Raw genomic sequence first — 57,671 nt, 5'->3', positions numbered from 1 at the left:
TAATCAAATCGGATATATATGTTCGGGTAATATTGATTTATTATCCGCCACGGAAAATGGATTTATGGTCCGAAAAGGTTCCATATGCCAAGGCGATTATTTTGGGGTTGAATCCATATTTAATAGTGGGGTTGCATTATTTGACGAACTGACCACCGAGCATGTTGAATGCTTTACCATTGAAAAGGAAAAATTTGTCAAAATTATTACACGGCATTCTGGTTTAAAAAGTTTTTTTGTGAATATTCTGTATGAAAAATTAAAAAAATATTTATGGGACCCTTTTTTGGAGATGCAACCTCCGCAGGATGGGAGCTTTAAAAAAGATAGCATACGAATCAATAAATCAATAGCTTATATTGACTCTAATTACATGATCTGCATTACCCTTGATGATATTGCCAAGGTGACCGGATTGAGTAGATTCCATTTTAGCAGGATTTTTAAACTGGCAACCGGGCATACCTTCAAAGATTACTTGAATATTAAGCGGCTGGAAGCTGCTAAGAAGCTTTTGAAGTTTCCGGAAATCAATATTTCTCAGGCCTGTTATTCTGTTGGCTTCAATGATGTATCTTATTTTTCAAGGACATTTAAGAAGTATGAGGGAATCAATCCCTCTTCCTATAGAAAAAAAGAATTAGAAAAATCCTATTTAGGGGATAAAAGTTGCAACCACCTTAACTGGGGAACCCCAGCGGATAAAACTTAAAAACGACTGGCAGACACCTGAATACCCAGAATCCATGATGGATGCCAATATTTTGGCTGTAGAAGGCGAAAGAACATCAAAAAAGATATGTAAAAAGCCGTATCTCTTTTACCGGAAGATAAGTTTTTTAGGGTCTGTTCTCAACAACAAGCAGGGATAATCTATACGTACTTAATTTTACGGAATTTCGGTTTTCCTTCTTAACTGTCTTGTGTCTTCCACCCGGATGGTCAGGTTTATGGAGTCAAAGTATTCAATTAAGGGGATGACAAACTTTCTGGACACAGCGGTCATGTCTTTAAATTCAGGTGTGGTGATGGATTCATTTTCTTTCAAGAATGCGATCAGCTTTTGCTCAAGCTTTTTAATTTCCCCGGCAGCAAAGTAGAGATCATCTTTCGTTTTAACAATGGATTTCTCATTGATCAGCATATGGAGAACATCTGTGGCATTTTTTTTATCAATATCAAGATCCTGGCAGATAGTTCTGAAAAACGGTGGTGTCAACCCGGATGTTTGATAGATTTTTTTGATTTTTTCTTTGACTTCATGCTGATCCACCTGGAGCGCCACTTCATGGGTAGATAATTTTACAATATTTTTATCCAGAACAATGAGGTTTTCTTTAGATAGTTTTGTAAAAAGAATATTAAAAAACTTTGCATCATCAATATACTGGAACTTGGATTTAAGCTCCTGGGTCGGCATGCCGTCCTTTAACGGATTGTCGGCATGAAAGGCGTTTAGTTTTTGGATAATTTTTTCTTTAAAGTCATCAAAGAAAGAACCGTTAACATAAATTTGTTTTTCTTTATCAATCTGGACAACCTCTTGTCTGGCAAGCATTTTCTGCAAACTTGCCGTCAGTTTTTTGTCCGCAAGATTGGTCATGACACGAAGTTTTGAAAAGGACAATCCCTGGTATCCTTTTAAGGATAGAAAGAATGAAATGGTTTGTTCATTATCATCCAGTAACAGATTTGTAAGTCCCTGAATGACATTTTGATCAAACAGTTTGTGTTTTTGGGAGGCTGGATTTAATATGGCACCGCCGCCAATGGTTTTTATGGGTGAATAACTTCGAATTACATACCTGTCATCCTTGATACAGCAGACAGGCGATTCAAGCCGGAACTGAACACAGGCCTCGTCTCCGGGCAACAATTCTTCTCTGTCAAGCAGTATCAGATATCCCAGTATTTCACTGGTCCCGGAATGAAATCTTATTCTGGTTCTGTTTTTAGCCGGCTTTCCATTGCTTTTTAAATAAAGGAAATGGGCATCCACCATATAGCTTTCAATCAAGGTGTCAGGTGTGGACAATATATCGCCGCGGTTTACGGATTCCTTGTCAAGCCCCTGGAAATTAATGGCGGTTCTTGTGCCCGGACCTGCCGTATCAACACCTGAACTGTGAACCTGGATTCCCCTTACTTTAGAGACAATTTTTTTGGGATAAACCATGATCTCATTCCCGACATTGATACTGCCAGACGTCAGGGTTCCCGTAATCACCGTGCCAAACCCTTTCATTGAAAAGACCCGGTCCACCGGCAGTCTGAAAATAGAGGAAAATTTTCTTGCAGGAAGAAGGGTGCAAACGGTTTCAAGGGTTTTAATAAATTCATCAAGCCCTTCATTTGTAACAGATGAAACAGGACAAATCGGCTTGTCTTCAAGAAAAGTGCCCTGTACAAAATCATTGATATCTTCAAGGGCAAGCTCTAAGAGATCTTCATCCACCATGTCTATTTTGGTCAGGGCAATTATGCCATGTTCAATCCCCATGAGATTGCAGATCTCCATATGTTCCCTGGTCTGGGGCATAACACCCTCATCTGCTGCAATTACCATTGTGACCACATCAATTCCACTGGAACCGGCTACCATATTTTTAACAAATTTTTCATGGCCCGGCATATCCACGATGCCGATATGCTGCCCATTGGGAAGATCAAGTAAGGCAAATCCCAGTTCAATGGTAATTCCTCTTTCCTTTTCTTCTTTGAGCCGGTCTGTTTCAATCCCTGTCAACGCCTTGACAAGGCTTGTCTTTCCATGGTCAATGTGTCCTGCTGTCCCTAAGATGATATTTTTTTCCAATTGGTAAAAAGTCCTAAATTTTATTCTTGTTTCTTTTTTCTGAAAAGCGCTATGCCATAAGCCAGGGCTACCAAAATAAGTCCTGTGACAACCCCATGGTAAATTCCCCATTCCGGCCTGAACAGCCGGATAAGGAAGATACCGAATACAAGACCTAAAATAAGCCTGACAACAAATATTAATAAAGCATTCATAAATAAAATCCCTTTAATGAAATATTTTATACGAAAAGGATAATAGTCAAACAACACCGCAAGGTCAATGTAAAATAGATGAAATATAAAAGCTATGCCTGAATTCGGCTGCATGAAAAAACTATTGAAAAACTGATCTAATTCTGATAATTAAGGAAAGTTTTTTGCGGTGGGTGTAGCTCAGTTGGCAGAGCGCTAGGTTGTGGTCCTGGATGTCGAGGGTTCAAGCCCCTTCACTCACCCCATTTTTTTCTAAACTAAGTAGAAAAATTTGTCATTAACGCCCGAACTCAAGTGCATTGAGCGTCGGGTTTTTTTGATTATGGAGAAAGTCAAAATCGATTGCGAAAGGAGACGGTACAATGATTTCAACCAAAAGAATTTTTGTAATATCTATTTTTTTATATCTGCTTTTAATACCTTGTCTTAGCTTTTCCCAAGAGTCCTCCCAGGATCTCAAGGACGGGTTATATGCTCAATTTGATACCAATAAAGGACAGATTATTGCTATCCTCTATTACAGCCGGGTTCCCATTACTGTCATGAATTTTGCAGGACTTGCCCAGGGAACAATTGCTTCCAGCCAGGGGTCTTCAAAAAAATATTATGACGGGCTTATTTTTCACAGGGTGATCAAGGATTTTATGATCCAGGGCGGTGATCCTACAGGAACCGGCAGGGGAGGCCCCGGCTACCGATTTCCTGATGAGTTTGTGAACGAGTTAAAACATGATTCTCCCGGGATTCTTTCAATGGCCAATGCAGGCCCCGGAACCAATGGCAGCCAGTTTTTCATTACCCATAGGGCAACCCCCTGGCTTGATAATAAACATACGGTTTTTGGAAAAGTGGTTAAAGGCATGGATGTGGTCAATAAGATTGAAAAAGGTGACAAGATTAATACGCTGACCATTATCAGGATCGGAGAAAATGCCAATGCCTTTAAAGCAGACCAGACAAGCTTTGATACGGCCTTAAATAAAGTTAAGTAGCCACCATCATTCATAAATTTTTTCGTCGGGAGCAAATGCTTCCAAAGAATCATTTTCAATATCCCGGGTTAAAGCCTTTGGTTTGTTTTTCTGATATTCCATATACCATTCATGGGCGATAATCATTGACATTACTTCATTTGAGCCAGTCCAGATTGTGGCAAGGCGCAGGTCCCGAAAAATTCTTTCAACCGGATATATGTTTGTATATCCGATACCACCCATTACCTGCATGGCATTATGAACTACTTTCTGACAGGATTCAGTTACAAACTTTTTGGATTCTGAAACCATTCTTCTGATAACGGCAGGCTCGATGGCCCCGTCAACAGCTTTGCTTGTTGTGTAGATCATGGAGCGGGAAGCATCAAGAAGCATTGCTGCTTCTGAAACCTGGAAACTTACTCCCTGAAAATTATTAATTGTTTTTCCAAAGGCTTTTCTTCTTGTGGTATATCCTGTTGCAACTTCAAGTGCAGGTCTTGCAGCACCAATTGTCATTGCCGCGGTTCCAAGACGTTCAGGAATCATCAAAGTATTAAATACTTTTATAGCTCCGTGAAGCTCTCCCACAATGTTTTCCTTTGGAATTTTAACATCCTTAAATACAAGTCTTCCGGCTCCCCCGCCCCGGCATCCCATTAATCCATATAAATATTCAACATTAACTCCCGGTGATTTGTCCACAATAAAGCAGGTTAGTGATTTATGGGGTTTTGCATCAGGGTCTGTCTTTGCGTAAACCAAAAAATAATCTGCGCCTTCAGCACCCACAATAAAACGCTTCTGTCCGTTTAGCAAAAAATAATCCCCCATATTTTTTGCTGTGCTTGTGGCTCCAAAGAAATCAGAACCTCCCCGTGGTTCAGTTAAACATTCAGCAGCAAATATTTCTCCCGCAAGAAGTGGTTTTACATATTTTTCTTTTTGTTCATCAGTTCCATGGATAATAATGGCATCACATATAAGTTCTGCTCCAACTCCAAAAATACAGGCAAAAATATAGCCAAGAGTTCCGATTTCTTCCATAACTGCAGCAGTAGCAACCCAGTCAAGGTTTCTTCCACCCCATTTCTCAGGATATCTGCAACCCATTAAATTCCTTTTTCCAGCTTCTGCCAGAAATTCTTTCGGGAACTGAATTTTATCAGCATCCATATCAATAATCATCTGTTTTGGAACCCATTTCACAAATTCCCTTGCTTCATCTCTGATTTTTATAGCTTTTTTAGACAAAAGAAAATCAAACATTATTTTTCCTCCTTTATTTTTTTTACAGCAACGGCATCAGATGCATATCTTTCATGATCTGTTTCTGCCGGGTTTTAAGATATGGGGTGGGGCGCCTGACAGACCATCTATGCGGGTTTGGCAAAATAGCCGTCATTAAGGCGGCCTGGTCAGGAGTCAGATGTTGAGCACTTTTTGAAAAATATTTTTGTGAAGCTGCTTCGGCACCGGTGACGTGCGTTCCCCAATCCACGGTATTTAAATACATTTCGAAAATTCTATGTTTATCCCAGAATAGTTCGATCAAGATTGTATAATAAATCTCTGCCATTTTCCTGAACAGACTTCTGCTGGATAACAGAAATACGCTTCTGGCTGTCTGCATACTGATGGTACTGGCCCCTCTTAATTTTTTCTTTTTAATTAGATTTTTTAAAGCATTTTTTATTTCATTGAAATCAAATCCGTTGTGGGATAAAAACCGCTGATCTTCAGCAGCAATGACAGCCCTTCTCAGATGTGGCGATATGGCCTCAATTTTTTTAAAGTTATATTTCGGACGCTTTTCGGGTTGCTTTTTAATGATGGATTCAGCCCATTCCCAAGCCACATTAGGGGTAAATGGCGGGTTGATGAATTTCAATGCCAATACCTGAACGATGGTAAAGCAAAACAGGAATAATACAATTTTAAATACTATTTTCCATATCCAGGCAAAAATTGTCTTTCTTTTCTTCATTTCACTTTTGAGTTCTACTTTTAATGCAGATCGTTGTCAATTCCAAATCAGGACTTATAATACCATTGCAGAAATGATGTCATTGTGATATCTAATACCGACTTCACAAACCTGTGCGCCCGTAGCTCAGCTGGATAGAGCGCTGGACTTCGAATCCATAGGCCGCCCGTTCGAATCGGGCCGGGCGTACCACTAATACCAAGGTTTTTCAGCTTTTAGATGGAAACCTTTTTTGCTCCAATTCCGAAATTTTACACATATTTTACACGTATTTTGTTTTCAATAGTCTAACAAATCCTATGTTCTGTTTAAAAGAAGGATAATAGCTATTGAAAATATCCCAGAAATTTTATACAGATAGTGTAAAATTATAACTACATAAAATCATTGGGGAAAATTTAATTGAACAAACTCGAACTGATCCAAGCCGTTAAAGAAAAATGCCGTTTGACAAAGGATGAAGCCGCTGAAGTAGTAGATACATTCTTTTCTGAACTGACCGTTGCTCTTGCCAATGGAGACAGAGTTGAAATCCGTGGTTTCTGCTCTTTCTTTATCAAGGAATATAAAAGCTACACCGGCAGGAATCCTAAGACTGGTAAAAAAGTAACAGTTGCTCCAAAGAAACTGCCTTTTTTCAAGTGCGGCAAAGAGCTGAAAGAAAAAGTTGATTATCCTGCAAATTAATAATGACTGCTGTTAAAATTCTATATGATCAACTAAGCCCAGAAGCACTTCAAGGTGTCATTGAAGAGTTTGTGACCCGGGATGGTACTGACTACGGAGAAATTGAAATTCCCCTGGAAACAAAAATCTCCCAGGTGCTTGGGCAGCTTAAATCCGGCAAAGCTGTTATTGTTTTTGACCATGGATCTGAAACTTGTGCTATTTTGGAAAGTGATAATCCTGTTTTGATGGATATTGAAGATTAAATTTTAAAATGGCTGAACTTATTCAACCTGACGAAGAAGCATTCATTGCTCTTGCAACTACAAAAATGCCATTTGGTAAATATAAGGGAATGCGTTTAGTTGATCTTCCGGAACGATATCTGATTTGGTTTTCACAGAAAGGATTCCCAGAAGGTAAACTTGGAGAAATGTTACAGGCTGTTTATGAAATCAAGCTTAATGGTCTCGAATATCTTTTCAAATAGCCTTTGAATCAGATTGTTGAAAGACATCATTTGCCATGGCATTTTTTATACTTTTTCAAGCTCCCACACCAGCATAGTTCATTACGATTAATTTTTATAGGGTCAAGCAAAACGCCATCAAAATAATACCATTGTCCATTCTCATAGATAAATTTTGAATTCTCATGTAATTGTTCTATCTCACTATTTTTATAAAAGGCAGCAAATTCCACATATCCAATCCCTTGGTTGATTTGAGTTTTATCTGTTTTCAATACTTTCAAGCCAAGCCACTGGGTTTCATGAATTGTTTGAGCCAATATCTCACGCTCATTTAGCTGGCGCTTGGAAGGATGATGGGTTGAAATTAAATACTCAATATTTTTTATACAAAAAGCAGAATATCTTGATCTCATCAACTGCTCTGGAATTTCAGGTTTTAAATTTCCGGATATAAAGGGATAACAGCACTCTTCATAGAGTTTTTGACTTCTACAGTAACAAGTTGCTTTTTTGTTATTGTTTTCCAATATACATTCCATCATATTCCAAAGTGCAAATACTACCCGTTCTTTCTCAATATGTTCCAACGTTTAAATCCAAATATTGCCTTTGCTATCTTCAACATCATCCTGAATTGAAATCCTTCAAACTCATTGGTCACATCTTTTAAGCTATCTATTATTGGAAGACCTTGAGGACAAACCTTTTCACACTCGCCGCACTCTTCGCACAATGAAGCATAAGATGGTTTGTTGGACAATAATCCTCCACACATTCCAAGATAAAATAGTTTCGCATTCTTTTTATCATCAAACATATGATAATCGTTATAAAATTCAAAGCAAGTTGGGATATTAACACCCGATGGACAGGGCATACAATATCCACACCCAGTACAACCGACTTTCATAAATTTGCGATAGAGTTTTTCAGTTTTTGATACTATCTCAAGATCCCTTTGGGACATAGATTCTGGTAAAACTTTGTTAGCTATTTTAATATTCTGGGTAATATGGTCTTCATTATTCATTCCTGACAATACAGTAGTGACTTGGGGGTGATTCCATATCCATTCTAAAGACCATTCAACTGGTTTTCTTTTTGTCTCTGATCCTTCCCATATCTCTTTTATTTGTTTAGGGGGGTTTTTTGCAAGATTTCCACCACGTAATGGTTCCATTATGATTATACCAACGTCTTTTTCGCTGGCATATTCTAATCCTTTTTTTCCAGCCTGACTCTTTATATCAAGGTAGTTGTATTGAATTTGACAAAATTCCCAATCGTAGGAATCAATAATTTTTTTAAAGTCCTTTCTTTTACCATGAAATGAAAACCCTGCATTTCTAATTATTCCATCTGCTTTAAGTTTAGAAAGGAATTCAAGCACTCCAAATTCTAATAATTTTTTAAAAAATTCTCCATTCAAAGCATGTAAAAGATAATAATCAATGTAATCGGTTTTAAGCTTTTTTAGCTGGGCTGATATGAGTTTATCCATATCTTCGCTTTGGTTAACTGACCAAGGGGGAAGTTTTGTGGCTATGTTTATTTTTCCCCGAAGTCCTTCTTCACTAAGAGCTTTTCCAAGAAAAGTTTCACTCGCACCCATATGATATGGCATGGCTGTATCGAAATAATTCACGCCTTCATCAATGGCCATTAAAAGCTGTTTTTTAGCTCTTTTTTCATCAATACCACCTCTTTTTTCAGGTAAACGCATGCAACCAAAACCAAGGATTGATATCTCTTCCCCTGTCTTTGGTATTTTTCGATATTGCATAGAGATCCCCCTGTTGAATTGATGGTTTTTAAACTTTGTAATCCTCTTTTTCTTATATGATTTCTTTCAATGCTTCAAATAATGCCCGACAGTGAACCGCATATCTTCGTCCAAATCATCTGTGCCGGATAAAAGATGTCATTAGTCTGTCCTTAAAACGATTAGAGTCAAATTAATAAATAGATGGGTCTTATTTTTTTTTTAACAAAATCAATCAGTTTTGTATATTGAAAATACTTATCCGTAATATAATAATAACAGTTCAAAATACAAATCTTACTTCTGACTTTCTTCGGGTGTTGCCCAAAGGATAAATATTATCAATGTGCCAAGACAACCTTGCTTAACAGGTTTATTGATGAATTATCAAAATTTGATCTTGTTTTTGAAAATGCTCTTGCAATAGGGGCAAAAAATATTAAGCTGGCAATTCCGATATTTTTTATAAAATTTCTTTTTGTCATGATTTGCATAATCATTACCTCTTTTCTTTAAAATTATTAGGATACAATTTTATAATTGAACATCTTCCTCATCCATGTCATCTGCATCATCCTCATCCCATTCAATCTCATCATTTTCATCCTTTTCTGATTCAATACCTTCCAGGGTCTCTTTAGCCGCTTGAGATACATTAATATCTGGATCTTCAGTTAATTTCTTAATAATGAAACCTGAAGCTTCGTCGCTACTTGCCAGCTCATACCTTACTGATGGGTCTGCCTGTGTATAAAACTTTTCACATAACCAATCCCTTTCACAAACCTCATAATTTTCTGTTAAATTTTGAATATTATCCACCATGTTGGTTAAAATTTCTGAATCTCCTATGTTTATAAAACGTTCGATATCTTCTTTGGTCATATTAGAAATAAAATTATTTTCTCTGCTCATGGTTCTCATAACCTCTACCTGAGCATCAGACAAAAGAAGTTTAACTGTTTTTCGGTGAAGATTATCTTGCAATGCAATATTAGATCTTGTCTCAGTTGACGGAGATTGAGCCAATTCATGGTAGATATCCTTGATCTTTTCGCAATCATTCAGAGCATAGGATATTTCATTTAACTCTCTGTGACCCAATTCTAAAGTTATGTTATTGATAATAAGTTTTGCTTTCATGTTTTATCCCCTTTTTTTTATTGTTTAATTTATAATAACATGGCAGTATTCCATCTTATGGAATGACATTTCACTTTTCTAAAAGGGGAAACTTCATGTCTAAAAAAATCGACCCTGATAAAGACCATGGACAAAAGGTTATAAAATTATTTTTTAAGTTATTTTTCTCTCCCTATGAATATTCTTTGACTGAGCTTGCAAGAGAATTGGAATGCTCAAAGCAGACGATAGGCCGTATTGTTGACAAAATTAACAGTTCAACTGAAGGAATCAAGATAGAAGATTTCATTAAAGATAGAAGGCGAGTCTTTAAGATCAAGAAAGAAAAAATCCCTGCAAAAGCGATGAATTTAAGTCAATCTGAATATGGACTTTTACAAATGTGCTGCTCGTTTACAAAGCATTTAATTGGAAAAGATACATTTGAACAGGCAGCGAGTGCATTAGGTAAGAGTCAAGTGCTGATAAAGGATAGGAAAACGGTATCTTCCAAGCATTTTGGTGCTTTTATACCAGGCACGATTGATTATTCTGGACACCAGCGAATTATTAAAGACCTGATAATCGCAATGGAAAATAGGAAGGTTTGTAAAATCACTTACAAATCTATCTGGAATAAAGACCCCACAATCTTTTGTATAAAACCTTTGAAACTATTTTCAAAAGAAGATACCATATATTTACATGCTCAAATGGCGAAGACACCTGGCAAAATTTATAAGGCACCTAAGTTTGATCCGTTGTTGGTAATTCATAGAATTGTGGCACTTGAGATCACAAAGGCATCTTATAAATTCCCAGATAACTTTGATTTTGAAAAAGCATATAATCAAACCTTTGGAGTTATGAAAGATGATTCTTTTCAAGCAAAGGTGGAATTTTATGGATACGCTGCTAAACATGTTAGAGAACGAATTTGGAGTCATGATCAACAAATAAAAGAGAAAAAAGACGGTAAGATTGAATTAACCTTTACTGCGACATCTGATATTGAAGCTCTCTCTTGGTTACTTTCATATGGTCATGAGGCACGGGTGTTTGAACCTGATTGGTTTGTTGAAAAAGTGCGAATGGAAGTTAAGAAAATATTTGAAACAAATAACTTGCACAATTAAATATTTTTGTTACTCACAACTAAGACTTCAATAAAATCGCTGATTACATATACAGATTGCTTATGGAAAATAAAAATGAATTTTAATCATAGTATATTCAAACAATTCATAAAAAGTATTCCCTGCCCGGATGATACAATATATTCCCAAGCGTTCTCACTTGATAATAAAAACTTAAAATTTGCAACACCGATTTTATCAAAATTTCCCCATACTTCTACTAAAGAAATAAAATGGCAGGATCAAGACTTATCAAGCATTGTTAATAGAATTAATATTAATCTAAAATATAGTGCAAAAATGATCTCAAAGAATTTCTGCAATTTGGGGACTGATATATGCACTGAACATTTATCTACATCGACTCAATATGTCGGAGAGATTTCCAACCCTAATCATGGTTTAGCATTAGTAAATAAATTATATATTCCAAAATTGAATGAAAGACAGGTTACAGAAGGGATCGCTTTGTGCCTAAATGATAGTGATAAAATATGTACATTCAAAAGAGTGCTGACTTTTCTAAAGGCACTCCCAGTATCAAAGGATTTTATAAAGGCCTTTGAGGGTATGACTAATCGTGAAAAGTCCACAATAAAAGTAGAATCAGAGGTTGTTACGAAAAAGAACAAGCGTATTGACATATTAATTCACTGGGAATCAGCAAACAAACCATATGGAATAGCAATAGAGGCTAAGTTTGATCATAAAGTAACTAAAGGACAATTACCTCCTTATAAAAAGTATTGTATCGACAATTTTGAGGATAGATACAAGCTAATACTTCTTACAAACCAAGGAGATTACAATAAAATAAATAAAGATTGGAAGCCCTTAAGTTGGTTGAGTCTTTTAATTCGTTTGGAGAAGGGTTTGAAAAAATGGAATTGTGATGATAGTCGTTTCTCGTGTTTCCGTTCAATGCTATGGAAAAAAATTGGAGGTGTTTAATGGCAGAGAATCAAATAGTTGTTCCCGAAACCATTCAGTTTTATTATGAAAGACCAGTCAACTGGGAGGCAATAGATATAATTATTAATACAAAGGTGCCACCTAAAGATTCAAAATGGGAAGAACTACATGAATTTTACACAGCTCAGTTAGCTGCAAAAAAAACGCAATATGATTTTTGGTGTTTCATTAACGAAATCTGTAAAGTTCTTTGGGATGATAAAGTAATAAGGCTTAATAATTTTTTTGAAGTGGACAATGTTGATTATAACGGTGAAAATCGTTTAGAAAAAGTATGGTCAGATAGCCAGATATACAAAACTTATAATATTGAAAGTAATTACCAATTCTGCTTTGGTTGTTATATTGAATCAGAAAAAGGGCTTTCTTTATGGTGCTATCTTCAAGAAAACCAAGATGAAAAATATCCTTCGAGCACTTGGGAGCTAAGCGACAAATGGAATCCTGATCCTGAAGATGATGTAAGAAATACAAGCAAAATGTTACCTATTGTTAGTAACACAAATTTCAACTTACAGCCATTACATGAAGCCACCGATGAAATCATGTATATACTAAAAGGAGTTATAAAATAACTGAAAGTAAGTTTACGAATCGCACAAACAAAACTTGTTCAACCCTTTAAACCAACTTTTTAGGAAGTACATAGGAAGTAGACAGCATCTTCAGATAGGTATTTTAGGGTACTTTTAGGTACGATCAGGTTTTTTGATAAATCTTACAACTATTTGTAATTACTAATATTTGTAGTGTTTTCCTGCACTTACTCAATTTGTTGTTATGGCCTCTCACACCGGAAACCGGGGTTCGATTCCCCGTGGGATCACCATATCAAAGAAATAATATTGTTATTTTTAATTGCAGGTTATATGCTATAACTAATGGAAACTGATGAAAATATTCATTATTGGATTGACCATATTAAAAGGTTGAGAGAATGGATAAAAATAAAGCTTCAAAAATATCACTTTTGAATAAATTTACACCTTTTCACTGTGCCTGAATTGTGCCTGTCAAGGTCAAAAATTTCTGCCATGTTTCCAAAACAGAAACCGCATAAATCTTTTCTTGTCTTGGTTCTAACAAATGAAGATTAGACCCGGGAAAGTTCATATTAAAAGCAGTTTTAAAACCCATACAGAGTTTTTATCATTATTTTCCTCAGCCGAAAACTGGTCCACATGACTTTTTAACAGACGCTTTTTTTTTAAGATTAGGATGTTCCTTGAAATAAAGTTTGTCCTTGGCAAGATGACATTTTTTGTATTTTACTCCACTACTACACCAGCAGGGATCATTTTTTCGTGGTAATATTGCAGGCGGTACCTGTTCTTTATTGTTAAAAAGCTGACTGAACCAACCCATATAAAATGCTCCTATTTTTGAAAAAAGTCACAATTTTGATAATAATAAGTTGAGCATTGATTTTGTAAAGGCTTAATGCCCAAAGTTTGTTACGTGGATTAAAAAAATAAAATTATGATTTTTAAACTGGGATAGGGCCGGGCGTACCACTATTATCAAAGGTTTTTGGCTTTTTTTGAAGTACTTTTTAAGATAGGGGTTCCCTACCTTAAAAAGTATCGGATTTTTTAATTATTCAAGCTTGAATGAGACTTTTAATTTGGTACGGTAACCAACAATCCTATTATCCTCCAAACGCATATCCATCATAATAACCTCAGCTACGCGCATATCGCGAACAGATTTGTCAACAGCTGTAACAGCTGCCTTTGCAGCATCTTCCCAAGAAATTTCAGAAAATCCTACAACTTCAATTATTTTGTAAACGCTTTTTTCCATGACAATCTCCTTTCAAAGGTTAAAATTAGTTTGGCATAATCTTAGCCGAGTGCAAAAAATATTTACACCTGTTTATAATGATACAGATATCCAACCGGTTTGCATAGCTATTTTTATAAAAGATTATTGATATTGCAAAACTGATAAAATTTCAATAATATAATCGGCCAATTGCAACTTGCTTAGGATAATAGCTTATAATAGATGTATGCGTGGAAAACATTCAGGGGGAAGGAGAACAGTCAGGCATGGATATTCTTGAAAAGGTTCGAAAAGAGGGTCTTATTTTTGATGGTGCCATGGGATCGATACTTATCAGTAAAGGCATTACAGGCGTAGAAGCACCTGAACTCTGGAATTTAAAGCATCCTGACGTCATCATGGAAATACACCGGGCCTATTATGATGCCGGCTCGGATGTGGCAAGTGCCAATACATATGGCGTATCTGCCATAAAATTAAAGAAAATGGGTGTTACCCAAAGTGTGGAAGATGTGAATCGAGCCGGGGTCCGGATTGCAAGAGAGGTCTGCGGCAAAGGGCAGTATGTTGCAGGGGAATTGGTCTCCCTTGGAGACATGCTTGAACCCGCGGGGCCTGTTTCGTTTGATGAAGCTGTGGATTGTTTTGCCCAGCAGGCCGGTTTTCTTGAAGATGAAGGAGTGGATGTTTTCCTTATTGAAACTATTTTTGATATTAACATTGGGTTGGCAGCCATAAAAGCGGTCCGGTCTGTATCTGAAAAACCGGTTTTTTGTTCCCTGACCTTTAAAAAAATGAAAAAAGGTTTTTTTACTATTTTTGGGAACAATCCCGAAGACAGTATGAAATCACTGGTTGATGCCGGTGCCTCGGCCGTCGGGGCCAATTGCTCAATGGGGAGCCAGACAATGATTGACCTGGCCCATGAAATTAAAAAGAGTGTGGATGTTCCGGTGATCATTCAACCCAATGCCGGTATGCCAAAGACAGGAAAAGACAACGTTGTTTTTTATCCCGAGGATGAAATCTTTTTTGCAGACAGTATTAAAAAAATCAGAGAGCTTGGTGTGGAAATCGTTGGCGGCTGCTGTGGTACAACACCGGAATACATTAAAAGATTAAAGAAATTATTTAAAAAAAAGGAGTATCATACGTAAAATGGTCAACGTTGAAATATCGAGTGGTATTTGTGGATTCACCACCACGGTCCATGCTGAGGATAAGACGGGTTATAAGGCCTCTTTCAGGTTAGAGAGTGAGTGTCCCAACTGGAAAAAAGTCGATGACATTCTGGGGGGAAAAGTGTTGAATATGATGACCGAACTGTTTAAGGATAAAGAGACAGGAATCCTTAATTCCCAGGTATTGGATGTTTCTTTGAAAACGATTCCCCATGTATCATGTCCTGTGATATCCGGTATTTTAAAGGCATTGGAAGTGAGCGTCGGCCTGGCACTGCCCAAAAATGCTGCCATAACATTTAAAAAATAGCACCTTTTCACTTATGCTGCCCGTCATTGTCTGACGGGCCATGATCTTTCCAGTTTGATGTTTTGGTTTGATTTTATTCGGCTTTTTTCCTTAAACCTTTGTACAGCTTTTGGGTGATCTCTCCTCGTTTACTATCGCCTATTGATTTGCCGTCAATTGCTTTTATACCCAGAATTTCAGTAAGTGTTCCGGTTAAAAAGGCTTCATCAGCAGAATAGATATCGGTTTTTAAGAGAAATTTTTCCTCAACTTTTATCCCCAGATCTTTGGCAAGGTCCTTTACTACCATTCGTGTTATTCCGGGAAGAATGTTTTTTGTCAAAGGATGGGTTATAAGCTCTTCATTTTTGATAATAAAAAAGTTAGAACTGGTTCCCTCTCTTACTATCCCATCCTTTGAGACAAAAATTGCATCAAAGGCCCCCTGGGCTTTTGCTTTCTGTTTTGCCATGGCATTGGGAAGAATCTGAACTGTCTTGATGTCACAGTTTGACCATCTTTCATCCTGTACGGTAATGATGTCTACTCCTTGTTCCCGAAGTTTGGAAGGAATTTCTTTAACGTTTTTTATGGTCATGATGACCTGGGTTTTCATATCTTTATCCCAGGCATGATCCCTTGGAGCAACGCCCCTTGAAATTTGAATATAAAGCCCTGCTCTGGTGATTTCAGCCTTTTCAAAAAGTTCCAAAACGGCAGTTTCAATAAAGTTTCTGTCTATTGCTGGAAATAACAGACCTTCCATGGAACGCTGAAGCCTGTCAAGGTGCTCTTTCATGCAAAACATTTTTCCATTGTAACTTGCTATGAATTCATAGACAGCATCTCCGAACTGATATCCCCTGTCCTCAATGGGTACAAGTGCTTCATTAAGGGGAAGTGTTTTTCCGTTTAGATAGGCCAATTCAGGCATGTTAAACTCCTTTAAAAAAATGATTAATTAAAAAACTCCAAAAATACGGATTTGATTGCTTTGACAAGCATCTCCATTTCATCATCGCTAATGATATAAGGCGGTGCTATTACAAGGGCATCACCATGGGCTCCGGCAAGTCCGGTCGACGTGTACACCAGATATCCTTTTTCAAAAAGGTTGTCCCGGACACCTTCCACGGTTTTCAACGAACGATTGAATGGTGTTTTGTCCTTTTTATCCTTAACAATCTCAATGCCCCACATAAAGCCTTTTCCCCTGATATCTCCGACCTGGGCCAGGGGCAGCAAGTATTTTTTTAATAAATTGCCTAATTTTTTACCCTTTATTTTCACCCTTTGAACCAGTTTTTCCCGGTCAAGAATTTCAATTAAAGCCAATCCTCCGGCAGCAGCAACCGGATGGTGGGAAAAGGTTCCGCCATGCATGAAAACACCGCTGTTTTCTTTTATGGTATTAAAATGAGTCTCTTTAACACCCAGTGCCGAAAGGGCAATGACTCCTCCGGCAAGGCCCTTGCCAAGGGTTATCATATCCGGAACAATATCAAAGTGATTACAGGCAAACCATTCTCCTGTTCTACCCATGCCACACATCACCTCATCAAGAATAAGAAGAACATTGTGGTGATGGCAGATCTTTGAAATTATTTTTAAATATTCTTTGGGCGGGAAACAGGCAGCGATTGTCGCCCCGGGAATGGTCTCGGCAATAAAGGCAGAGATTGTTTCTGAACCGGCGTTTTCAATCAACTCATCCAGGGCCAGGGCGCATCTGAGTTTGCAGGAAGGGTATTTAAGTCCAAAAGAACATCTGTAGCAGTAAGGGGCGGGGATGTGCAGGCTTTCTTTTAATAAAGGAGTAAAGGGAGCTTTAAAACTTGTTCTCCCCATGGCTGCAAGTGAACCTAAGGTTAAACCATGGTATGATTTCCACCTGCCAATGAGGCGATATTTTGTTTCATTGCCATTTTCAATGTGTATCTGTCGTGCAAGTTTTATTGCGGCTTCATTGGCTTCTGAACCCCCTGAAAGAAAATAGAATCTATTGATGTCTCCAGGTGCCTTTTTAGCAAGACAGGTTGCAAGCATCTCAACCGGTTGGGTTGTAAACATGGTGGGATGGATATAATCATGGGATAAAATCTGATTATAAATTGCCGTTGCAATTTTTTTTCTTCCATGGCCCGCATTAACCACAATGGCACCGCCGCTGGCATCCATATATTGTTTCTGGTTTTCATCTTCAATAAAAATACCATGGGCATTTTTGGCAACGGGCAGGTGTGTGTCTAATCTTCGTGGAAAAAGGTTGCCTGGGATTTCTATCATTTATTTACCCTTTTCATTTAGACTAAACCAAGGATTTTTCTTGCTTCATCAGGTGTTGCTATTTTTCTGCTCATCATATTACTCGCCTGCACAATGCGTTTTACAAGCTGTTCATTGGATGCAAGCTCTCCTTTGCGGTAATGAATGCAATCTTCCAGCCGGGCCCGTGCCTGACCGCCCATGGCGATGGCACGGATACACATGGGCAGTTGATAGGCTCCTATTCCGGCCACAGTCCAGGTCGCTTCCCGGGGAATGCTGTTCTTAAGATGCACCAGATTCTCTATTGTTGCCGGGATAGCACCCTTTAGCCCCATGACAAAATCAAAATGTAAAGGCCGGCTCATCAAGCCCTGGTCTGCCAGGTCAAGGGCATTTTGAATCATGCTGACATCAAAAATTTCGATTTCAGGCTTAATGCCATAGGTTTTCATGTCCTTTGTCAGGGCGCAAATAAGATCCGGACTGTTGGCATAGACGGATGAAGGGAAATTAACAGATCCAGTGGTTAAGCTGGCCATTTCAGGTTTTAGTGATAATCTTTCACTTCGTTTTTCGTACTCCATACCTGCTCTTCCACCTGTGGAAATCTGAATGATCAGGTTTGTTTCCCGGCTTAGACCTTGAAAGATTTTTTTAAAAATCTGAAAATCTGTTGATGCAGTTTCATCAACCGGATTGCGGGCATGGATATGGATAATGGATGCGCCGGCTTTTTCGCATAAAATTCCTGTTTGAATAATTTCATCAGGACTTATGGGTACATTTGGATTGTTTTTTTTAGTGGGAATAGAGCCTGTTGGTGCAATAGTAATAATTAGTTTTGCCATGCGTTTTTTTAATTTAATGAATTATTTATCATTGTCTTCTGACTGCTGGATTAAAAATTTTGATATTTCATCTTTAGCTGTTTTTTCCATTTCTTTAAAAGACAGTGTCATGCCAATATCATAATTATGCGGTCCAAATGTCTCGACTCTGACAATGGTGCCTATAAGAAAAAGAGGGTCCGATTCTTTGTCTATTGAAAAACTTACCTGTACCTTGGCACCGATTGACAGCGGTTCTTTATTTTCAAAGAGAATACCGCCAATGGCTATATTTTTACTTGTTCCTGATAGTGTGCGTGTGCGAGTGAAACCCAGGTGCTTTACTTTTATCGGACGGTTGAATTTAATGCGTAAAAAACGCCGTTTATCTTCTTTAAAAAGAGAAATACTGTTTTTTCCAGCACCTTTTGCTCTATAAAGTGCACTGTCGGCCAGATTTAATAAATCTTTAACTTTCAGAGCATCAACAGGAAAACCCGCCACCCCGCCGCTTACCGTTATTTGATGAGTTGTGCCTTTTATTGTAATTGTTTTTTGTTGAATGGTTTTTCGTAATCTTTCAGAAATTAAAAGAGCATTTATTTTATATGTATTGGGCATAAGGATAACAAATTCATCTCCTCCAAACCGGGCTATAATATCACTTGCTCTCATTTCCTGGCTGATCGTATGTGCAACATTTTTTAAGACAATATCACCGGAATGATGCCCGAAAGTATCATTAATTCCCTTGAAATCATCAATGTCAAGAAACAGAATTGACAGGTCTGTGTTGTGGCGTTTTGCTAAAGAGATGTGTTGACTTAAAGCGTCTTGCATATAAGCTTTGTTGAAAAGCCCTGTAAGATCGTCATGGGTTGAGTCTTTTTTTATTTTTTCATAGGCATTTATTTCAACAATTCTGTGATTTTTCAAAGATTTTTCAAATGAGAAAAAATAGTCGCTGATTGTTGCCAGCAAACTTATTTTTCTGCCCAGAGTATTGGATATATTTTCCCGGTGTGAAATGATTTCAAACCAGCATTTTTTAGCCTCTCCGGGTTTAAGATCAAGACTTGTCAGTGTCTGTATAATAACGGAGTAGGTATCTTCCCCGTTATTTCCCGCAAGTTTGTTGAGTTTATTGATAAAAACATCGTCATCATCTGTATTTATACTGCAATTTAAGACTGACTCTTTGAGTGAACCCATGTTCCTCCTTTATTAAGCCTTGAAAATTTAATGAAATAGTTACTTTTATTGAGGTAGATTGTCAAGAAGTATGCAATACAGGCAAGTTGTATAAAATATTTTTTTTTAAAAGATTAAGTTGACATTAAAATCTTTTCAAGATACTTCTTTCCAGAATTTAATTTATTTTTACAATGGCGTAAAAATGGATTTTTCCAGGACAAAGGTGTCTGATTCGGGTTCTAACCGGGGAGGATACCTTTTTTTATTTTCAGGAAATCATTTCAATGGGGAAATGTGAAAAGCTGACAAGATTATGAAAAAGGAGATAAAATTATGGAAATGCGATTTTCAAAAGGAAATGATGCCCTGGGAACCAAAAATCGAGGGAACGTCTGTGAATCAAGTCTTTGCACATTATGCCGTGCAGATTGCAATGGGAAGTGTGAAACATGGCTGTCCAGCATGGTTGGAAGGAAATTATTATATCCGAGAAGCTATGGTCTGGTTACCGCCGGTGCAAACAATACCAACCATGTGGGGGTATCCTATAATTCCCTGAGAATTCAAGGCTATGCATATGGTTCTGCCGGACTTACACAAGGGTTGACCAACAGCCCGGATGACTGTGTTTTTCCAAATGTCAGCCTTGAAACCGAGTTTGGGACCAAGATTAAAACAAAAATCCGCATGCCCATGATGACAGGTGCTTTGGGCTCAACCCTTATAGCAGAAAAATATTGGGATGCCTTTGCCATTGGCGGTGCATTGATCGGTATTCCTGTGGTGATCGGTGAGAATGTGGTGGGTGTGGATAGAAATTCTGAAATCGGTTCCCAGAAAGATAAAAAAGGTAAAATTGTTAAGGCACCTGAGCTTGACCGGAGAATAGAAACCTATCTACGGTATTTTGATGGGTTTGGTGCCATCATTGTTCAGCTGAATGTTGAGGATACCCGAAATGGTGTTGCAGAGTATGTCGTGGATAAATATGGGGACAAGTGTATTATTGAATTAAAATGGGGTCAGGGTGCAAAGAATATTGGCGGAGAAATACAGGTCAGAAGCCTTGAATATGCCCTTTTTCTGAAAGAACGGGGATATGTGGTTGATCCTGATCCGTCTCTGTCTGAAGTTCAGCAGGGATTTGAGCAGGGTGCAATTAAGTCTTTTGCCCGGCACAGCCGTTTGGGTGGTACCAATCTGGATACGGTCAGCGAGGTCCAGAAAGATTTCATGGATTCCGTAGAATATCTCCGCGGCATCGGGTTTGAAAGGATTACCCTGAAAACAGGTTCTTATGGAATGGAAGAGCTGGCAATGGCAATTAAGTTTGCAACAGATGCAAATCTTGATTTGTTAACAATTGACGGCTCCGGCGGAGGGACGGGTATGAGTCCGTGGAATATGATGCAAAGCTGGGGTGTTCCCTCCATTAATCTTCATTCAAAAGCCCATGAATATGCCGGCATTTTATCGGCAAAAGGGAAAAATGTTGTGGACATGTCTTTTGCCGGCGGATTTGCCCTTGAAGATCATATTTTTAAAGCATTGGCCCTGGGGGCTCCCTATACGAAACTGATTTGTATGGGAAGAGCTATTATGATTCCGGGATTTTTAGGGGCCAACATAGAGGGAGCCATCAATCCTGAGCAGCGGGCGGCAGTAAACGGCAATTGGAATGAATTACCGAAAACGGTTCTGGAAGTTGGAAAGACTGCAGATGAAATTTTTGTCGGCTATCATGATCTTGAGAAAAAACTGGGTAAGGAGGAAATGAAAAATATTCCTTATGGTGCCATTGCGTTCTATACATTGGCGGATAAACTGGGATGCGGCCTGCAGCAGCTCATGGCCGGGGCAAGAAAATTTTCTTTAAAACAAATTACACGTCATGAGATTTTTTCAGGTAATCGGGAAACAGCAGTTGAAACCGGTATTCCTCATGTGACGGATGTGAATAATGAAAGTGCGAAAAAGATATTGAACGCATAAAAGGGATATTTATTCGAATAACCTGAAGGTCACACGTAAAAAAGGGCATATGAAAAATTTACCTGGATTTTATGACCTAGCCCGGCAAAGGTATGCCGGGCCAGGTCATATTATTGTTTTTATTTGTTTGATTTTTCCATGTTTGGTTAAATAGCACAAATAAATGTCAACTTGAAGCTCAAGTCATTTTTTCAATGGTTTCCATTGCAATTTGATAGACTTTTTCATTAAATCGGGCCTTTAAAGCGTGATTCAGCGTTTCTTTATTAATGGCTTTTTCTTTTTTTGCCATTACCCCAAGGGAAGCCAACGCCCAGTCCTGTTTTTTGATTTTGAGTTCTCTGAAGTCAATTTCAACAACGTCAGCGCTTGTTTCAGGAATGGAGACACTTTTTTCTTTTAAAACAAATGTGTCTGGTTTCAGGGTCGCAAATATTTTTTTTCTTCGCTGGACACCTTCATCACTCAGTGCCAGGACAACAGTTGGAGATTCAATGCCGGTATAGCCGATTCTTTCAGGAGAAATCAGGATTTCACTGACAGACTGTCCCCTGAGAACGGTAATATTATAATCATTTTTCATTGACACGTTCATGCCCGCGCAAAGGCCTGCATAACAGACAATATCACCGGCTGTTACGATCCGCATGCCCGCACTGCCTAAAATGACCACTTCCTGCCGTTGATAATTTTTAAGATCAATCTTTTTTTCTATGGTAACCGCTTCTGGAAAAGTATTTCTCTCTTTGGCAAGTGCCCTGTAACGTTCACCATATTCAGGCCTTTGATTCTTTTCTATGACACCAGACCTTTCAGGAAGGCTATTGATCATCTGATCAAGGGTTTTGGGTGTCAGCTGGTTTCTTTTTGTGTAACGCCCGGTACACATACCAAGGGTTTCAATGATTGAAAATCCTTTGTGTTCAATAGCATCGGTAATTTTTTGTGATAGATCGGCATCATGGCCTGAACATTTGGCAATATAAGTTGCACCTGCACTTTCGGCAACCGCACAGATGTCAATGGGTATTTCCGCATGATTGAGAAAATCCGATCCTACCATTGCATCCGTCGGCGTGGTGGCAGAGTATTGTCCGCCGGTCATTCCAAAGTTGAAATTATTAAGAATGATCAGCGTGATATCAAGATTCTTTCTGCAGGATGCCAATACATGGGCACCACCGATACCCAGTCCCCCGTCTCCCATTGTGACAATCACGTTCAGCTCGGGGTCGGCAAGTTTGAGACCCGATGCATAGGTTAGGGCCCGGCCGTGAATTCCGTGGAGGGCGTGCACGTTGAAGAAAGTATCAAAAAGTCCTGAGCACCCGATATCCGTTACGATAACGGTTTTGTTTGCTGGAAGGTTTAAGTGGCCAAAAGCTTTATCAAGGCCTTTAGTGATTTTCTCATGGGTACACCCGGGGCAGTAAACAAGGGGCCGGGTTTTATTTAAATAACTATTCATTTTCAATGACCTCCATAATTTTTGAGGGAGAGATCAACACACCGTTCATCTGGCCGTAAAACGTCACTTTTTTATCACAAAGCACCCGTTTTATTTCATTGACATATTGGCCCAGATTCATTTCAATGACGACAATGCGTTTAAAGAGTTTTGCTTTTTCTATTAAAAGCTCTTCCGGGACCGGCCACAGGGTTTTAAGACTTAAGGTAGAGACTGGTTTTCCGTGGCTTTCAAGAATTTTTCCGGCATCTGCAACTGCCCGGGAAGTGACACCATAACTGATGATCAAAGTGTCACTATTTTCTTTGATATTTTCTTCAAAAAGAGTAATCCTTTTCCGGGCACTATGGATTTTTTCTCTCAGCCTTGCCTGGTTTTGTGCAATCACTTCCGGATCAATGGTGATATAGCCGTCCGGTCCATGGGTTGATGATGTTTGTCTGACAAGGGTTTTCCCGCCAATGGGAAGAAATGGCGGAGCCTCATCCGGTTTGGCTTCAAACGGCAGATACCTGTCCCCTGAAAATAATTTTCTCTCGACAATCGGCGGAAGGGTGACGGAATCAAGATCAAAGCTTTCCCTGTTCATCCCGATTTCTTTATTGGAAGCAATAAAAACAGGGCATCTGAATTCTTCAGCATAGTTAAAGGCATGGACAGCAAGGATATAGCAGTCAAGAGCATCCTTAGGAACAAGCACGATCACTGGGACACCGCTTGTGCTCCCCCATCTTAAGAATTGGATATCACTGTCAGCGCCTCGGGTTGCCGAGCCTGTTGAGGGCCCCAGGCGTTGCACATCTGCAATCACCAAAGGGATTTCACTGCCAATGGCAAATGAAAGCTGTTCGCTGTAAAGACTGATGCCGGGGCCGGATGTTGCGGTCAATACTTTTTTGCCTGCCATGGATGCGCCGATGCAATATCCCATGGATGCGATTTCATCTTCTCCCTGAATACAAATACCGCCTGTGGGGGGCAGCATGCTCAGCATGCTGTTAAAAATTGTTGTTGCCGGTGTGATGGGATAACCTGCAAAAAAATTGCAGCCTGCAGCAATTGCTCCCCTGGCAAGTGCCTCATTTCCTTCCATAAATGACAAAGCCATTTTTTTCTCCTTGGGTTTGATAAGAGCTTTTATCAGTATAAATTATAAATCTGATCAAATATTTGATCAGATTTATAATTTATTATCTTTTTTTGGCGATTATGTCAAGAATAAAATGATTGATATTCAGGTAGATAGAGCTATTATTGGGGTCAATTTTTTTTATTTTTCTTATTATTTTCTAATTGATTTTATAAAAGGCTTGGTATATTTATTTTGCACATGGAGAAAAAAATAAAAAAGAGGAAAAAGAGCAAAGATGATTTTACCCAGGAAGCCTATATGGGTATTCGGCGGATGTTTTTTTTAAATGAAATTATACCGGGACAGAAGATTTCATATGGAGATCTTGCAAACCGCCTTGAAATGAGTACAACACCCGTTATCCAGGCATTGAAACGGCTGGAGTATCAAGGCCTTGTCCGGCATGAACCCAATCGCGGGTATTATACTGAAAATATCAGTTTAAAAGAAATCACAGAGATTTATGAATTCAGGGAATTAATCGAAACCTCACTCCTGCCAAAAACCATATCCAAAATTGACAAAAAAGGGCTGAAAATATTAAAAAAAGCTCTGGACGGCCATCTTGATGCTGTAAGAGATATTTATTTAAAGGAACGGCTTTTAAAGGATATGGAATTTCACCTTGTCCTTGCAACACTCTCAGGATGTACGATACAAATTAACACCTTAAAATCGCTTTTTGATCTCTTATATCTTAAATACCGGGGCAATATTCTTTTTGTAACTCCCATGGATACAGTTGATTCGGAACATATCAAATTATATGATTATATTGCCGGTTCCAATCTTGATGGTGCAATCAGAGTTTTAAAACAGCATATTTCAAATGTAAAAGAGCATGCCATCATCAGTATTGAGAGAATTAATAAGGAAAAAACAATTAAAACCATTTAACAATCTTAATTTAGGATTATGATTGATCCGGGTAAACTGTAGTGGTATTGATCTTTATATCTGGATGAAGCTGGTTTTTAACTGCACACCCGTTCATGGATTTTGTAATCGGTTTGATATATTTTTCAGGGAAGTGTTGATCAACATGGAGAGTAATATTGACCTGTTCCATGAGTTTTTGCCCTTCTTTGAAAAAGACATCAATAAAAATATGCATGTCACTTGTGGAAAGCTTTCTTACATCACAAAATGATTTTGCATAGATTCCGGCGCAGGCTCCTATGGAAGTTATGAAAACATCATATGGCTCGGGTGCGGTTTCATCACCTCCATTTTCTTTAGTCTGGTCAGTTTTAATGATAAAATTGTTAAATGCGACATCGATTTTTTTATTGCCGGGAAATGTTACTTTAAATCCGCTCATTCTTTCATCCCATTATTCGCTAAGTTCAAGCCACTCAAACCAGATGGGATAATTTTTCTTATACCATGTCAGGATGTTCCGCAACGTTTTTTGCTCTTCTTCGGAAAAGGTTGCTTTGGGTATTTTACTAAATTTGAGAGCCACTTTATTTCCAAAGTGTTCCAGAGCATCGGTACAAAGGGTCTGAAGCTCGTTTCTGATTCTGCCTGAATCTGAAATCTTAACCGCCCGGTTCTCAAAATCCTCTCCTTTTAAAAAACGGTTGAGAAGTGGACTGAAGATTAATTTGCTTTCACCAAATGTTTCAAGAAGTCTTAAGGCAAAGGTTATTCGTTTGTCTGCTTTTTCAGTGGTCATTCGGACTGTGACAGAATAAGTGTCGTCTGAAATCTGGCTGACCCCTGGAGAGCCTGAATAAGGATCAGGGAGCATATATCCGGATGTTGCAAGTGCCCGCCATTTTTTTTCAGCAATCAGATCGTCTATGGTAATGGTTCGTTTTTCCAAAGGAATTTCTGCATTACGGGCCAAGCGGATGCTTTCCCGATAGGTTTCGATTAAGGCATCATCGACTTCTTTTTTAATAATTTCATTTTTAAGGCGGTGGGCAAAGTCATCTGCATCCGGATCAAGTTTCATGCTGGCAGCATCTTTATCAAATCTCAGGGCAAATTCAGATGACAACACAGCTAAAGAGACATCAATATTAAGAATAGAGGTGAGACTTGCTGCCTGGATAGCTTCAGCGGATGCCGCATATCCGTCAACCAGGAAAAGATGCGTATCATTCTTTTCATCTTTCCATGTTTTTACGGCAAAGGTCGGGGCATAGGTCCCTGAATCAGTAAACGGGTGGAATCCTGTGGGCAGGGTCCAGTTTTCATCTACAATATGAACGCCTTGTTCCTGCCATTCTTTCCATATTTTTCCGATGCGGGGTTCACGGCGTTTTCCCTGGAGCGTCCATACATGAATATGATCCGGTTTTATCCCGGGGTATGTCATTTTAATGGCTTGAACCACTTTTCCTCTGGGGGTAAAAAAATTGACCAGCAAAGAGTCATCAGCCGCTTTTTCAACCACGGCTCTGGGTAGAACAAGATTTCCGATATAACCTTCATATTGATCGGTAACAGCCAATGGTTGATTGAAAAGGTGGAGTACTGTTAAAGGCCCTGTTTTTTCTCCTTTGGCAAACCGGGAAGTATTTTCAAGCGTATCAATGGCAGCACCCCAAACCGTGATATCTTTAAGAACTATGGCGTGCCTGAAATTTTCCCATGTATATGTTTTATCATTGATTAATTTCAGTACACAATTTTCCAGGAATTTGGCCACTTCAGGTCTTGCATAGATCCTTCCAAACCCTAAAAGCGGGTTGGCTCCCATTTCAGAGGTTTCTCCTGCTTTTGGCATGAGTCCCTCACCCAGGCAGACCATGATGGCATGGTTTTCAGGTAAAGTCCGGGAAAGGTACCATAGACTCTCGCTCATGGCATAGGCAGAGATGGCATCAGCATCTTTTTTTACCAGGTTGAGTTCTTTTTTCTCCAGTCCTGCACCCTGGCCAAACCTGCCGAATAATTTAGTTCCGAGAGCAGTAACAGCCGAAGTCATTGCCAGCATTTTTTCGGTCCGGGTATCAGCAAATGAAATTGAATCATTCAATTCATCATCTGGTTGACCCTTGACCCATTCAATATTAACATCTTCAAGCCATAAATGCAGCCTGCCAAGAATAGGGCGTGTATCAAAGGCCCATTGTGCGATCAGATTTTTTTTTTTAAAACTTACAGTGTCCATTGTTGTTGTTTCCATGGGTTTCAGGTTGATTTTCTTTTCAAATAATTACCATTTATCAATAGAATTTTAAAGAAAAGACTGCCTATTGGATTTGCATATCCTATCCAGGGAAAATACCCCGGATAGGATAATGGTTTATAATCCGGAATTTTTAAACAATATTTTTTGTGTTCTTAAATCCCAGGTGCTGTTATCTTCCAACCCGCTGTCCTTTCTGAAATTTTTCAGTGCATTTTTAGAGCCTCTGCCAAAATCGCCATCTATTTTTTTTTTATAATATCCCAAATCCATAAGCCTGGTTTGTATGAGCCTTGCATCTCCTTTGTGGCGGGGATCCAGGAATATAACGCCGGACTCCACCGGGCCTTCTTTTTGATCATCAATAGATGGTTGCTTAGAGGATACTTCTTGTTTTAAATAATTTTTCATCCGGGGTTGTTTTTGTTTTGGATTGTAATTTTTTTTATTGGAAAATTTTCCTATCAACAGTTTTTCATTCTTCCCCTCAGGGGTATAGTATGCGTTTATATCAAATATTGAGCCCCAGGAGTCCGGCACAAATTCACCCCCAAGCACAGCAATCGGCCAGCCATTTTTATTGATATATTCCGGCTCAACAAGATCTTTGCTGCCGCTTCCTGAAACTATTACTTCAAAGCGGGCATCATTCGAAAGTCTGTCAAAGCAAAAAATCATAACGGCAAGCTCCATTTCCCCCATTTTTTTTGCGGTGGCCTTTTTCCAAATGGATAAGTTTTGATAGGCTTGATAAGCTTGCGTCTCTTCCTTACTCGGATTCATATCTAAAGAATTTCCCAAGGCAAAAGCATACAATTCTAAAAATCCTTGAACCTTATTTTTTTGAATTTCATTGAATGCTTCAACAGGGATAAAATAGGCTTCAAGCCTTGGAAAAACAGGTGGAATGATTGTTATCCCAGCTTTATTAATCACTATACCATCAGGGGTTTTAAGATATTTTGCAGCAAAATAGGTAGATGCTCTTCGACCCACAAAATCTTCAAAATGGAAAACACCTTCAAGAATACCCTGGACTTGATTTTTCGCAAGAATTTTTGCCTCAAAACCCGTAATATCAATGAGGATTACATCAAAGTCTTCGTATTTAAATGTTTTCTCCTGAACCTTTTGTCCGACACCCGGGTCGAACCGGACAAATTCAGTCTCACTCCTGTGCCGTAATTTGTTCAATATTGCTGCACAAACCATTTTTATATCAATGGGTGTTGTTTCATTATTTACAAAGATTCTATCAGGGAGAGTGATTTCCATGGCAGGTTGTATGCTTTTCTCACTGGGCTGCATGATTTTTGTCGTAATACAGCCAGAAATAAAAAAGTTGCAAATAAATATCATGATTATAAGTTTGATTATTTTTAACATCTTTTTTTCCTTTCCATCATTATTTATTCATACAGTTTTTGTCCCGATGGAGTTATATGAACTCTTCCGGGACCCATATAAACCGGCCTGGGTGCTCGATTTGGCGTTTTTTTTGCTGCATTCTTCAACACATCTTCCAACGCATTCCCTGCTCTTCTTTCCGTCTCTTTTTTCACACCATACTTAACAGCATTTTTCACAAATATTTCGACTGCTTTCCCGCCATGCTTACCTATGCCTTTGGTTGCTATTTTTACGGCAGCTTTGGCGTTATTAAAGTGCATATCTGCACCAAGGGGAGATAATTTATTTACAACCACAGATGATACAGCTTTTATTGTGGCACCTTTTAAAACTTCAAAGTTAAATTTTTTTTCCTTTTTATATGCATCAGCGCCTCCTCTGGCCGCAGCAAGAGCTCCTTGAGCCGCCCAACCGACACCCGGTACAAAAGACAGCCCAAGCTCACTCCACTGCCCCGCCTCATCTAAAAATTCAACAGTAACCGTTAATCCATGAATTAAAGAAGCTTCTGCATTGGCACGTTGCATATCTCCTTCCAAAATTGCCTGGCGGATTGACATTAATTGCCTGGCGGTTCGACTGGTACCGGAAAATGTTTCTGACATTGTTTTTCCGGATTTTGTACCCAGAAGGCTAAATATTTTTTTTATTTCTTTATCAGTTAATTTTGTGGGTTTTTGAGGTGCTACATAACTGTCGCTATCTTCCGGCCTGGCGGGGCCATCGCTACCACCATATGCAAATACAGATGATGCGATAGATACGGATAGAAATAAGATCAATATTGCTAGCAGTATGACCTTTGTTTTTTTATCCTTTCTCATGATAAAAATCTCCTTTATTAAAAAAAATATTTTAAATTATTAATGGTGATACTTATCTCCCATAAACAAAATATATTGCCTGTCAGACTTGCATATCCTATCCGGAGAAAAATTCCCCGGATAGGATAATGGTTTATAATCCGGAATTTTCAAACAATATCTTTTGTGTGCTTAAATCCCAGGTGCTGTTATCTTCTAAGCCATTGTCATTTCTGAAATTTTTAAGTGCTTTTTTTGAACCTCTACCAAAATCGCCATCTATTTTTTTGTTATAATATCCCAAATCCTTAAGCCTGGTTTGTATGAGCCTTGCATCTCCTTTGTTGCGTGGATCCAGAAATATAACGCCGGATTCTATGGGTTTGGGTTTGGGCTTAGGCTTGGGTACGGGTTGAGCTATAGATGTAGTTTTGGACTCTGGTTTTTGTTTGATGATATACTTGGGTGTATCGTGATAGTTTTTTTGATTCGTATAGCCGCCGACGCAGATGGATTCAGATTTTGATCCAGGGTCGGGGTTATACTGAAGACTTACATGAAAATTATTCTTCAGGGCATCAGGGCTAAATGTTCCGCCGGCGATCATGGCACGCCACCCCTGGTCATAGACATACCCGGTTTCAAAAAGTGTTTTACCTTTCATTTTAGGCTTGTCTGTAACCTTCATTTCAAGGGAAGTTTCCGGGGGGAGGCGATCCTTGCAAAATGCCATAATATAGTATTCTTCAGCCTTTACTTTATCGCCGGCGGTCATTTTTTTCCAGACAGACATTTTTTCATAGGCTTCTTTGTTTTTTCGTTCTTCCTGTGTTGGTTCCATCTTAAATGCATTGAGTGCTGCATGTAGATAAAGATCCATAAAAGAAGTCAATTCTTTCATATTAACACCATCAAAAGAGGATTTTGGAACATAATAGGTCTCTATATCAGGAAACCCGGGCGCAATCAGCGCTGTCCCTGAGTTGTTGATGGTGATACCGTTTTTACGAACCGTATAATCGGCTGCAAAATATGTTGCACTGCCCCTTCCAAAAAGATCAACAAAATTAAACATGCCTTCAATAATGAGCTGTGCCTGATTATCCGTTTGCTCCTTTACTATAAATCCTGTGACCTGGATAGCTGCCAGATCAAATTCACCATAGGTGAAATCAGGATCATAAAATGCATGTTTTCCATTTGAATCAAAAGCTACTTCGGAAATGGTATCCCGGCTGCCGCGCAATTTATTCACCATGGCTGCCATAACCAGTTTGACGTGCGCTGGCTGTTGTGTCATATCTCCAAACGTTCGATCCGGCAGGGAAACGACCAGGCCTTCCTCCTGGACCGGTTTAACCGGCTCGGTGCTAGTGGTAGAAGTAGTGGATACACATCCACATACAAACAAGGATAAAATTAAAAGTCCTATCCAAAATGGTATTTTTCGAAACATACAACCCCCTGTCATTATATTATAAAATTTTTATGTTAATTTAGGTTCTTTCCGGCAATATTAAAGGAGTCCTCAAAAAAGCTTCTAAGGGACCACCAAAGGGGTTCCATATGCTCGGAACACTCGGGGGCGGGCTAACCGGTTTAACCTCTGCCGCTCTGGCCTGGTCTGCTATATAACCCAATACTTTCCCGATCTGATCTTTGGTTAATTTTTCTTCTATTTTGACATTAAAGAGTTCTCTGCCAACCCTTCTAAGATATTGTGTTACTTTGGAATTACGCTTAAGCTTGTCTGCTCTTTGAATCATATCTACAAGCTCATCACCCCTTTTACCCAGCTTTGATAAAGACCCCACCTTCATTATTTGATCCACAGCCACGCTCACAGCCATTGCCTGGGCAATATCTTTTATCCCCTTGCCCTCAGCATACTTGTCTATTCCTGCTCTCACCGCTCCAAATGCTGTTCCTGACATCCATCCGGCCGCGGGTACAAAGGATAAGATAAATTCTGCATCCTTCCCTCTTTTATCCATAAAAATAGCAAGGTCTGTCCAATAACCCACCAGGTCTGCCCATGCATTGGCATCAATACTTTCTGCCTGGTTCCTGAAATTCTGGGCCTGCAAAAAGATACGGAGGATTTTAATTAATTGTGCCTTTGTTCTGGGTTTGCCCTCTTGCTTTCCAATCACTAGTTCCCGTATTCCAGTGGGCAGTCCTGAAAACATAGCGTTAAGCTCCTCTCTGGTATATTCTCTAGCTTCGTCGACCGGCGGTCCCCCAACAGCGCTGTCACTTTCACTCGCCGGATTTTTGCCACCCCCGCCATATGCAAATACTAATGTTGTAACAGATACGGATAGAAATAAGATCAATATTGCTAACAGTATGACCTTTGTTCTTTTATCCTTCCTCATGATTAAAATCTCCTTTATTTTAAAAATATATTTTAAATTATTAATGGTGTTACTTATCTCCCATCAATGGCTATCGTTTTTCCTTTGGCGTGTTCTAATGATCCATATGTTATTGTTTCAGGTGTTTTTGTATGTTTGGGGATAAATTCGGGAACCATGGCTGCAAAGTCATTGCTGCTAAAGCGAAACAGGCGAATGGCAGGGCTTGAAATCCCTTGATCATCTATATGGGTCAGGTATAATTCAGTAAAAGGAGAGTTGGCTTTACAGGTAAAAACCAGCCACTTTGAATTCATGGACCAGGAATGCCATGAGTTCATGGTCGGTTGGTTGCTGCTTAATGGTCGTGCATCTCCACCCCTGGATGGAATGATGATCAATTTGCTGTCAGGCTGAAGAACCAATCCTGTAGGGCTTTGGGTAAACACAATCCATTTTCCGTTGGGTGAGTACCTGGGAAAATAATTGCTGTTTCCATTCTGGCTGGCACCTTTCAACGGTGTTGCCACACCGCCTTTCCCATGGTTAAAGGGCAGGGTATAAATATCAAATTGAACAGGATATTTTTTATTTAAAGCGTTAATTTTTTGTTTTGAGCTTTCTTTAAGTATTTCTTTAGCCAAAACCTTTTGAATGAGTTCGGGATTTGTTGATACGGCTGCAAATGCAATGTGTTTACCATCCGGACTCCATGCGGGGGTCGTCTGGACCCTGCTGGTCAGGCTGGCACCCGGTAAAAGACTGAATTTTTTTGTTTGGGTGTTAAAAATGGCAATGTGACCGGTTGCCGGATAGAATAACTGGGAAAAAAACAGGTCATCCATCATGACAAATACAGATGTTTCATTAACCGTACCCGCGATAAAGCGACCGTCAGGAGATACCCGGGCAAAAAGCCCCATACTGTATGAAGCCGGTTTTTGGGGAGTAATTTCATTCCATGAGAAAACAATGTCATTTTTGATAGTGACTTTTTTTTCCATGGAAGAAAATACAAATGCACCTTTATCCCCGCCATAGTCCGTATCCATGGTCATAAAATTGCCATTAAGAGAATAAGAATGACAATTGGCACAGATCGGCGGATCGGACAGAATGGTTTCGGGTCGTTTGTATGATTCAATTTTTCCTATTAACATGCTGGTTTTTTCAGGATTTTTTTTTGCTTCCAGAAACGGCAGTGGTTTTCGCATAAACATTAACCGGGCATTAACCATGTCTTTTGAAAATTTTAAAAAAGTAGTGTTTTGGGAAATAATTTCCCTGCCGCTCCAGCCGCCAATACCTGTTATGATGATTTTAAGATTTTGATGTCCTGCGGTTTTTTTTAATTTGTTCCAGGTATCAGAATCCGGTATCCACCAGTGGGTATTAAGCAATGCTTTTAAAAGGATTTTTTTGTTGGTTTCAATGGTTATGAGCCATGCAGAGCTTTTTGCCGCATCCTCCCATAAAAACGCCGGTGAAGCCATGTCGGCAGGTAAAATAGTGCCCGGCAAGGGTTCTATAATGTTGATGGACTTTAAGGGAGCTTCTTTTGTTAACGAATCAATCCATGACAGCAATTCATCTGATTCTAAAGAACTGTAATCCTTGTCTGCAAACAGGATAAATCGTGAATCATTTTTTTGTCCGCATGTGGCTTCCCATGGACAGAATACAATAATAATAGTTGTAATGAATAATACGCAAAGGAAATTAAAAGAATTTCTATATATTTTTTTAGTACGGGTATCAAAAAATGGGATTAAATCATTCAATTCATTATCGGTTTGGCCCTTGATCCACATATCAGTGTTCATTGTTATTGTTCCCGTGGTTTCAGGTTGATTTTCTTTTTAAACAATTACCATTTATTAGTAAAATTTAAAAGAAAGATTTATTATGAGTTAAAACCATTATATTCGATTACCAAGAGACTGATATCATCATCTACTTCCGAGTTATCCCATAGCTTTTTTTGTTCCGTTATGACCTGTTTAACAATTTGATTCGCCGGTTTATCACTCAATCGTCTTAATGTGGTGTAAAAATTTTCCTTATTTGGATAGGCACCTTTTTCACCGAAATAATCTATTAAACCATCCGTATAAAGAATAATTTTATCACCTGGATTTAATTGAATTTTATACTGAGACAAAGGAGGGTCCTGTCCAAGACCGATGATAGTCCCATGTTGGTTCAGGACTTCAAATTTTCCGGATCTGCCGATGACAAGAGGTGGAACATGCCCGGCGCACCCGTAAGTAACCTCTCCGGTTTTCACATTGAGTAAAACATATACAATCGTAAAAAAACAGTCAAATCGTTCAAAGGGAAATTCGTTTTCAAGGGCATTTAATATTTCTTCAGGCTGAAAAAGAATCCCTTTAGACAACCCCTGTGTATGCAGTTGGTCTAAAAACTGTTTTACAGTGACTGCAATCAAAGCTGCTGAAACGCCATGCCCGCAGACATCCAGTATATATGTGCTGATATGAGTTTCATCCTCTTTATATAAATGAAAGATATCACCCCCCACCATCAGGCAGGGTTCAAAAAACCAACAGGCTTTAATTGACGGAATAATAGGAAGATTTTTCGGGAGAAGGCTTTTTTGGATTTCACCGGCTTTCTCAAGATCTATATCGATCTGTTTTTGCTTTTGTTGTAATTCTATTTTTGACAGTTCACTTTTGGTGATATCATAGATAAAAACTAAAATCATTCTCTGGTTTCGAAAAGTTATCGACCGGGAAGTGAATTCAAGATACTTTTTTACAGGAACGCCTCCAATATAAAAAATACGTTCAAGAAATTTTTTTTCGTCAGGCTCCTGGGTTAATACTGTATTGCGCAGTGTTTGGTTGATGATGCAGTTTTTACAAGCTGAGGTTTCACCACACGGTTTGTTTTCTTTGACAGCGTTGATACAGCCGGAAGCAGGGCCAAACGTAATGTCCACAAGATTTGAATCGGACCGGTTAAACAGTGTTAAAAAACTGTCATTGAATTGATGAATTTTAAAATATTCATCGGCTATAAAAACAGCGGAATCCATATTTTGTAATAATATATTTAAAAATTCATTTGAATCTTTAAGTTCTTTTATATCAATATTCATTTTGTTTTCCTTTGATATCCTAAAAGGATAAATTTCACTTTTTAAATAAACTGTTTGTTTGTATCACAGTCGGGACAAAATAACATTGATATAGATCAAAAGAATAATATTTCACTGATATCACCTAAACTAAAAAAGGCTTTCAAGGCAAACCTGAGAATCCTTATATTTTAAGTGGCTGGGTGATAAGGATTTGAACCTTAATTGACGGAGTCAGAGTCCGTAGTCCTGCCATTGGACGATCACCCAGCAAAATAATGATTGGCTTATATATATCAAGCCTGTTATTTAGTCAAGAATTATCTTGGGCTATTATATAGGGTACTGGGTTTGTTAAACCCAGGTGAGTTATGGTATATAAGAGATTAGGTGTTCCATGTTTTTCCATAAAATCATGATATATGGGAGGGGAAAATGGCTGTTACAGTATTGATTAAAAGAAAGGTTGCACCTGGAAATGAAAGTCTGCTGGAAGAGTTATATCGGGAAATGAGAAGTACTGCTTTAAGTCAGAAAGGCTATATCGGAGGGGAAACCTTAAACCGGGTAGACGTAACAGGGGAAGTTCTTATCATCAGTAAATGGCAGCACATTGATGACTGGTCAAAATGGCTTGTCAGTAAAGAAAGAAGAGCATATCAGGAACGGATTGATACCCTTACCAATGCTGAAACTAAATTTGAGATTTATATTCATTAATACGGATGAAATGAATTGCCAAAAAAACTCAAGGATCTTGAAAAAAGGTTAAAAAAACAGCTCTCATTCGCAGTGGCGTTTTCAGGTGGTGTTGACAGTACCTTTCTTCTGGCAGTGGCAAAAAAAGTAAATCCGCAAAATTTGCTGGCCATTACTGTTTCTTCACAGTTCGTGCCGGGAAGGGAAACAGCGTTTGCAAAGAACATTGCTCGTTCACTGGGAGTTAAACATATCTGTCTTGATGTGGATATCCTTGGGAATGAAGATGTGGCTGGCAATACTTTAGAGCGGTGTTACCATTGCAAAAAACAAATGTTTTCACTGATACAAGAGACGGCTGGAAATTTGGGTATTAAATCTTTGCTTCATGCAGTCAATCTGGATGATTTGAAAGACTTTCGGCCTGGATTAAAAGCAGCAGAAGAGCTTGGTTTTATTTCCCCTCTGGTAGATGCAAGGTATACAAAAGCTGATATCAGGCTGTTTTCAAAGCAATTGGGACTTGAAACATGGAACAAGCCTTCTCAATCCTGCCTGGCAACAAGGATTCCATATGATGAAACGATAAAGGCTGGAAAGCTTATTATGGTGGATAAGGCAGAATCTTTTATACAGGATTTGGGATTTGCTCAGGTACGGGTAAGATGCCATGGGAAAATAGCAAGGATTGAAGTTGAACCCTGGCTGATAGACAGTCTATTGAATAGTGATATCAGGCAAAAGATATCAAAGGAATTTCAAAAGATAGGATTTGAGCATATCAGCGTTGATATTGATGGTTATAAAGCCGCGGCCGGAAAATTAAAATAGATTAAATTACTGACCGTAGCTTTGGTTTTATAAATGGTATGGTTTATCTTTTCTGGATTTCAAGATCATTGAAAAAATATCCGATTTCAAAAGCAGCTGTTTCAGGTGCATCAGAACCATGGACAACATTTTTTTCTATATTTGTTGCATAATCTTTTCTAATAGTGCCTTGCTCTGCTTCTTCAAAATTAGTAGCACCCATGAGCTTTCTGTTTTTTGCAATCACATTTTTTCCCTCAAGAACCATGACAACAATAGGTCCTGAAATCATAAAATCTGTCAGGCTGTCAAAAAACGGGCGTTCTTTATGAACAGCATAAAATCCCTGGGCCTGTACTTTCGTAAGTTGAATCATTTTCATGGCGGCAATTTTAATACCATCGGTTTCAAACCGTTTGATGACTTCGCCAATCACATTTTTTGCAACGCCATCGGGTTTGATTATTGATAATGTTCTTTCCACAATTTCTATCCTTTCATTATTATTATATTTGGTCTTAAATGGGTTTTAAAAATTAATCTTGAAAATTATCATAAAACCGTATTATAGTCAATGGTTATGAAAAACTTAAGGATTGCCGTCACAGGATCGGCAGGCTCAGGCAAGAGTCTTGTATGCCAGAGGTTTAAAGAAATTGGCATGGTTACTTTGGACTGTGATATAATAGCAAGACAGATTGTGGAGCCCGGAATGCCCGGGTTTGAAAAGATCATTGAGTTGTTTGGCCAAGAGGTAGTTGGAAAACAGGGAACTCTGGACAGAGCAAAGCTGCGAAATATCATTGTGAATGATTCATTACTGCGTCAAAAAGTGGAAGATATTTTACATCCTCAAATTATCAAAGAAATGATTTTTCAGATAGAAAATGCAGAGGTTGAGGATAAAAATGCAGTGGTTGTCGAGGTGCCCTTATTGTTTGAATTAGGCATGGAGAAACAATTTGATGTCACGATTGCCGTCACGGCACAGGATATGGATCTTATCAAAAGAATTTCTGATCGGGATAATGTTGCAAAGAAAGATGCCCGGAAAATACTGGATCTTCAAATGTCCCAGGAAGATAAAATGACAAGGGCGGATTATGTTATCTTTAACAAGGGGTCAAGGTCTGAACTCTTTGATTCTGTTGACAATCTCTTTAATAAAATCCAAAAAGAATTCTTGACAACGTGAAGCTTTTGCCTTATTAATCAAACGTTAAATAATGAATTTCAGAAGATCTGTCTGTTTTTTCATGCCATTTTGGTTTTCAGATTTAAAAAAGGTGTACTTCAAAAACAAATTTTAGCCTGTAAAAGATAATAAAACAAATTTTGGGAGAATGAATGAACCTTGTTGATTTAAATAAGATGAAAATTAGTGAGTTGACCAAGCTTGCTAAGGAATACAAAATTAAAGGAATCAGTGGCCTTAAAAAGCAGGATTTAATTTTTGCCTTGCTCCAGGCAAATATTGAAGAGAGCGGTCAGATTTATGGTGAAGGTACGCTTGAGATTCTCCCTGACGGCTTTGGATTTTTAAGGGCTCCCGGATATAATTATCTTCCCGGCCCTGATGATATCTATGTATCCCCTTCACAGATCAGACGGTTTAATTTGAGAACCGGTGATACAATTTCCGGCCAGGTTCGGCAACCCAAAGATTCTGAAAGATATTTTGCATTGCTTAAGGTTGAGGCCGTCAATTTTCAAAATCCTGAGCTTGCTGCTGAAACCATTCTTTTTGATAATTTATTGCCCCTCTATCCTGATCGAAAAATGAATCTTGAGGCTGAATTCGATAATTATTCCATGCGTGTGATAGATTTGATGTCTCCCATAGGCTTTGGCCAGCGCGGCTTGATTGTGTCTCCGCCAAAAGCCGGTAAAACCATGTTGCTTCAGAATATCGCCAATAGCATAGTTAAAGCCCATCCGGAAGTCATCTTGATGATTGTTCTGATTGATGAGCGCCCCGAAGAAGTGACCGATATGGCACGAAATGTTGATGCTGAAGTTGTAAGTTCTACCTTTGATGAACCGTCGGAGCGCCATGTTCAGGTGGCCGAGATGGTTATTGAAAAGGCCAAAAGAATTGTTGAGCAGGGCCATGATGTTGTGATTTTACTTGATAGTATTACAAGGCTTGCAAGGGCATATAATTCAGTCATGCCACCATCCGGCAAGATTTTATCCGGTGGTGTGGATTCAAACGCCCTTGACAGACCCAAAAGATTTTTCGGTGCTGCAAGAAATATCGAAGATGGCGGCAGTCTGACCATTATTGCAACTGCATTGGTTGATACCGGAAGCCGCATGGATGAAGTTATATTCGAAGAGTTTAAAGGCACTGGTAATATGGAGCTTGTCCTGGATAGAAAGCTTGCGGATAAAAGAGTTTTTCCTGCCATTGATATGAATAAATCAGGGACAAGAAAAGAGGAATTGCTGCTTGACCCAATGGTTTTGAATCGTGTGTGGATTTTAAGAAAATTGTTGTCAAGTTTAAATTCTGTTGACAGTATGCAGTTTTTACTTGAAAAAATGCAAGGAACAAAGGATAATAAAGAGTTTTTTGAATTGATGAATTCATAAAGAAGAATTAAACGGGTAAGAATTTAATGATTGCCAAAAATATGGCATGGTAAGGAGTTTTAAAACAAATGAAAAAAAAGATACATCCAAAATACACAAGATCTACAGCTTCCTGTGCTTGTGGTGCAACGTTTGATGTCGGGTCAACAAAAGAGAATATTAAAGTGGAAATTTGTTCCCAGTGTCATCCTTTTTTCACCGGAAAACAAAAGCTGGTTGATACTGCTGGAAGAATTGATCGTTTCAAAAGAAAATATGCAGGGTTTGATGCAACAAAACTTGTTTAGTGTTTGAACGAAAAGCTTAAAGATTTTGTGAGCATGCGCTCCTCTATGAGCCGGGTACAAGGCGGACAGTATTTAACACTTTCTATAATTTGTAATATAAAAGGGGTCTTAACTAAAGAGCCCCTTTTGAGTTTTTAAATTATGATAGAAAAATTAAAAGGCATTGAAGAAAGATTTATCAAGCTTGAGCAGCTATTGAGTGATCCTGCGGTCATTAGTGACCAGAAAAAGTACCAGGAATATCTTATAGAACATGGAGAACTCAATAAAATTGTTCCAGTGTTCAGAGATTATGAAGGACTTTTGGAGGAGCACAAAGAGGCAAAAGAACTTTTAAAGGATAATGACCTTGAAATGCGGGCCATGGCCAAAGAAGAGATCTCGGGTCTTGATTTAAAGATAGAAACTATAAAGTCGCAACTCAATATCCTTTTGATGCCAAAAGATCCCCGGGATGATAAAAATGTGCTCCTTGAGATCCGGGCCGGTACCGGTGGAGAAGAGGCCGGTATTTTTACCGGTGATTTGTTCAGAATGTACTCAAGGTATGTTGAAGCCAAACACTGGGCCTTGGAGATTGTTGAGACAAATAATTCCAGCTCGGGCGGGTTTAAGGAAATTGTGTTCCTGGTGCGAGGTAAGGGCGCATTCAGCAGTTTTAAATATGAAAGTGGTACCCATCGTGTTCAGCGAGTGCCTGAAACAGAAGCCCAGGGAAGAATTCATACCTCTGCTGTTACCGTGGCTGTTCTTCCCGAGGCCGAAGATATTGATATTGATATTAATCCTGCCGATCTTAAAATTGATGTGTTCAGGTCTTCGGGGCCTGGTGGTCAGTCAGTCAATACAACAGATTCTGCGGTCAGGATTACCCATGTGCCAACCGGCGTTACAGCCACATGCCAGGATGAGAAATCCCAGCACAAAAATAAGGCCAAAGCCATGGGTGTTCTTAAATCCCGTATCCTTGACGCCAAGGTGAGAGAAGAGGAAGGCAAAAGAGCGGCGGAGAGGAAAGGGCAGGTGGGAACAGGTGACCGAAGCGGCCGGATCAGGACATACAATTTTCCGCAAGGGCGGATGACGGATCATCGAATCGGTCTTACGCTTTATAAACTGGACAGTATTATGGAAGGTAATATTCAGGGAATCATTGATGAACTTAAAATATACAACCAGGCACAGGCATTAAAGGAAATTGCCTAAAAAATTGAATACCTAAAGCAAATGCCTAAAGCAAATGAATGGTCAATCATTAAGATTCTTGCCTGGACAGAATCCTATTTTAAAGACCATTCCATTGACAGTCCCAGGTTGACTGCTGAAATGCTGCTTGCTTATTGTCTTGGCATAAAGCGGCTTGATCTTTATCTCCAGCATGACCGTCCCCTTCAAAAAAATGAGTTATCCTATTTTAAAGCATTAATCAAAAGAAGAATTCAAAACGAGCCCACAGCATATATTATCGGGGAAAAAGGATTCTTTGACTCTGATTTCAAGGTGGCAAGCGGGGTTTTGATTCCCCGGCCTGATACGGAAACCATTGTTGAACAAGCATTAACAGTATTAAATGCCCGGCAAAAAGATTTCAAACCCAAGACTGTTCTTGAGCTGGGGACAGGTTCCGGCGCGATCATTATTTCTTTGGCAAAAGCGGCTCCGGATCATCTGTATTTTGCAAGCGATATCTCTGTAACGGCACTTGCGACTGCAAAAAAAAATGCTGAAATAATACTCTCAAAAACAATTAAAGACAAAATCATTTTTTTTGTGGGCGACTGGTTTTCATCATTTAAAAAAAAAAACGCGATTTGATCCAGGATTTAACCCAATATTTGATCTGGTCATTTCAAACCCACCCTATATTCCTTCCAGAGAGATTCAAAATCTTCAGCCTGAAATAAGACGATTTGAACCTATGCTTGCCCTTGATGGCGGCAGGGACGGGCTTGATAGTTTTAAATTTATCTTAGATGAGGCTCATCACTATCTTGTCCCGGGCGGAACAATTCTTCTTGAAATGGGCTTTAATCAAAAAGAAGGTGTTCAAAATATTTCAAAACGATATCCTGAATATCAATCCATTGAATTCATTAAGGATTTGGCAGGACATAACCGTGTGGTTTTAATTAAAAAATCGATTGATTAAAAAATAGTTTTTTGATATATAAATTAGGATTTTTGTAGGATAGTAAAAACTCACATTCAGGGACTTGAAAATCAGGTGCTTTGAGAAAAGTCGAATTTTAGGGATGATCTGAATGGTGGATAAAACCATTAATTAATTTGGAGAACAAATGGCTCACATTACAATTAGAGAACTTCTGGAAGCTGGTGTGCATTTCGGGCATCAGACCAAGCGTTGGAACCCAAAGATGAAAAAGTATATCTTTGGAGCAAGAAACGGAATTTACATCATTGATCTGCAACAGACTGTAAAATTATTCAAAGAGGCCCATGATTTTATCAAAGGTGTGGCTGCCAATGGTCAGGATGTCCTTTTTGTCGGTACAAAAAAACAGGCATCCGAGGCGATCTATGAAGAAGCAAACCGTGCTGAACAGTTCTATGTTCAAAACCGATGGCTCGGTGGTATGCTGACCAACTTTCAGACCATTAAGAATAATATCACCCGGTTTCATTTTCTAAATTCAATTGAAAATGACGGAACCATTGAAAATTATCCGAAAAAAGAGCAGGTAAAAATGCTCAAAGAAAAAGTCAAGCTGGAGTTTGCCATTGGCGGTATCAGTAATATGAAAAGATTGCCCGGGGCAATTTTTATTATTGATCCCAAAAATGAAGCCATTGCCGTAAAAGAGGGTAAAAGACTTGGGATTCCAATTATTGCCGTTGTTGATACAAACTGTGATCCTGATGATATCGATTACGTGATTCCCGGAAATGATGATGCCATCAGAGCTATCCGTCTTTTTACTTCCCGTATTGCAGATGCCTGCATTGAGGGAAAAGCACTTTATGATGAAAGACAAAAGGCAGAATCCGATAAAAGCGGTGCAGAAGAGAGCAAAGAATTTTCCGATGAAAAAATGTCGATTGAGGTTGTTTCCGATGGTACGGACGGCCCTGTCGTTGAAAAGATAAAAAGAAGAATAACGCCAGTTGAAGAGACAAAAGAAGCTGACTTAGGTAAAGATAAGGAGTAAGTAAAAATGGCGCAAATTTCCGCAGCAATGGTAAAAGAACTTCGTGAGGCAACAGGTTCAGGTATAATGGATTGTAAAAGGGTCCTTGGCGAAGCAGAAGGTGATATGGAAAAAGCAATAGTGCTTTTGAGAAAAAAAGGGCTTGCAAAAGCTGCTAAAAGAGCTGGACGTTCAACCAGTGAGGGTATTATTTATTCTTATATTCATACCGGTGCCAAACTGGGTGTTCTTCTTGAAGTGAATTGTGAGTCTGATTTCGTTGCCAAGACAGAAGATTTCAAAGCTTTTGTAAAAAATATTGCTATGCATATTGCAGCAACAAATCCTGCTGGTATGAATCCTGAAGATGTCGATCAGGCAGTAGTTGAGAAGGAAAAAGAGATTTTTCGAGCACAAATGCTTGACCAAGGCAAACCCGAGAATATTATTGATAAAATTGTTGAGGGTAAAGTGGAAAAATTTTACAAAGATATCTGCCTGATGAGTCAGCAGTATGTAAAAGATCCCCAGAAGACCATCACGGATTTATTAAAAGAGACCATAGGTAAAATTGGTGAAAATATTCAGATAAAAAGATTTATACGTTTCCAGATAGGAGAATAGAATCTTGAACAAAGAGTCGGAGTTTGAACGGGTTTTAATCAAGCTGAGCGGAGAAGCCCTGATGGGAAATCAGGGCTTTGGTATTACGCCTGAAATGATTCATTATGTTGCAGAGGAAATTGCAAAAGTTTACCGCCTTAAGGTGCAGATTTGTGTTGTTGTCGGTGGTGGAAATATATTCAGGGGTGTTGCAGGAAGTTCTGCCGGTATGGACAGAACCTCTGCCGATAACATGGGAATGCTGGCCACTGTCATAAACAGTCTGGCTCTTTGTGATTCCCTGGAAAAGTGTGATGTTCCAACAAGGGTGCAGTCTGCCATTCCCATGGACAGGATTGCAGAACCGTTTATCCGCAGAAAGGCCATTCGACATCTTGAAAAAGGCCGGGTGGTTATCTTTGCAGCAGGTACGGGGAATCCTTATTTTACAACGGATACGGCGGCTGTGTTACGGGCTCATGAAACCCGCGCCCAGATTCTTTTTAAAGCCACCCAGGTTGATGGGGTCTATGATAAAGACCCGGTGGTTCACGATGATGCTGTCATGTTTGATGAATTGTCTTATATGAGGGTTATTGAAAAACAACTTCATGTAATGGACATGACAGCTATTTCCCTTGCAATGGAACATGATTTGCCAGTGCAGGTGTTTGATCTTCATAAGGAAGATAACATTTCAAAGGCTGTACTAGGCCAGGCTATTGGTACTCGGATTTATAACAAATAGGTAACCATTAATTGAGGATGGATTGTTATGATAGATGAAGTGCTCCAGGAAACCAAAGAAAGAATGGGTAAATCTGAAAAAGCTTTTGAAAAAGAATTATCAAAAGTTCGTACCGGCAGGGCATCTCAGGCAATACTTGATGGTGTTAAAGTCGATTACTACGGTACTCAGACACCTTTACCACAAATGGCAACCGTATCTATCCCGGAAAGCAGACTGATTACAGTGAAACCATGGGATGTCAGTGTAATAAACGAGGTTGAAAAGGCGATTTTGAAAGCCAATATAGGCCTGACACCCTCTAACGATGGTAAGCTGATCAGAATATCCATACCACCTTTGACAGAAGAAAGAAGAAAAGAAATTGCAAAAAATGCGGCCAAGATCTGTGAAGATTATAAAGTTGCCATTCGAAATATCAGGAGAGATTCCAATGAAATGTTAAAAGAGCTTCAAAAGGAAGGGGATATTTCAGAGGATGACAGCTTTAAAGCTCAAAAACAGGTACAGGAAGCCACGGATGAAAATATTAAGCGGTTATATGAAATTTTTGCAGACAAAGAAAAGGAAATTCTTGAAGTCTAACTCGACACAAGATGTGATCCTGAATCCGGAAACACTTCCATCCCATGTGGCCATTATCATGGATGGCAATGGCCGATGGGCTAAAAAAAAAATGTTGAACCGTATCAAAGGGCATGAACAGGGTTCACAAATAGTTCGCTCCATCGTGACAGCCGCAAGAGAACTTAAGATAGGGACGCTTACCTTATATGCATTTTCCACGGAAAACTGGGCAAGGCCGAAACACGAAGTAAAAGCATTAATGATGCTTTTAAAAAAGTCCATTGTTTCCCAAAGAGAAGAGCTTTCAAAAAATAATATTCGTCTCAATATCATCGGTCAGAAGCATAAGCTCCCTCTGGATGTTCAAAAAGAACTTGAGGTCACAATGGAGTTGACAAAAAATAATAACAAAATGTTGTTGAATCTGGCCTTAAGTTATGGTTCAAGAGAAGAGATCACAACGGCTTTCAAACGAATTGCTGAAAAGATAGAATCAAAAGACCTGGATTCCAGGGATATTACCCAGGATCTTATTTGTGATCATCTTTACACAAGAGCAATGCCTGATCCTGACTTGATTATCCGCACAAGCGGGGAGTATAGATTGAGTAATTTCCTGTTATGGCAGGCGGCATATTCTGAAATTTATATTTGTGATACCTTGTGGCCGGATTTTACAGAAAGTGAATTTATTGAAATCTTAAAAAATTTTCAGAAAAGGGACCGACGCTTCGGTAAGGTGGCATGCAGCACATCAAACGATGGATAACCGCACTCGTACTTGCCCCCATACTTTTATGGATTGTCATCAAGGGCAATACATTATTGTTTGCTGTACTGGTTTCAGTCGTTGCCGTATTTGCCATGGGCGAATACTTGAGAATTATTTTTAAAAATGATGAAGAATCCATTTCCAATACCATCAAGATCATCTCCTATATAGTTTCAATGACACTTGTTATCAGTGCCTGCCTGGGATCATGGGAAATTTTGTTTTTAATTATTGCCATGAATCTTTTGGCCTTATCCATTTTTGTGCTGTCCCGGTTTGCCGGCAATCATGCCATATTCGATATTATCGCAAAACAGGTTTTAGGCGTTGTTTATATCCCGGTTTCCCTATCCCTTCTGGTTTTTATTAAAGATCTTGATGGCGGAACATTTTGGATTATCTGGCTGTTGATTGTTATTTTTGCAAATGATACCGGTGCATTTTATACGGGGACATTTTTTGGAAAAAGGGCGTTTTCTCCTAACATAAGTCCTAATAAAACCATAGAAGGATCATTGGGTGGCGTAACAACCTCCATGATAGTCGGGTTCATTTTTTGTCAGATTTTTTTTAATGATCTGTCATTGTCTTTTCTTACCATACCAGCGTCTTTTCTGCTTGCCGGTGCCGGGCAGATAGGAGACCTGTTTGAGTCTGCCATGAAGCGATCCTCAAATATCAAAGATTCAGGTCGGATTCTCCCGGGGCACGGCGGGATGCTCGATCGAATAGACGGCTTGCTTTTAGCTATTCCGGTTTTATATGTGTACCGGGTATTTATTTTATGAAACGCTTGTCAATCTTAGGTTCAACCGGCTCCATCGGTACCAGTGCTTTGGATATTGTCCGGATGCATCCTGATCTCTTCCAGGTAAAAGCATTGACAGCCGCAAATAATATAGAATGTCTTTCTAAACAGATTGATGAATTTAAACCGGAGCTGGTTGCGGTTATTAATGAAGAAAAAGCCCTGGAACTCTCCCGAGTTTTAAAGGGGGCTTTAAAAGGAAGCAGCCGGCCTGAAATTTTGTTTGGTGAGGAAGGCTTTTGCCAAGCCGCTTCTTATGAAAATTGCGACTTCGTTCTTCTGGCCATGGTGGGTGCGGCCGGACTAAAACCTGCCCTTTGCGCCATTGAAGCAAAAAAACAGATTGCCCTTGCCAATAAAGAGACCCTGGTCATGGCCGGCGAAATAATCATGGCCAAAGCAGTGGAAAATGGTGTTTCAATCCTGCCGGTTGACAGCGAGCACAGTGCAATCTTTCAATGTCTTAAGGGAAACCAAAAAAAAGATTTGAAAACAATATTTTTGACTGCTTCAGGCGGGCCTTTTAGAGAAAAACCATTTGATGAATTCAAAAATATTACCCTGGAAGATGCCCTTAATCATCCCACCTGGAATATGGGACATAAAATCACGATAGATTCAGCCACTTTGATGAATAAAGGCCTTGAGATCATTGAAGCTATCCATTTGTTTGATGTCACCTATAAAGAAATTGAGGTGCTTATTCATCCCCAGAGTATTGTACATTCCATGGTAGGGTATAAAGACGGCAGTATTATGGCACAAATGGGACAACCTGATATGAAAGGGGCTATCTCATACGCCATGTCAGAACCTGAAAGACTTGATGTGCAAATAGATTTTCCCGATTTTGCAAGCCTTGGTTCATTGACATTTGAAAAACCGGATACTCAAAAGTTTCCTTCCCTTTTATTTGCATTTGAGGCCTGTAAGCAAAAAGGGACACTTCCAGCTGTCATGAATGCCGCCAATGAGGTTGCAGTTGAGGCATTCCTTGAAAAACGCATCGGTTTTTTAGATATTTTTAAATTAATTTCCAAAACAATGGAACTTCATACACGGATTGACAATCCCGATCTTTCAGGTATTATTGAAGCGGATGATTGGGCACGTGATAAAGTGCAATCCGAAATATAGAAGTGACATAAAAGTGAGGTCTTATGGGGCATTCTGCTGTTGCATTCATAATTGTTATTGGTATTCTTGTTTTCATCCATGAATTTGGACATTTTATTGCGGCAAGATTATGTGGAGTGGGAGTTAAAGTATTCTCCCTGGGGTTTGGACCGAAAATTTTAAAAAAAAGAGTGGGTCGCACCCAGTATTGTCTGTCTGCCATACCCCTTGGCGGGTATGTAAAAATGGTGGGAGAAGAACCGGGAACCACCATTGACCCTGAAGATATTCAGGCTTCTTTTACCCACAAATCATTGTTGCAAAAAAGTATTGTCGTTGCAGCAGGTCCTGTCTTTAATTTTTTACTGGCCATCTTTATTTTTTATGTCCTTTATCAGTTTTCAGGAATTTACCAGGCTAAACCGGTTGTGGGTAAAGTCATGGAAGATACGCCTGCCTTAGCAGCCGGAATAAAGCCGGGGGATGTGATTAAAGAAATCAACCAAAACAAAATTGAATCATTTGAAGATATTGCCAGGATTGTTAGTGCAGGCAAGGGTGAACAATTGGATATCATTGTGGAGCGTGGCACAGGATTTAAAGGAATTGTTCTTTCCCCTGTCCTGAGACCTTCCAAAAATCTGTTTGGTGAGGAAATTGAAAAATATGTCATTGGTATCGTTGGTACCGGTGAGTCTTTTCATAAAAGTCTTAACCCCGTTGCTGCCCTGTGGCATGCAGTCAAGGATACTTACGGGCTTGTAAAGTTAACCATACTTTCTGTTGGAAAAATGATCAACGGAAGTATCTCGGCAAACAATCTGGGTGGCCCTTTGATGATTGCCCAAATGGCGGGAGAACAGGCAAAAGCAGGCGTTATGAGTTTTGCCTGGTTTATTGCATTGCTTTCTGTAAATCTTGGTATCATCAACCTTTTTCCAATTCCGGTGTTAGATGGCGGTCATCTGTTATTCTTTGGCATAGAAGCAGTTACAGGCAAAGCAGTCAGTGACAAATTACGTGAAAAATTGATTCAATTCGGTGCAGCAGTGCTTGTAGCATTAATGGTCTTTGTTTTTTATAATGATATTGTAAGAATGTTCATTAATGGTGGGTAATATGATTTTTTGTATTGAGATTGCTCTTAAAAAAGAGCTGAGAGATGCTGAAGGCACTTCTCTGATTAAAAAGGCGGATTCTTATTTTGGAATTAAGATTCAGGAAGCACGATGTGTCAATATCGTGACCATTGAATCAGATCTTGATCAATCGCAGCTTGAAAAGGTAAAAGATGAGATTTTCACCAACCCTGTGACCCAGGTTTCAAGCTTAAAACCCATGGATATTGGTTTCCACTGGTGTATCTGGGTCGGGTACAGACCCGGGGTAAAAGATAACCCCGGTGCAACGGCAATGGAAGCTGTTACAGACCATCTGGGGAAAAGTTTTGGACCTGATGAGGGCATATATACGTCAAAACGATATTGTCTGAAAGGTGATGCGCTTGATCGTGAAGATGTGGAAAAACTGGCCTCTGAGCTTTTATCCAACTCCATCATTCAACAGTTCAAAGTTTTTTCAATTGACGAATGGAATAAGGATATAGGGGCGGATGTTAAACCTGCCAAGGTTATCCTTGATCATACGCCCTGTTTTGAAGTCATCAGTATTGAGTCGGATGAACAGCTTGCAAAAATTTCAGATGTAAGAAATCTTGCATTGAATCCAAGGGATATCCCGGTGATTCGTGAGTATTTTCTGGATCCAAAGGTAATGGAATCCAGAAAAAAAGTGGGCCTTTGTGAACCGACTGATCTGGAACTGGAATATATTTCCCAGGCCAGAAGCGATCACTGCAACCATAATACCTTCCAGGGAATTTTCCGGTACAAGGATGCAGCCAATAATGAAGAATGCATCGAAAACAGTCTGTTTAAAACCTATATCCAGGAACCCACCTTAACGCTTAAAGATAAAAAAGACTGGGTGGTCTCTGTATTGTGGGACAATGCAGGGGTTGGCAGGTTTGATGATGAAAATAATTATGTCGTAACGAGCGAAACCCATAATTCCCCCTCCAATATGGAAGCCTATGGTGGTGCCATAACAGGTATTGTAGGGGTTTACCGTGATCCCATGGGAACGGGACTTGGATCAAAGCTGTTCATGGGCAGTTTCGGGTATTGTGTGGGAGATTTAAATTATAATGGCCCGCTAAAACCGCCGCTTCATCCCAGGCGTCTTCTTGACGGTGTAATAGAGGGTGTAAAGGACGGGGGGAATAAAAGCGGTGTTCCCACTAGTTTTGGCCAGATATTGTTTCACCCGGGATACATGGGCAAAAGCCTTGTGTTTGTAACGGCATTGGGGATTATGCCAACCAGGGTTGCGGGCAAACCCAGCCATGAGAAGAAAACATCCCCCGGAGAACTGATTATCATGAGCGGCGGAAGGGTTGGAAAAGACGGAATTCATGGCGTGACTGCCTCTTCGGAAAGTTATTCGGAAAATACGCCTGCAGGTCATGTCCAGATCGGTGATCCCTATACCCAGAAAAAAATGCATGACTTTCTCTTAATCTGCCGTGATGAAGGTCTGATCCCGTTTATTACGGATAATGGCGGCGGAGGTTTGTCCTCCTCCGTTGGTGAATCCGCCATGATCTCCAATGGGTGTGTGGTTTGGCTGGATAAAGTTCCGTTAAAATATGAAGGTCTTGATATGTGGGAGATCTGGATTTCAGAATCCCAGGAACGCATGACCATTGCTGTTAAGCCTGAAAATTTAGACAGATTTATGGAACTCTCGGCAGAGCATGAAGTTGAAAGCACAGTGATAGGAGAATATACGGATACAGGCAAGTTGCATATCAAATATAAGGATGAAACCTGTGCCTATGTGGATATGGATCTTTTAGACAAGGGATTTCCCTCCTGGGAATTTGATGCAACCTGGATTTCACCTGAAACCCGAGGCTTGACAGAGCCGGTTATCAGTTCTCCATCTGATTTTAACAAATTATTACTCAGCATGCTTGAACGGCCTAATCTCAGCTCTAAAGAATGGATTTTCCGGCAGTATGATCATGAGGTTCAGGGCGGTTCCGTGATAAAACCTTTGGTGGGTGTTAAGTATAATATTCCGTCTGATGCCTCTGTGACACGGCCGGTCCTTGCATCCCAAAAGGGTCTTGCTTTCTCGCAAAGCCTTTTGCCCTGGTACTCAAAGATAGATGCCTATCATATGATGACATGCACCATTGATGAAGCGGTGAGAAGATTGATTGCCGTGGGGGGCAATTTCGATCATATCGGCGGGCTTGATAATTTTTGCTGGCCAAACATACAATTTGATTTCAAGAAAAATCCGGATGGAACATTTAAGGCAGCCCAGCTTGTTCGTGCATGCCGGGCGCTGAAAGAGACCTGCGAAAAATACGAGATTCCTCTGTTATCCGGTAAGGACAGCATGTATGTGGACGGTCATCTTGTGGGTGAGTTTGGTGAACGGGTTAAGGTCTCTGCCATGGAAACTATTCAGTTTTCAGCCACATCAGTTATTGATGATGTTTCAAAATGTGTGTCCATGGACCCAAAGGTTTCAGGCGACCTTGTTTATGTGTTGGGGTCAACTGCCAATGAACTTGGGGCATCCGAATATTATGAGGCGTTTGATAAGACGGGCTTAAATATCCCCCATGTTGAACTTGATAAATTCAAAAAGGTGTATAAAACATTGCAAACTGCCATTGAAAAGGAACTTGTGGCATCCTGCCATGCTGTTGCAAGGGGAGGTCTTGGTGTTCATCTGTCATATATGGCAATGGCAGGGGGCTTGGGCCTTGAAGTTAATTTGTCTGACCTTCCAATGGATGCAGGCCGCGGCAAGCTGTTAAACGAAACTGCATTGTTCTCAGAATCGGCAGGCAGATTCATTGTTACGATCCCGTCAGAAAACAGATCAGTTTTTGAAAAATTGTTTAAAGGGATGGCTATGACCTGTGTCGGTATGGTAACAGATCTGCATAATCATTTGAAAATTTCATCCTTGAACAAGGAAACACTGATAGACCTTTCAATGGAAGAACTTGAGAAAGCATTCAATAAAACCTTTGGAGACATGATATGAAAAAGGTTAACGCACTGATATTAACAGGGTTTGGGTTAAATTGTGATGATGAAACAGCTCATGTATTTGAACTTGCCGGGGCTGAGTCTCATAAAATCCATATTAATGCATTGGTGTCCGGGAAAATTAAGCTTGCAGACTTTCATATCCTTGCCTTTGGCGGAGGGTTTTCCTGGGGGGATGATCATGGTGCAGGCGTGATCCAGGCATTAAAGCTTAAAAATCATATCGGCAGTGATCTTTTGTCCTTTGTGGATCAGGGAAAGCTTATCATTGGTATCTGCAACGGATTCCAGGCCCTGGTTAATTTAGGGCTGTTGCCCGGGCTTGACAATGATTATTCTAAACGATCCGTTTCCATTACATTCAATGATTGCGGGAACTTCAGGGACCAATGGGTTCACCTGGCTGCAAATACTCAAAGTCCCTGTGTCTTCACAAAAGATATTGGTATGGCAGATTATCCGGTTCGTCATGGAGAGGGAAAATTTATTGCAGACCAAAAAGTGATTGACACCCTTTTGGCCAATAACCAGGTAGTGTTCCAGTATGCCGACAATCAAGGAGTGCCGGCAAAGGGAGCGTTTCCGTTAAATCCAAATGGTTCAATAGAAGATATTGCAGGTATTTGTGATCCTACGGGAAGAATTTTCGGGTTGATGCCCCATCCAGAGGCTTATAATCATTTTACAAATCATCCGGACTGGACACGAAAAACTCAACTTCGTAAAAGAGAGGGTAAAGCCCTTGATCAGGAGATGACCATTGGTATCAAACTGTTTGAAAACGGGGTTGAGTATATTAAAGAATCTTTCTTTTAGAATTTAAGCCTGGGGAGAACTTGTGCTGGGAACAATTGTAAATTGCTTGGCAATTATTGCAGGCAGCCTTGTCGGAATCGGGTTTAGAAACGGAATCCCGGAAAAATATAATCAGACGGTGATGCAGTCCATTGGCCTTGCTGTTATCCTGATCGGCATGAAAAGTGCTCTTGGGTGCAATGATCTTTTGCTCATTATTATCAGCCTTGCACTAGGGTCTTTAATCGGAGAATTGATTGGCATTGAAAATTATCTTGAAAGATTTGGAAAGTATCTTGAAACCAAATTTTCAAAAACATCCTCTGGTTTTGCAGCAGGGTTTGTCACGGCCTCATTAATTTATTGTGTGGGCTCAATGGCTATTGTGGGCTCACTTGAAAGCGGTCTTACCGGAAATCATGATACCTTGTTTGCCAAGGCAACCCTTGATGGTATTGTCAGTATTATTTTAAGTTCATCCCTGGGAATCGGCGTACTTTTTGCCGCAGTTCCGGTGCTCTTGTATCAAGGTTGCATTACCTTGATGGCAGGGCTTCTCAAACCATTGCTGATCCCGGCCGTTGTCAGCCAGATGTCATCAATCGGCGGTCTCTTAATTCTGGCCATCGGACTGAATATGATAAGGAAAGACAAACTAAGAGTAGGGAATATGCTCCCGGCTATTTTTATTCCTTTGATCTATTTTTTTATTATGAGCGAATTCTAAGCATTAAGACTACGTGAATAAAAGGCTTTTCGGGTAATATTTGTCCTCCTGAATTCTTTTACTATATCTTTTATCTTTCCTGCTGTTGATATCTGTTCAAAAGGAGATGACATGTCCCTTGTAAAGCATTTAAAGTCTGCTGATAATCCATTTTGAACCGCACAAAGGATTTCTTTTTTTTGGGGATGACAATCAATAATATTTTTGGCTTTTATCCTGTCCTGCTGTCTTGTGCCGATGTTAATCACCGGGGTTTTAAAACTGGGGGCAATTATTATGCTATCCGAATCATTGCCAACCAGGGCAGAACTATATTTTATGGCACAGCTTAAATCTGGTAGATTCATAAATGGAAGAGATATGGTTTTGCCGGGGTGATTCAAGGTGAAATCTTCGATCATTTGAATAATCATTTTACCCAGCCCGTTTGCTTTGGGTTTGTTGAATAATATTTTGAATTTTTCCAATCGTTCATCTGCCAGGCTTTCCAATACTTCTTGAAATAGTTGTCCGTTCTTTGAACCCATGGAAGCGTCAGGGTGAAAAGAAACTAATATGAATTGATTTTCTTTATTAAAGCCGATTTCATCGTAAAAAAGAGCTTTTCCCCTCAAAGACAGGGTTTTTATTTTTTCTATAAGAAGGGACCCGACGTTAAACACATTTTGTGAAGGCTCACCGAACCGGATCACCTGTTGGCGATATTTCTCAGTGGAGGTGAAATGCAAATGGCTCAATTTGGTAATGCCATACCCATAAGAATCATCCCATGTTCTAAAATCCGATTCACCCCCCTGAATATGGGCAATGGGAATGTTGTTCTGTGATGCTGCAATGGCAGCTGTAAATGTTTCATAACTATTTTCCAGCAGAATAACGATATCCGGTTTCAATAGTTTTAAAACCCTGTCATATTCTAATTGCTCAAAATTAACCGGATTAGCCAACCTAAAATTTTTCTGAGTATTGAATACAATATCGGTTTTTTCATCAATGGTGAAACCTTCTTCTTCAATACGTCTGTAAGTAATCTCCAATTCGGGGGTTTGGTGCTTTCCGGTTGAAATAATTGTTAAATAGACAGATTGATCTTCTTGAATTTTTTTTATCAAAGGTTTTAAAATATAATATTCATTTAATGTTCCGGTAATAATACAGATATTTTTCATCACGCTCCTTTGAAATTATTTTAAATAGAATCTTTTTTCCCAGGAAATTTTTTCCTTGTTTTTAAAAAAGATTCATGTATTTTTGTTTTAAGTATTTGATTTTGTATAATTTTCATTTAATTGATTGTTTTTCATAAAACCTGCTTGTTTTTATAATTAATACAAAAAGCATAAACCATGCCTTTTATATGTGCAGATGTGATTTATGGAAAAATTTCTCTATTGGGGCTCATTTGTGATGAGTGAGAATTGCTGGACCTTTTTTAAACTTGACATTTCAGTTTATGTATGACAAACATTATGTATGACAAACATAAGATAGGCAATGAATTACAGGGGATTGCAAAATGCGACTCAATTTTTTGGACAGAAAAAGGGAAATCACAAAACTCGATAGAGCCTTCAACTCTTCAGAACCGGTATTTGTCGTTATATATGGACGGCGCCGGTGCGGCAAATCCACCCTGTTGCAGCATATGGCCCGTCGCACAGACATATATTATCTGGCAGACCAGCAGGAAGCACCTTTACAGATGCAAAGCCTTGCCAGAGAAATAGGTAGATCCGTTTTCGGATTTGACCAGGTCAGCTATCCTTCCTGGGAAGTTTTATTAACCGCTATCCAGAATCAGATGTCACCAGGTACCGCTCTTATTCTTGATGAATTTCCATATCTCGTGAAAAAATCACCAGAGCTGCCAAGCCTCATTCAAAAAATAATCGACAGCAGGCAAAATAAAATTCACCTCATCATTTGTGGTTCCTCACAGCGAATGATGCAGGGACTTGTCCTTGACAGCACCGCCCCGCTGTATGGCCGGGCTTTGGAAATAATCAAACTTCGTCCCCTTGAACCGGGTTGGCTGCCTGAGGCATTGGGACTGGATCCCATCACTGCCATTAAGACCTATTCTATGTGGGGTGGAGTGCCTCGATACTGGGAACTGGCAAAACCCTTTTCCAGTCAGGAAGCAGCCTGTAAAGAGCTGGTTCTTGACAGGGACGGAATCCTTCATGAAGAACCTATGCGGCTCCTGCTTGATGATATGCGTGGCGCTGGTCAACCCCATTCACTTCTTGCTCTGATTGCCGGAGGCGCAAACAGGTTGTCGGAAATTGCCGGACGACTGGGAAAACCGGCAACCAGCATGACCCGTCCGCTTGCCAATCTAATCCAGCTAGGATACATCAAACGGGATCTGCCCTTTGGAGAAAGTTCCAGGTCCAGTAAAAAAACCCTTTACAGAATTGAGGACCCTTTTTTGCAGTTCTGGTATCGTATTGTGCTGCCAAACCATTCCATGCTTGAACAAGACCTTATTGATGAAGTGTATCTTGCCTCTCGACAAAAGTTCAAAGCCCAGACAGCAGAAGTATGGGAAGAACTGGCCCGCAAATCAACAGCACACCTTGAAATTGCCGGGTACCGGTGGAAACCGGCAGCACGTTGGTGGGGGAACGGCCTTAACGGCAAAAATATGGAAATCGATGTAGTGGCGGAATCTTTAGACGGTAAAAACTTACTTTTGGGTGAAGCAAAATGGGAAGACAAGACAAATGTACAGTCCGTCATAAACAAACTTGAAAAAAAAGCTGCGAATTTCCCAAAATGTGCTGGAAAAAAGATCATCCTGGCAGTCTGGTGCAAACAGCGTATGACTGCTGCCCAGGAGAAACATCCGGTTCTCACTCCTGAAGATGTTCTTTCAGTTTTGAAATAAATTAATATAAAATTAATTTTGACCAGTGAAAAAAGCGACACTTCCAACAATACGCACAGTATATTTTTCAAAATTGTTGTTCAAAATGGCCTCAAGATCGGCGGCATTATCATGCAAATTACTGAAAATTGATTTTTTGTTGTATATTGAGTTTGCCATTCTGTATAGCATCCCTACATCAACACTTCTATATCGTAGATAGACAATAAAAGGTTAGAATACTCGGAAGCACCAGCTGCGACTTCTTTTGATACTGCTTTGGTTGATTCACTGCTATCTATACTTATAAAATCTCTCCTCAATATACTCCTTTTTGTTTTGCAACTCATATTTTTTCACACCAAGCAAGTGACAATTTTTCTGATTAAGAATTAAACCTCCTTTATTATTGAATCTGCCAATTTTCAGTATCCTTTATGATTTTAACAGGTTTCAGCCCAAACGGTTCAGGCACAACAATACTCTTCTTAAAATTCATTAGTTCCATTTTTGATGGTTCCACCCGTATTGAAACAAAATCATCTCCGCCTGGACCGCCTGGAAAAAATAACAGCCACGAACCAATCCAGTGTTTTCTTCTTTCTTGAACGTCGCGGACAATACTCGCTTTGCCGTAAATAATTAGATTGGCGTGTTCTTTGTCACTGTAGAATGCAAGAGTTACATTTGGGTTCTTTTCAATCTCTTTGATTTTCCTTAAGAAGGGATTTGTACCAAGCCAAATTGTGAAAGTGTCAACATCGACAATAGGTTGAACCATTCTTGCGCTTGGCCATTGTTTATCATTGTTTGTGATTAAAATGCAGTATCTTGATTTTTTTAACATCAAGCGCGCAGTGTTGAGACTATGATTCAAAGAAGAATCAAATGATTTTTGTTTGCTCTGTTTGTAAATTTTAAGAATTTTTCTTCCAATAGCGCTTTTTAATTTTTTAATCATAATTTTTCCTGTAGGATTTTTTTTATGCGTGAGAACAGTATTCATACTTATTTCGTATCCTGATCTTCACCTTCATTTTCTCAAAAAGTTTTATTAATCCGTATCGTGTTCGATCAATAAAGATAAATTCAGGGGTGAAGTTGTGGATGTGTTTTCTGAATTGATGCATTTGCTGACCGATCTTTCTGCCTTTTTCCATGAAATCCGGGTTGGCACCAAAATCAAATTCCTTTTCGCAAAAAAGCTGACTGAGCCAGGCACCGATTTTCATAAATAAGGCCACCATCTGATCTTTTATATCAGGATCAAGATCAGAGATAATGAGTTTCATCCGGGTTAACAGATCAATATAAGCTTCCCTTTCATTGCCGGCGCCAATACGAATCAGTCTCTGGTAGAGTTGAATAAATTCATCATCAAACGATCGGACACAACCAAAATCAATCAGGCTGACCTTTAAATCATCTGTCACCAGAAAATTTCCCGGATTTGGATCAGCGTGTATTTGTTTCAGTTCATAAAACCCTTCTACAAAAATATCGTGCAGGGTTTGGGCAACAATGGTTTTACTTTCCAGATCAGGACGGGTCTCAAGCCATTCATTTAAAATCAGGCCTTTCATACAGGACATGGAAAGAACATTTTTTGTTGTCAGGTCGTGAAAGATTTCCGGGATCATGACCCGGTCATTTTTCAGATTTTCACGAAAATATTTAATATTTTGGCCCTCTTTTTCATAATCTGTCTCGTTGAGAAGGACTTCTTCGATTTCTTCCAGATCCATTTTGATGATGTCATACTCTGCCATAGGCCTTAGTACAGTTTTCAACAACCGGATATCATTGGAAATGGTTTGGGAGATGTCATGATACTGGGTCTTTACGATGAGCTCTTCTTCATCCTTAGATATGGCAAGGTAGAAGTGCCCCAGCCTGGCGGCAGCAAATGCTTTCAAGTCAAAAGGCTCAAATATTTTTTCAGGAG

The 57,671-nt window shown here is 39.4% G+C and carries 60 protein-coding genes and 3 tRNA genes (1 of these 63 running past the window's edge); 34 read left to right on the top strand and 29 right to left on the bottom strand.

The window, feature by feature from the left end:
- Positions 1 to 712, top strand: partial view of a helix-turn-helix domain-containing protein gene (locus K8S13_RS08120; RefSeq protein ID WP_291461823.1) — the 3' portion only. The gene continues 140 nt to the left of window position 1, outside the view; the window shows 712 of its 852 coding nt (coding positions 141-852); its start codon lies off the left edge, out of view; it ends in the stop codon at positions 710 to 712.
- Positions 713 to 889: 177 nt separating this feature from the next.
- On the opposite strand, the gene selB is transcribed toward K8S13_RS08120, so the two are convergent.
- Together selB and K8S13_RS08110 are read right to left on the bottom strand one after the other, a co-directional pair.
- On the bottom strand, positions 890 to 2,815 hold the full coding sequence (selB, locus tag K8S13_RS08115; protein WP_291461822.1) for a selenocysteine-specific translation elongation factor: 1,926 nt from the start codon (positions 2,813 to 2,815) through the stop codon (positions 890 to 892).
- Positions 2,816 to 2,835: 20 nt separating this feature from the next.
- Complete coding sequence (locus K8S13_RS08110; protein ID WP_291461820.1) at positions 2,836 to 3,009, bottom strand: hypothetical protein; 174 nt, start codon at positions 3,007 to 3,009, stop codon at positions 2,836 to 2,838.
- A gap of 169 nt (positions 3,010 to 3,178) precedes the next feature.
- Here K8S13_RS08110 and K8S13_RS08105 point away from each other — a divergent pair.
- A tRNA-His gene (locus tag K8S13_RS08105) sits at positions 3,179 to 3,254 on the top strand.
- 117 nt (positions 3,255 to 3,371) lie between these two features.
- A complete protein-coding gene (locus tag K8S13_RS08100) occupies positions 3,372 to 4,001 on the top strand; it encodes a peptidylprolyl isomerase (RefSeq protein ID WP_291461818.1) in 630 nt (209 codons plus the stop codon).
- A gap of 6 nt (positions 4,002 to 4,007) precedes the next feature.
- On the opposite strand, the gene K8S13_RS08095 is transcribed toward K8S13_RS08100, so the two are convergent.
- A complete protein-coding gene (locus K8S13_RS08095) occupies positions 4,008 to 5,252 on the bottom strand; it encodes an acyl-CoA dehydrogenase family protein (protein ID WP_291461815.1) in 1,245 nt (414 codons plus the stop codon).
- 22 nt (positions 5,253 to 5,274) lie between these two features.
- Complete coding sequence (gene mtgA / locus K8S13_RS08090; RefSeq protein WP_291461813.1) at positions 5,275 to 5,970, bottom strand: monofunctional biosynthetic peptidoglycan transglycosylase; 696 nt, start codon at positions 5,968 to 5,970, stop codon at positions 5,275 to 5,277.
- Between the two features lie 115 nt (positions 5,971 to 6,085).
- On the opposite strand from mtgA, the gene K8S13_RS08085 reads away from it, so the two are divergent.
- The 4 genes from K8S13_RS08085 (at position 6,086) to K8S13_RS08070 (ending at position 7,126) form a co-directional block, all read left to right on the top strand.
- A tRNA-Arg gene (locus K8S13_RS08085) sits at positions 6,086 to 6,162 on the top strand.
- 210 nt (positions 6,163 to 6,372) lie between these two features.
- On the top strand, positions 6,373 to 6,657 hold the full coding sequence (locus K8S13_RS08080) for an HU family DNA-binding protein (RefSeq protein ID WP_291461811.1): 285 nt from the start codon (positions 6,373 to 6,375) through the stop codon (positions 6,655 to 6,657).
- A 2-nt stretch (positions 6,658 to 6,659) separates the two neighbouring features.
- A complete protein-coding gene (locus K8S13_RS08075; RefSeq protein ID WP_291461809.1) occupies positions 6,660 to 6,902 on the top strand; it encodes a YheU family protein in 243 nt (80 codons plus the stop codon).
- Positions 6,903 to 6,910: 8 nt separating this feature from the next.
- A complete protein-coding gene (locus K8S13_RS08070) occupies positions 6,911 to 7,126 on the top strand; it encodes a DUF3820 family protein (protein WP_291461808.1) in 216 nt (71 codons plus the stop codon).
- A gap of 26 nt (positions 7,127 to 7,152) precedes the next feature.
- On the opposite strand, the gene K8S13_RS08065 is transcribed toward K8S13_RS08070, so the two are convergent.
- From K8S13_RS08065 to K8S13_RS08055, 3 genes are all read right to left on the bottom strand, one after another.
- Entirely contained in the window at positions 7,153 to 7,695 is a 543-nt protein-coding gene (locus tag K8S13_RS08065; protein WP_291461806.1) for a YchJ family protein, read from the bottom strand.
- Positions 7,668 to 8,891 (bottom strand): aldo/keto reductase, encoded by a 1,224-nt coding sequence (locus tag K8S13_RS08060; RefSeq protein WP_291461804.1) that lies wholly within the window; start codon positions 8,889 to 8,891, stop codon positions 7,668 to 7,670. The genes K8S13_RS08065 and K8S13_RS08060 overlap by 28 nt, the downstream gene beginning before the upstream one ends.
- A gap of 513 nt (positions 8,892 to 9,404) precedes the next feature.
- The gene (locus K8S13_RS08055) at positions 9,405 to 10,013 is read right to left on the bottom strand and encodes a hypothetical protein (protein WP_291461803.1); all 609 of its coding nucleotides are present in this window, start codon (positions 10,011 to 10,013) and stop codon (positions 9,405 to 9,407) included.
- 95 nt (positions 10,014 to 10,108) lie between these two features.
- Here K8S13_RS08055 and K8S13_RS08050 point away from each other — a divergent pair, with 95 nt between their 5' ends.
- From K8S13_RS08050 to K8S13_RS08040, 3 genes are all read left to right on the top strand, one after another.
- Positions 10,109 to 11,128 carry a WYL domain-containing protein gene (locus K8S13_RS08050; RefSeq protein ID WP_291461802.1) on the top strand — a complete coding sequence of 340 codons (1,020 nt, stop codon included), beginning with the start codon at positions 10,109 to 10,111 and terminating at the stop codon, positions 11,126 to 11,128.
- A 75-nt stretch (positions 11,129 to 11,203) separates the two neighbouring features.
- Positions 11,204 to 12,079: a PD-(D/E)XK nuclease family protein gene (locus tag K8S13_RS08045; RefSeq protein WP_291461800.1), complete on the top strand. Its 876-nt coding sequence runs from the start codon at positions 11,204 to 11,206 to the stop codon at positions 12,077 to 12,079.
- Positions 12,079 to 12,675: a hypothetical protein gene (locus K8S13_RS08040; RefSeq protein WP_291461798.1), complete on the top strand. Its 597-nt coding sequence runs from the start codon at positions 12,079 to 12,081 to the stop codon at positions 12,673 to 12,675. The genes K8S13_RS08045 and K8S13_RS08040 overlap by 1 nt, the downstream gene beginning before the upstream one ends.
- A 586-nt stretch (positions 12,676 to 13,261) precedes the next feature.
- On the opposite strand, the gene K8S13_RS08035 is transcribed toward K8S13_RS08040, so the two are convergent.
- Together K8S13_RS08035 and K8S13_RS08030 are read right to left on the bottom strand one after the other, a co-directional pair.
- The gene (locus K8S13_RS08035; RefSeq protein ID WP_291461796.1) at positions 13,262 to 13,465 is read right to left on the bottom strand and encodes an SEC-C metal-binding domain-containing protein; all 204 of its coding nucleotides are present in this window, start codon (positions 13,463 to 13,465) and stop codon (positions 13,262 to 13,264) included.
- A gap of 231 nt (positions 13,466 to 13,696) precedes the next feature.
- Positions 13,697 to 13,903, bottom strand: a complete 207-nt coding sequence (locus K8S13_RS08030; protein ID WP_291461795.1) for a dodecin family protein — start codon at positions 13,901 to 13,903, stop codon at positions 13,697 to 13,699.
- 212 nt (positions 13,904 to 14,115) lie between these two features.
- On the opposite strand from K8S13_RS08030, the gene K8S13_RS08025 reads away from it, so the two are divergent.
- Complete coding sequence (locus tag K8S13_RS08025; protein WP_291461794.1) at positions 14,116 to 15,042, top strand: homocysteine S-methyltransferase family protein; 927 nt, start codon at positions 14,116 to 14,118, stop codon at positions 15,040 to 15,042.
- Between the two features lies 1 nt (position 15,043).
- Positions 15,044 to 15,376: a hypothetical protein gene (locus K8S13_RS08020; protein WP_291461792.1), complete on the top strand. Its 333-nt coding sequence runs from the start codon at positions 15,044 to 15,046 to the stop codon at positions 15,374 to 15,376.
- A 73-nt stretch (positions 15,377 to 15,449) separates the two neighbouring features.
- Here K8S13_RS08020 and K8S13_RS08015 read toward each other — a convergent pair whose 3' ends face one another.
- Genes K8S13_RS08015 through K8S13_RS08000 form a run of 4 tightly spaced genes read right to left on the bottom strand, consistent with a single transcriptional unit; the run spans position 15,450 to position 19,662 of the window.
- On the bottom strand, positions 15,450 to 16,289 hold the full coding sequence (locus tag K8S13_RS08015; protein ID WP_291461790.1) for a D-amino acid aminotransferase: 840 nt from the start codon (positions 16,287 to 16,289) through the stop codon (positions 15,450 to 15,452).
- 23 nt (positions 16,290 to 16,312) lie between these two features.
- On the bottom strand, positions 16,313 to 17,641 hold the full coding sequence (locus K8S13_RS08010) for an aspartate aminotransferase family protein (RefSeq protein WP_291461789.1): 1,329 nt from the start codon (positions 17,639 to 17,641) through the stop codon (positions 16,313 to 16,315).
- A gap of 17 nt (positions 17,642 to 17,658) precedes the next feature.
- Positions 17,659 to 18,471: a 3-keto-5-aminohexanoate cleavage protein gene (locus K8S13_RS08005; protein ID WP_291461787.1), complete on the bottom strand. Its 813-nt coding sequence runs from the start codon at positions 18,469 to 18,471 to the stop codon at positions 17,659 to 17,661.
- Between the two features lie 21 nt (positions 18,472 to 18,492).
- Positions 18,493 to 19,662: a diguanylate cyclase gene (locus K8S13_RS08000; protein ID WP_291461785.1), complete on the bottom strand. Its 1,170-nt coding sequence runs from the start codon at positions 19,660 to 19,662 to the stop codon at positions 18,493 to 18,495.
- A 315-nt stretch (positions 19,663 to 19,977) separates the two neighbouring features.
- Here K8S13_RS08000 and K8S13_RS07995 point away from each other — a divergent pair, with 315 nt between their 5' ends.
- Positions 19,978 to 21,636, top strand: a complete 1,659-nt coding sequence (locus tag K8S13_RS07995; RefSeq protein ID WP_291461783.1) for a glutamate synthase-related protein — start codon at positions 19,978 to 19,980, stop codon at positions 21,634 to 21,636.
- A 178-nt stretch (positions 21,637 to 21,814) separates the two neighbouring features.
- On the opposite strand, the gene K8S13_RS07990 is transcribed toward K8S13_RS07995, so the two are convergent.
- Positions 21,815 to 23,104 (bottom strand): thiamine pyrophosphate-dependent enzyme, encoded by a 1,290-nt coding sequence (locus tag K8S13_RS07990; protein ID WP_291461782.1) that lies wholly within the window; start codon positions 23,102 to 23,104, stop codon positions 21,815 to 21,817.
- A complete protein-coding gene (locus tag K8S13_RS07985; RefSeq protein WP_291461780.1) occupies positions 23,097 to 24,212 on the bottom strand; it encodes a transketolase C-terminal domain-containing protein in 1,116 nt (371 codons plus the stop codon). The genes K8S13_RS07990 and K8S13_RS07985 overlap by 8 nt, the downstream gene beginning before the upstream one ends.
- Before the next feature lie 222 nt (positions 24,213 to 24,434).
- Between K8S13_RS07985 and K8S13_RS07980 the strand changes: the two genes are divergently transcribed.
- The gene (locus K8S13_RS07980) at positions 24,435 to 25,133 is read left to right on the top strand and encodes a GntR family transcriptional regulator (RefSeq protein ID WP_291461779.1); all 699 of its coding nucleotides are present in this window, start codon (positions 24,435 to 24,437) and stop codon (positions 25,131 to 25,133) included.
- A 16-nt stretch (positions 25,134 to 25,149) separates the two neighbouring features.
- Here K8S13_RS07980 and K8S13_RS07975 read toward each other — a convergent pair whose 3' ends face one another.
- The 9 genes from K8S13_RS07975 to K8S13_RS07935 all read right to left on the bottom strand — a co-directional run bounded on the left by K8S13_RS07975 (position 25,150) and on the right by K8S13_RS07935 (position 35,321).
- Entirely contained in the window at positions 25,150 to 25,557 is a 408-nt protein-coding gene (locus K8S13_RS07975) for an OsmC family protein (RefSeq protein WP_291461778.1), read from the bottom strand.
- 12 nt (positions 25,558 to 25,569) lie between these two features.
- Positions 25,570 to 27,360, bottom strand: a complete 1,791-nt coding sequence (locus K8S13_RS07970) for a hypothetical protein (RefSeq protein WP_291461777.1) — start codon at positions 27,358 to 27,360, stop codon at positions 25,570 to 25,572.
- Between the two features lie 135 nt (positions 27,361 to 27,495).
- On the bottom strand, positions 27,496 to 28,764 hold the full coding sequence (locus tag K8S13_RS07965; RefSeq protein ID WP_291461776.1) for a peptidoglycan-binding domain-containing protein: 1,269 nt from the start codon (positions 28,762 to 28,764) through the stop codon (positions 27,496 to 27,498).
- Positions 28,765 to 28,787: 23 nt separating this feature from the next.
- Positions 28,788 to 29,612, bottom strand: coding sequence for a hypothetical protein (locus tag K8S13_RS07960; RefSeq protein WP_291461775.1), 825 nt, complete (start codon positions 29,610 to 29,612; stop codon positions 28,788 to 28,790).
- A gap of 133 nt (positions 29,613 to 29,745) precedes the next feature.
- A complete protein-coding gene (locus K8S13_RS07955; RefSeq protein WP_291461774.1) occupies positions 29,746 to 31,047 on the bottom strand; it encodes a peptidoglycan-binding domain-containing protein in 1,302 nt (433 codons plus the stop codon).
- A 40-nt stretch (positions 31,048 to 31,087) separates the two neighbouring features.
- On the bottom strand, positions 31,088 to 31,969 hold the full coding sequence (locus K8S13_RS07950) for a hypothetical protein (RefSeq protein WP_291461773.1): 882 nt from the start codon (positions 31,967 to 31,969) through the stop codon (positions 31,088 to 31,090).
- A gap of 53 nt (positions 31,970 to 32,022) precedes the next feature.
- Positions 32,023 to 33,771, bottom strand: coding sequence for a hypothetical protein (locus K8S13_RS07945; RefSeq protein WP_291461771.1), 1,749 nt, complete (start codon positions 33,769 to 33,771; stop codon positions 32,023 to 32,025).
- Between the two features lie 80 nt (positions 33,772 to 33,851).
- Complete coding sequence (locus tag K8S13_RS07940) at positions 33,852 to 35,072, bottom strand: PP2C family protein-serine/threonine phosphatase (RefSeq protein ID WP_291461770.1); 1,221 nt, start codon at positions 35,070 to 35,072, stop codon at positions 33,852 to 33,854.
- A 175-nt stretch (positions 35,073 to 35,247) separates the two neighbouring features.
- Positions 35,248 to 35,321: transfer RNA gene (locus tag K8S13_RS07935), tRNA-Gln, on the bottom strand.
- Between the two features lie 165 nt (positions 35,322 to 35,486).
- On the opposite strand from K8S13_RS07935, the gene K8S13_RS07930 reads away from it, so the two are divergent.
- Both K8S13_RS07930 and larE read left to right on the top strand, forming a co-directional pair.
- On the top strand, positions 35,487 to 35,771 hold the full coding sequence (locus K8S13_RS07930) for an antibiotic biosynthesis monooxygenase (protein ID WP_291461768.1): 285 nt from the start codon (positions 35,487 to 35,489) through the stop codon (positions 35,769 to 35,771).
- Between the two features lie 15 nt (positions 35,772 to 35,786).
- Positions 35,787 to 36,581, top strand: coding sequence for an ATP-dependent sacrificial sulfur transferase LarE (larE, locus tag K8S13_RS07925; protein ID WP_291461766.1), 795 nt, complete (start codon positions 35,787 to 35,789; stop codon positions 36,579 to 36,581).
- A gap of 43 nt (positions 36,582 to 36,624) precedes the next feature.
- Here larE and ndk read toward each other — a convergent pair whose 3' ends face one another.
- Positions 36,625 to 37,044 (bottom strand): nucleoside-diphosphate kinase, encoded by a 420-nt coding sequence (ndk, locus tag K8S13_RS07920; protein WP_291461765.1) that lies wholly within the window; start codon positions 37,042 to 37,044, stop codon positions 36,625 to 36,627.
- Between the two features lie 96 nt (positions 37,045 to 37,140).
- Between ndk and coaE the strand changes: the two genes are divergently transcribed.
- The 17 genes from coaE (at position 37,141) to K8S13_RS07835 (ending at position 52,857) form a co-directional block, all read left to right on the top strand.
- Positions 37,141 to 37,755 carry a dephospho-CoA kinase gene (gene coaE / locus K8S13_RS07915; protein ID WP_291461764.1) on the top strand — a complete coding sequence of 205 codons (615 nt, stop codon included), beginning with the start codon at positions 37,141 to 37,143 and terminating at the stop codon, positions 37,753 to 37,755.
- Between the two features lie 152 nt (positions 37,756 to 37,907).
- Entirely contained in the window at positions 37,908 to 39,155 is a 1,248-nt protein-coding gene (gene rho / locus K8S13_RS07910) for a transcription termination factor Rho (protein ID WP_291461762.1), read from the top strand.
- 68 nt (positions 39,156 to 39,223) lie between these two features.
- A complete protein-coding gene (gene rpmE, locus K8S13_RS07905) occupies positions 39,224 to 39,442 on the top strand; it encodes a 50S ribosomal protein L31 (RefSeq protein WP_291461760.1) in 219 nt (72 codons plus the stop codon).
- Between the two features lie 141 nt (positions 39,443 to 39,583).
- Positions 39,584 to 40,648, top strand: coding sequence for a peptide chain release factor 1 (gene prfA / locus K8S13_RS07900; protein WP_291461758.1), 1,065 nt, complete (start codon positions 39,584 to 39,586; stop codon positions 40,646 to 40,648).
- A 21-nt stretch (positions 40,649 to 40,669) separates the two neighbouring features.
- Positions 40,670 to 41,257: a HemK/PrmC family methyltransferase gene (locus K8S13_RS07895; RefSeq protein ID WP_291461756.1), complete on the top strand. Its 588-nt coding sequence runs from the start codon at positions 40,670 to 40,672 to the stop codon at positions 41,255 to 41,257.
- A complete protein-coding gene (locus K8S13_RS07890) occupies positions 41,211 to 41,591 on the top strand; it encodes a hypothetical protein (RefSeq protein WP_291461893.1) in 381 nt (126 codons plus the stop codon). Before K8S13_RS07895 ends, K8S13_RS07890 begins: the two co-directional genes overlap by 47 nt.
- A gap of 148 nt (positions 41,592 to 41,739) precedes the next feature.
- Positions 41,740 to 42,609 (top strand): 30S ribosomal protein S2, encoded by an 870-nt coding sequence (gene rpsB, locus K8S13_RS07885; protein WP_291461754.1) that lies wholly within the window; start codon positions 41,740 to 41,742, stop codon positions 42,607 to 42,609.
- A 6-nt stretch (positions 42,610 to 42,615) separates the two neighbouring features.
- Positions 42,616 to 43,212 (top strand): translation elongation factor Ts, encoded by a 597-nt coding sequence (gene tsf / locus K8S13_RS07880; protein ID WP_291461752.1) that lies wholly within the window; start codon positions 42,616 to 42,618, stop codon positions 43,210 to 43,212.
- A gap of 4 nt (positions 43,213 to 43,216) precedes the next feature.
- Positions 43,217 to 43,939 (top strand): UMP kinase, encoded by a 723-nt coding sequence (gene pyrH, locus K8S13_RS07875; protein WP_291461750.1) that lies wholly within the window; start codon positions 43,217 to 43,219, stop codon positions 43,937 to 43,939.
- Between the two features lie 27 nt (positions 43,940 to 43,966).
- Positions 43,967 to 44,524 carry a ribosome recycling factor gene (gene frr, locus K8S13_RS07870; protein WP_291461749.1) on the top strand — a complete coding sequence of 186 codons (558 nt, stop codon included), beginning with the start codon at positions 43,967 to 43,969 and terminating at the stop codon, positions 44,522 to 44,524.
- A complete protein-coding gene (locus tag K8S13_RS07865) occupies positions 44,514 to 45,275 on the top strand; it encodes an isoprenyl transferase (RefSeq protein ID WP_291461747.1) in 762 nt (253 codons plus the stop codon). The genes frr and K8S13_RS07865 overlap by 11 nt, the downstream gene beginning before the upstream one ends.
- Positions 45,251 to 46,066 carry a phosphatidate cytidylyltransferase gene (locus K8S13_RS07860; protein WP_291461745.1) on the top strand — a complete coding sequence of 272 codons (816 nt, stop codon included), beginning with the start codon at positions 45,251 to 45,253 and terminating at the stop codon, positions 46,064 to 46,066. Before K8S13_RS07865 ends, K8S13_RS07860 begins: the two co-directional genes overlap by 25 nt.
- The gene (locus K8S13_RS07855; RefSeq protein ID WP_291461743.1) at positions 46,063 to 47,223 is read left to right on the top strand and encodes a 1-deoxy-D-xylulose-5-phosphate reductoisomerase; all 1,161 of its coding nucleotides are present in this window, start codon (positions 46,063 to 46,065) and stop codon (positions 47,221 to 47,223) included. The genes K8S13_RS07860 and K8S13_RS07855 overlap by 4 nt, the downstream gene beginning before the upstream one ends.
- A gap of 23 nt (positions 47,224 to 47,246) precedes the next feature.
- Positions 47,247 to 48,320 (top strand): RIP metalloprotease RseP, encoded by a 1,074-nt coding sequence (rseP, locus tag K8S13_RS07850; RefSeq protein ID WP_291461741.1) that lies wholly within the window; start codon positions 47,247 to 47,249, stop codon positions 48,318 to 48,320.
- Between the two features lies 1 nt (position 48,321).
- A complete protein-coding gene (locus K8S13_RS07845) occupies positions 48,322 to 51,330 on the top strand; it encodes an AIR synthase-related protein (protein WP_291461739.1) in 3,009 nt (1,002 codons plus the stop codon).
- Complete coding sequence (locus K8S13_RS07840) at positions 51,327 to 52,151, top strand: phosphoribosylformylglycinamidine synthase subunit PurQ (protein WP_291461738.1); 825 nt, start codon at positions 51,327 to 51,329, stop codon at positions 52,149 to 52,151. Before K8S13_RS07845 ends, K8S13_RS07840 begins: the two co-directional genes overlap by 4 nt.
- Positions 52,152 to 52,173: 22 nt before the next feature.
- A complete protein-coding gene (locus K8S13_RS07835; protein WP_291461737.1) occupies positions 52,174 to 52,857 on the top strand; it encodes a DUF554 domain-containing protein in 684 nt (227 codons plus the stop codon).
- Here the strand turns inward: K8S13_RS07835 and neuC are convergent.
- Entirely contained in the window at positions 52,854 to 54,026 is a 1,173-nt protein-coding gene (gene neuC, locus K8S13_RS07830; RefSeq protein WP_291461735.1) for a UDP-N-acetylglucosamine 2-epimerase, read from the bottom strand. The genes K8S13_RS07835 and neuC overlap by 4 nt on opposite strands.
- Positions 54,027 to 54,373: 347 nt before the next feature.
- Here neuC and K8S13_RS07825 point away from each other — a divergent pair, with 347 nt between their 5' ends.
- Positions 54,374 to 55,747, top strand: a complete 1,374-nt coding sequence (locus tag K8S13_RS07825; protein ID WP_291461733.1) for an ATP-binding protein — start codon at positions 54,374 to 54,376, stop codon at positions 55,745 to 55,747.
- A 12-nt stretch (positions 55,748 to 55,759) separates the two neighbouring features.
- On the opposite strand, the gene K8S13_RS07820 is transcribed toward K8S13_RS07825, so the two are convergent.
- From K8S13_RS07820 to K8S13_RS07810, 3 genes are all read right to left on the bottom strand, one after another.
- On the bottom strand, positions 55,760 to 55,906 hold the full coding sequence (locus K8S13_RS07820; protein WP_291461731.1) for a hypothetical protein: 147 nt from the start codon (positions 55,904 to 55,906) through the stop codon (positions 55,760 to 55,762).
- 226 nt (positions 55,907 to 56,132) lie between these two features.
- Positions 56,133 to 56,732: a pyridoxamine 5'-phosphate oxidase family protein gene (locus K8S13_RS07815; protein ID WP_291461730.1), complete on the bottom strand. Its 600-nt coding sequence runs from the start codon at positions 56,730 to 56,732 to the stop codon at positions 56,133 to 56,135.
- On the bottom strand, positions 56,710 to 57,671 hold a 962-nt coding region (locus K8S13_RS07810; protein ID WP_291461728.1), incomplete at its 5' end, for an AarF/UbiB family protein. The genes K8S13_RS07810 and K8S13_RS07815, both read right to left, overlap by 23 nt.

This window comes from Desulfobacula sp., from assembly GCF_021107415.1.
The sequence above is the reverse complement of the archived record's forward strand: the minus strand, read 5'-3'. Positions and strand labels throughout refer to the sequence as shown.

Bases quoted from the DNA above. Each gene is read 5' to 3' on its own strand.
- K8S13_RS08055 (WP_291461803.1), bottom strand. From the start codon at position 10,013: ATGAAAGCAAAACTTATTATCAATAACATAACTTTAGAATTGGGTCAC.
- K8S13_RS07965 (WP_291461776.1), bottom strand. From the start codon at position 28,764: ATGTTAAAAATAATCAAACTTATAATCATGATATTTATTTGCAACTTT.
- K8S13_RS07820 (WP_291461731.1), bottom strand. From the start codon at position 55,906: ATGGCAAACTCAATATACAACAAAAAATCAATTTTCAGTAATTTGCAT.
- K8S13_RS07955 (WP_291461774.1), bottom strand. From the start codon at position 31,047: ATGTTTCGAAAAATACCATTTTGGATAGGACTTTTAATTTTATCCTTG.
- K8S13_RS07945 (WP_291461771.1), bottom strand. From the start codon at position 33,771: ATGAACACTGATATGTGGATCAAGGGCCAAACCGATAATGAATTGAAT.
- K8S13_RS07995 (WP_291461783.1), top strand. From the start codon at position 19,978: ATGGAAATGCGATTTTCAAAAGGAAATGATGCCCTGGGAACCAAAAAT.
- rpmE (WP_291461760.1), top strand. From the start codon at position 39,224: ATGAAAAAAAAGATACATCCAAAATACACAAGATCTACAGCTTCCTGT.
- K8S13_RS08095 (WP_291461815.1), bottom strand. From the start codon at position 5,252: ATGTTTGATTTTCTTTTGTCTAAAAAAGCTATAAAAATCAGAGATGAA.
- K8S13_RS08010 (WP_291461789.1), bottom strand. From the start codon at position 17,641: ATGATAGAAATCCCAGGCAACCTTTTTCCACGAAGATTAGACACACAC.
- K8S13_RS07840 (WP_291461738.1), top strand. From the start codon at position 51,327: ATGAAAAAGGTTAACGCACTGATATTAACAGGGTTTGGGTTAAATTGT.
- K8S13_RS08100 (WP_291461818.1), top strand. From the start codon at position 3,372: ATGATTTCAACCAAAAGAATTTTTGTAATATCTATTTTTTTATATCTG.
- K8S13_RS07980 (WP_291461779.1), top strand. From the start codon at position 24,435: ATGGAGAAAAAAATAAAAAAGAGGAAAAAGAGCAAAGATGATTTTACC.
- K8S13_RS07985 (WP_291461780.1), bottom strand. From the start codon at position 24,212: ATGGCTTTGTCATTTATGGAAGGAAATGAGGCACTTGCCAGGGGAGCA.
- K8S13_RS08015 (WP_291461790.1), bottom strand. From the start codon at position 16,289: ATGCCTGAATTGGCCTATCTAAACGGAAAAACACTTCCCCTTAATGAA.
- frr (WP_291461749.1), top strand. From the start codon at position 43,967: ATGATAGATGAAGTGCTCCAGGAAACCAAAGAAAGAATGGGTAAATCT.
- K8S13_RS08075 (WP_291461809.1), top strand. From the start codon at position 6,660: ATGACTGCTGTTAAAATTCTATATGATCAACTAAGCCCAGAAGCACTT.
- K8S13_RS08045 (WP_291461800.1), top strand. From the start codon at position 11,204: ATGAATTTTAATCATAGTATATTCAAACAATTCATAAAAAGTATTCCC.
- K8S13_RS08040 (WP_291461798.1), top strand. From the start codon at position 12,079: ATGGCAGAGAATCAAATAGTTGTTCCCGAAACCATTCAGTTTTATTAT.
- K8S13_RS08070 (WP_291461808.1), top strand. From the start codon at position 6,911: ATGGCTGAACTTATTCAACCTGACGAAGAAGCATTCATTGCTCTTGCA.
- rpsB (WP_291461754.1), top strand. From the start codon at position 41,740: ATGGCTCACATTACAATTAGAGAACTTCTGGAAGCTGGTGTGCATTTC.
- K8S13_RS07990 (WP_291461782.1), bottom strand. From the start codon at position 23,104: ATGAATAGTTATTTAAATAAAACCCGGCCCCTTGTTTACTGCCCCGGG.
- K8S13_RS07975 (WP_291461778.1), bottom strand. From the start codon at position 25,557: ATGAGCGGATTTAAAGTAACATTTCCCGGCAATAAAAAAATCGATGTC.
- K8S13_RS07930 (WP_291461768.1), top strand. From the start codon at position 35,487: ATGGCTGTTACAGTATTGATTAAAAGAAAGGTTGCACCTGGAAATGAA.
- K8S13_RS07960 (WP_291461775.1), bottom strand. From the start codon at position 29,612: ATGAGAAAGGATAAAAAAACAAAGGTCATACTGCTAGCAATATTGATC.
- K8S13_RS08110 (WP_291461820.1), bottom strand. From the start codon at position 3,009: ATGAATGCTTTATTAATATTTGTTGTCAGGCTTATTTTAGGTCTTGTA.
- prfA (WP_291461758.1), top strand. From the start codon at position 39,584: ATGATAGAAAAATTAAAAGGCATTGAAGAAAGATTTATCAAGCTTGAG.
- tsf (WP_291461752.1), top strand. From the start codon at position 42,616: ATGGCGCAAATTTCCGCAGCAATGGTAAAAGAACTTCGTGAGGCAACA.
- mtgA (WP_291461813.1), bottom strand. From the start codon at position 5,970: ATGAAGAAAAGAAAGACAATTTTTGCCTGGATATGGAAAATAGTATTT.
- K8S13_RS07970 (WP_291461777.1), bottom strand. From the start codon at position 27,360: ATGGACACTGTAAGTTTTAAAAAAAAAAATCTGATCGCACAATGGGCC.
- K8S13_RS07855 (WP_291461743.1), top strand. From the start codon at position 46,063: ATGAAACGCTTGTCAATCTTAGGTTCAACCGGCTCCATCGGTACCAGT.
- K8S13_RS08060 (WP_291461804.1), bottom strand. From the start codon at position 8,891: ATGCAATATCGAAAAATACCAAAGACAGGGGAAGAGATATCAATCCTT.
- K8S13_RS08035 (WP_291461796.1), bottom strand. From the start codon at position 13,465: ATGGGTTGGTTCAGTCAGCTTTTTAACAATAAAGAACAGGTACCGCCT.
- K8S13_RS08005 (WP_291461787.1), bottom strand. From the start codon at position 18,471: ATGGCAAAACTAATTATTACTATTGCACCAACAGGCTCTATTCCCACT.
- K8S13_RS08020 (WP_291461792.1), top strand. From the start codon at position 15,044: ATGGTCAACGTTGAAATATCGAGTGGTATTTGTGGATTCACCACCACG.
- K8S13_RS07815 (WP_291461730.1), bottom strand. From the start codon at position 56,732: ATGAATACTGTTCTCACGCATAAAAAAAATCCTACAGGAAAAATTATG.
- rho (WP_291461762.1), top strand. From the start codon at position 37,908: ATGAACCTTGTTGATTTAAATAAGATGAAAATTAGTGAGTTGACCAAG.
- K8S13_RS07895 (WP_291461756.1), top strand. From the start codon at position 40,670: ATGCCTAAAGCAAATGAATGGTCAATCATTAAGATTCTTGCCTGGACA.
- K8S13_RS08050 (WP_291461802.1), top strand. From the start codon at position 10,109: ATGTCTAAAAAAATCGACCCTGATAAAGACCATGGACAAAAGGTTATA.
- K8S13_RS07860 (WP_291461745.1), top strand. From the start codon at position 45,251: ATGCAGCACATCAAACGATGGATAACCGCACTCGTACTTGCCCCCATA.
- K8S13_RS07845 (WP_291461739.1), top strand. From the start codon at position 48,322: ATGATTTTTTGTATTGAGATTGCTCTTAAAAAAGAGCTGAGAGATGCT.
- coaE (WP_291461764.1), top strand. From the start codon at position 37,141: ATGAAAAACTTAAGGATTGCCGTCACAGGATCGGCAGGCTCAGGCAAG.
- neuC (WP_291461735.1), bottom strand. From the start codon at position 54,026: ATGAAAAATATCTGTATTATTACCGGAACATTAAATGAATATTATATT.
- K8S13_RS07940 (WP_291461770.1), bottom strand. From the start codon at position 35,072: ATGAATATTGATATAAAAGAACTTAAAGATTCAAATGAATTTTTAAAT.
- K8S13_RS08030 (WP_291461795.1), bottom strand. From the start codon at position 13,903: ATGGAAAAAAGCGTTTACAAAATAATTGAAGTTGTAGGATTTTCTGAA.
- K8S13_RS07950 (WP_291461773.1), bottom strand. From the start codon at position 31,969: ATGAGGAAGGATAAAAGAACAAAGGTCATACTGTTAGCAATATTGATC.
- K8S13_RS08000 (WP_291461785.1), bottom strand. From the start codon at position 19,662: ATGGGTTCACTCAAAGAGTCAGTCTTAAATTGCAGTATAAATACAGAT.
- K8S13_RS07825 (WP_291461733.1), top strand. From the start codon at position 54,374: ATGCGACTCAATTTTTTGGACAGAAAAAGGGAAATCACAAAACTCGAT.
- rseP (WP_291461741.1), top strand. From the start codon at position 47,247: ATGGGGCATTCTGCTGTTGCATTCATAATTGTTATTGGTATTCTTGTT.